This window comes from Proteus alimentorum (assembly GCF_002607735.1).
GTDB classification, from domain to species: Bacteria; Pseudomonadota; Gammaproteobacteria; order Enterobacterales; family Enterobacteriaceae; genus Proteus; species Proteus alimentorum.
In genome coordinates, this window is the sequence record NZ_NBVR01000020.1 from 115,343 (window position 1) to 173,013 (window position 57,671).

54 protein-coding genes, 1 tRNA gene and 1 riboswitch (2 of these 56 running past the window's edge) are annotated in these 57,671 nt (G+C 38.5%); of the genes, 25 read left to right on the forward strand and 30 right to left on the reverse strand.

The window, feature by feature from the left end; all coding sequences use genetic code 11:
- Positions 1-300, reverse strand: partial view of a 4,5-DOPA-extradiol-dioxygenase gene (gene ygiD, locus B6258_RS05740; protein ID WP_099074464.1) — the 5' end (the start) only. The gene continues 486 nt to the left of window position 1, outside the view; the window shows 300 of its 786 coding nt (coding positions 1-300); the start codon lies at positions 298-300; the stop codon falls past the left edge of the window.
- A gap of 177 nt (positions 301-477) precedes the next feature.
- On the reverse strand, positions 478-1,131 hold the full coding sequence (gene ribB, locus B6258_RS05745) for a 3,4-dihydroxy-2-butanone-4-phosphate synthase (RefSeq protein WP_072070063.1): 654 nt from the start codon (positions 1,129-1,131) through the stop codon (positions 478-480).
- A 124-nt stretch (positions 1,132-1,255) separates the two neighbouring features.
- Positions 1,256-1,415: riboswitch (FMN riboswitch) on the reverse strand.
- A 202-nt stretch (positions 1,416-1,617) separates the two neighbouring features.
- On the opposite strand from ribB, the gene ubiK reads away from it, so the two are divergent.
- Positions 1,618-1,938, forward strand: coding sequence for a ubiquinone biosynthesis accessory factor UbiK (gene ubiK, locus B6258_RS05750; RefSeq protein ID WP_099074465.1), 321 nt, complete (start codon positions 1,618-1,620; stop codon positions 1,936-1,938).
- 103 nt (positions 1,939-2,041) lie between these two features.
- Here ubiK and B6258_RS05755 read toward each other — a convergent pair whose 3' ends face one another.
- Together B6258_RS05755 and B6258_RS05760 are read right to left on the reverse strand one after the other, a co-directional pair.
- Positions 2,042-3,364, reverse strand: a complete 1,323-nt coding sequence (locus tag B6258_RS05755; protein ID WP_099074466.1) for a 6-phospho-alpha-glucosidase — start codon at positions 3,362-3,364, stop codon at positions 2,042-2,044.
- On the reverse strand, positions 3,364-4,992 hold the full coding sequence (locus B6258_RS05760; RefSeq protein WP_099074467.1) for an alpha-glucoside-specific PTS transporter subunit IIBC: 1,629 nt from the start codon (positions 4,990-4,992) through the stop codon (positions 3,364-3,366). The genes B6258_RS05755 and B6258_RS05760 overlap by 1 nt, the downstream gene beginning before the upstream one ends.
- 301 nt (positions 4,993-5,293) lie before the next feature.
- Between B6258_RS05760 and B6258_RS05765 the strand changes: the two genes are divergently transcribed.
- Positions 5,294-5,998: a GntR family transcriptional regulator gene (locus tag B6258_RS05765; RefSeq protein ID WP_099074468.1), complete on the forward strand. Its 705-nt coding sequence runs from the start codon at positions 5,294-5,296 to the stop codon at positions 5,996-5,998.
- Positions 5,999-6,096: 98 nt separating this feature from the next.
- Here the strand turns inward: B6258_RS05765 and hldE are convergent, their stop codons facing one another.
- From hldE to B6258_RS05780, 3 genes are all read right to left on the reverse strand, one after another.
- Positions 6,097-7,521: a bifunctional D-glycero-beta-D-manno-heptose-7-phosphate kinase/D-glycero-beta-D-manno-heptose 1-phosphate adenylyltransferase HldE gene (hldE, locus tag B6258_RS05770; protein WP_099074469.1), complete on the reverse strand. Its 1,425-nt coding sequence runs from the start codon at positions 7,519-7,521 to the stop codon at positions 6,097-6,099.
- 95 nt (positions 7,522-7,616) lie between these two features.
- Positions 7,617-10,457: a bifunctional [glutamate--ammonia ligase]-adenylyl-L-tyrosine phosphorylase/[glutamate--ammonia-ligase] adenylyltransferase gene (glnE, locus tag B6258_RS05775; RefSeq protein WP_099074470.1), complete on the reverse strand. Its 2,841-nt coding sequence runs from the start codon at positions 10,455-10,457 to the stop codon at positions 7,617-7,619.
- Positions 10,458-10,483: 26 nt separating this feature from the next.
- Entirely contained in the window at positions 10,484-11,407 is a 924-nt protein-coding gene (locus tag B6258_RS05780; protein ID WP_099074471.1) for a CYTH domain-containing protein, read from the reverse strand.
- Between the two features lie 219 nt (positions 11,408-11,626).
- Between B6258_RS05780 and B6258_RS05785 the strand changes: the two genes are divergently transcribed.
- Both B6258_RS05785 and B6258_RS05790 read left to right on the forward strand, forming a co-directional pair.
- A complete protein-coding gene (locus B6258_RS05785; RefSeq protein WP_099074472.1) occupies positions 11,627-12,247 on the forward strand; it encodes a TIGR04211 family SH3 domain-containing protein in 621 nt (206 codons plus the stop codon).
- Between the two features lie 26 nt (positions 12,248-12,273).
- Positions 12,274-13,512, forward strand: a complete 1,239-nt coding sequence (locus B6258_RS05790) for a multifunctional CCA addition/repair protein (protein ID WP_099074473.1) — start codon at positions 12,274-12,276, stop codon at positions 13,510-13,512.
- Here the strand turns inward: B6258_RS05790 and folB are convergent, their stop codons facing one another.
- Positions 13,513-13,863, reverse strand: a complete 351-nt coding sequence (gene folB, locus B6258_RS05795) for a bifunctional dihydroneopterin aldolase/7,8-dihydroneopterin epimerase (RefSeq protein WP_099074474.1) — start codon at positions 13,861-13,863, stop codon at positions 13,513-13,515.
- 103 nt (positions 13,864-13,966) lie between these two features.
- Between folB and plsY the strand changes: the two genes are divergently transcribed.
- Positions 13,967-14,623 (forward strand): glycerol-3-phosphate 1-O-acyltransferase PlsY, encoded by a 657-nt coding sequence (plsY, locus tag B6258_RS05800; protein WP_023582777.1) that lies wholly within the window; start codon positions 13,967-13,969, stop codon positions 14,621-14,623.
- Between the two features lie 69 nt (positions 14,624-14,692).
- Here the strand turns inward: plsY and tsaD are convergent, their stop codons facing one another.
- Positions 14,693-15,715, reverse strand: a complete 1,023-nt coding sequence (tsaD, locus tag B6258_RS05805) for a tRNA (adenosine(37)-N6)-threonylcarbamoyltransferase complex transferase subunit TsaD (protein ID WP_099074475.1) — start codon at positions 15,713-15,715, stop codon at positions 14,693-14,695.
- Between the two features lie 342 nt (positions 15,716-16,057).
- Between tsaD and rpsU the strand changes: the two genes are divergently transcribed.
- The 5 genes from rpsU to B6258_RS05830 all read left to right on the forward strand — a co-directional run bounded on the left by rpsU (position 16,058) and on the right by B6258_RS05830 (position 21,759).
- The gene (rpsU, locus tag B6258_RS05810; RefSeq protein ID WP_001144069.1) at positions 16,058-16,273 is read left to right on the forward strand and encodes a 30S ribosomal protein S21; all 216 of its coding nucleotides are present in this window, start codon (positions 16,058-16,060) and stop codon (positions 16,271-16,273) included.
- A 112-nt stretch (positions 16,274-16,385) separates the two neighbouring features.
- Complete coding sequence (dnaG, locus tag B6258_RS05815; RefSeq protein WP_099074476.1) at positions 16,386-18,134, forward strand: DNA primase; 1,749 nt, start codon at positions 16,386-16,388, stop codon at positions 18,132-18,134.
- Between the two features lie 186 nt (positions 18,135-18,320).
- A complete protein-coding gene (rpoD, locus tag B6258_RS05820) occupies positions 18,321-20,177 on the forward strand; it encodes an RNA polymerase sigma factor RpoD (protein ID WP_099074477.1) in 1,857 nt (618 codons plus the stop codon).
- A gap of 317 nt (positions 20,178-20,494) precedes the next feature.
- Positions 20,495-20,571 (forward strand) — tRNA-Ile (locus tag B6258_RS05825).
- 270 nt (positions 20,572-20,841) lie between these two features.
- Complete coding sequence (locus tag B6258_RS05830; RefSeq protein WP_099074478.1) at positions 20,842-21,759, forward strand: bestrophin family protein; 918 nt, start codon at positions 20,842-20,844, stop codon at positions 21,757-21,759.
- An 84-nt stretch (positions 21,760-21,843) separates the two neighbouring features.
- On the opposite strand, the gene B6258_RS05835 is transcribed toward B6258_RS05830, so the two are convergent.
- Genes B6258_RS05835 through B6258_RS05845 form a run of 3 tightly spaced genes read right to left on the reverse strand, consistent with a single transcriptional unit; the run spans position 21,844 to position 24,360 of the window.
- Complete coding sequence (locus B6258_RS05835; RefSeq protein WP_099074604.1) at positions 21,844-22,023, reverse strand: DUF2474 domain-containing protein; 180 nt, start codon at positions 22,021-22,023, stop codon at positions 21,844-21,846.
- The gene (gene cydB, locus B6258_RS05840; RefSeq protein WP_099074479.1) at positions 22,001-23,008 is read right to left on the reverse strand and encodes a cytochrome d ubiquinol oxidase subunit II; all 1,008 of its coding nucleotides are present in this window, start codon (positions 23,006-23,008) and stop codon (positions 22,001-22,003) included. The genes B6258_RS05835 and cydB overlap by 23 nt, the downstream gene beginning before the upstream one ends.
- Complete coding sequence (locus tag B6258_RS05845) at positions 23,008-24,360, reverse strand: cytochrome ubiquinol oxidase subunit I (protein WP_099074480.1); 1,353 nt, start codon at positions 24,358-24,360, stop codon at positions 23,008-23,010. The genes cydB and B6258_RS05845 overlap by 1 nt, the downstream gene beginning before the upstream one ends.
- A gap of 666 nt (positions 24,361-25,026) precedes the next feature.
- Here B6258_RS05845 and B6258_RS05850 point away from each other — a divergent pair.
- Positions 25,027-27,312 carry an FdhF/YdeP family oxidoreductase gene (locus tag B6258_RS05850; protein WP_099074481.1) on the forward strand — a complete coding sequence of 762 codons (2,286 nt, stop codon included), beginning with the start codon at positions 25,027-25,029 and terminating at the stop codon, positions 27,310-27,312.
- Positions 27,313-27,366: 54 nt separating this feature from the next.
- Here B6258_RS05850 and B6258_RS05855 read toward each other — a convergent pair whose 3' ends face one another.
- Together B6258_RS05855 and B6258_RS05860 are read right to left on the reverse strand one after the other, a co-directional pair.
- Entirely contained in the window at positions 27,367-28,260 is an 894-nt protein-coding gene (locus tag B6258_RS05855) for a LysR family transcriptional regulator (RefSeq protein WP_240531531.1), read from the reverse strand.
- Between the two features lie 230 nt (positions 28,261-28,490).
- Positions 28,491-30,020 carry a methyl-accepting chemotaxis protein gene (locus B6258_RS05860; protein ID WP_099074483.1) on the reverse strand — a complete coding sequence of 510 codons (1,530 nt, stop codon included), beginning with the start codon at positions 30,018-30,020 and terminating at the stop codon, positions 28,491-28,493.
- Between the two features lie 790 nt (positions 30,021-30,810).
- Between B6258_RS05860 and B6258_RS05865 the strand changes: the two genes are divergently transcribed.
- Positions 30,811-31,491, forward strand: a complete 681-nt coding sequence (locus tag B6258_RS05865) for an HAD family hydrolase (protein WP_099074484.1) — start codon at positions 30,811-30,813, stop codon at positions 31,489-31,491.
- A gap of 65 nt (positions 31,492-31,556) precedes the next feature.
- On the opposite strand, the gene B6258_RS05870 is transcribed toward B6258_RS05865, so the two are convergent.
- From B6258_RS05870 to B6258_RS05895, 6 genes are all read right to left on the reverse strand, one after another.
- Complete coding sequence (locus B6258_RS05870) at positions 31,557-32,132, reverse strand: TerD family protein (protein ID WP_099074485.1); 576 nt, start codon at positions 32,130-32,132, stop codon at positions 31,557-31,559.
- Positions 32,133-32,211: 79 nt separating this feature from the next.
- Positions 32,212-32,790: a TerD family protein gene (locus B6258_RS05875; protein WP_088494626.1), complete on the reverse strand. Its 579-nt coding sequence runs from the start codon at positions 32,788-32,790 to the stop codon at positions 32,212-32,214.
- A gap of 53 nt (positions 32,791-32,843) precedes the next feature.
- A complete protein-coding gene (locus B6258_RS05880) occupies positions 32,844-33,884 on the reverse strand; it encodes a TerC/Alx family metal homeostasis membrane protein (RefSeq protein WP_099074486.1) in 1,041 nt (346 codons plus the stop codon).
- A 34-nt stretch (positions 33,885-33,918) separates the two neighbouring features.
- A complete protein-coding gene (locus B6258_RS05885; RefSeq protein WP_099074487.1) occupies positions 33,919-34,374 on the reverse strand; it encodes a tellurite resistance TerB family protein in 456 nt (151 codons plus the stop codon).
- Between the two features lie 25 nt (positions 34,375-34,399).
- Complete coding sequence (locus B6258_RS05890; RefSeq protein WP_099074488.1) at positions 34,400-35,572, reverse strand: TerD family protein; 1,173 nt, start codon at positions 35,570-35,572, stop codon at positions 34,400-34,402.
- The gene (locus B6258_RS05895) at positions 35,573-36,157 is read right to left on the reverse strand and encodes a TerD family protein (protein ID WP_099074489.1); all 585 of its coding nucleotides are present in this window, start codon (positions 36,155-36,157) and stop codon (positions 35,573-35,575) included.
- A 323-nt stretch (positions 36,158-36,480) separates the two neighbouring features.
- Between B6258_RS05895 and B6258_RS05900 the strand changes: the two genes are divergently transcribed.
- From B6258_RS05900 to aes, 7 genes are all read left to right on the forward strand, one after another.
- Positions 36,481-37,548, forward strand: a complete 1,068-nt coding sequence (locus B6258_RS05900; RefSeq protein ID WP_099074490.1) for an ATP-grasp domain-containing protein — start codon at positions 36,481-36,483, stop codon at positions 37,546-37,548.
- Positions 37,549-37,550: 2 nt separating this feature from the next.
- Entirely contained in the window at positions 37,551-38,699 is a 1,149-nt protein-coding gene (locus B6258_RS05905; protein ID WP_099074491.1) for a phosphoribosyltransferase domain-containing protein, read from the forward strand.
- Positions 38,692-39,462, forward strand: coding sequence for an HAD family hydrolase (locus B6258_RS05910; RefSeq protein WP_099074492.1), 771 nt, complete (start codon positions 38,692-38,694; stop codon positions 39,460-39,462). Before B6258_RS05905 ends, B6258_RS05910 begins: the two co-directional genes overlap by 8 nt.
- 2 nt (positions 39,463-39,464) lie before the next feature.
- Positions 39,465-40,541, forward strand: coding sequence for a cysteine protease StiP family protein (locus B6258_RS05915; RefSeq protein ID WP_099074493.1), 1,077 nt, complete (start codon positions 39,465-39,467; stop codon positions 40,539-40,541).
- Complete coding sequence (locus B6258_RS05920) at positions 40,541-41,485, forward strand: HpcH/HpaI aldolase/citrate lyase family protein (RefSeq protein WP_099074494.1); 945 nt, start codon at positions 40,541-40,543, stop codon at positions 41,483-41,485. The genes B6258_RS05915 and B6258_RS05920 overlap by 1 nt, the downstream gene beginning before the upstream one ends.
- A 285-nt stretch (positions 41,486-41,770) precedes the next feature.
- Entirely contained in the window at positions 41,771-42,262 is a 492-nt protein-coding gene (locus B6258_RS05925) for a tellurium resistance protein TerW (protein WP_075672873.1), read from the forward strand.
- 622 nt (positions 42,263-42,884) lie between these two features.
- Complete coding sequence (aes, locus tag B6258_RS05930) at positions 42,885-43,853, forward strand: acetyl esterase (RefSeq protein WP_099074495.1); 969 nt, start codon at positions 42,885-42,887, stop codon at positions 43,851-43,853.
- Here the strand turns inward: aes and B6258_RS05935 are convergent.
- Entirely contained in the window at positions 43,850-44,563 is a 714-nt protein-coding gene (locus B6258_RS05935; RefSeq protein WP_099074605.1) for an NUDIX hydrolase, read from the reverse strand. The two genes, aes and B6258_RS05935, sit on opposite strands and share 4 nt — an antisense overlap.
- A gap of 153 nt (positions 44,564-44,716) precedes the next feature.
- Between B6258_RS05935 and B6258_RS05940 the strand changes: the two genes are divergently transcribed.
- Positions 44,717-45,736, forward strand: a complete 1,020-nt coding sequence (locus tag B6258_RS05940) for an SPFH domain-containing protein (RefSeq protein WP_099074496.1) — start codon at positions 44,717-44,719, stop codon at positions 45,734-45,736.
- Complete coding sequence (locus B6258_RS05945) at positions 45,736-46,680, forward strand: diacylglycerol kinase catalytic domain-containing protein (RefSeq protein ID WP_099074497.1); 945 nt, start codon at positions 45,736-45,738, stop codon at positions 46,678-46,680. Before B6258_RS05940 ends, B6258_RS05945 begins: the two co-directional genes overlap by 1 nt.
- A 72-nt stretch (positions 46,681-46,752) precedes the next feature.
- Here the strand turns inward: B6258_RS05945 and B6258_RS05950 are convergent, their stop codons facing one another.
- The 3 genes from B6258_RS05950 to B6258_RS05960 all read right to left on the reverse strand — a co-directional run bounded on the left by B6258_RS05950 (position 46,753) and on the right by B6258_RS05960 (position 47,733).
- The gene (locus B6258_RS05950) at positions 46,753-47,025 is read right to left on the reverse strand and encodes a class I SAM-dependent methyltransferase (protein ID WP_206073606.1); all 273 of its coding nucleotides are present in this window, start codon (positions 47,023-47,025) and stop codon (positions 46,753-46,755) included.
- A gap of 37 nt (positions 47,026-47,062) precedes the next feature.
- Entirely contained in the window at positions 47,063-47,356 is a 294-nt protein-coding gene (locus tag B6258_RS18035) for a hypothetical protein (protein WP_099074498.1), read from the reverse strand.
- 74 nt (positions 47,357-47,430) lie between these two features.
- Positions 47,431-47,733: a phage holin family protein gene (locus tag B6258_RS05960; protein ID WP_099074499.1), complete on the reverse strand. Its 303-nt coding sequence runs from the start codon at positions 47,731-47,733 to the stop codon at positions 47,431-47,433.
- 578 nt (positions 47,734-48,311) lie between these two features.
- Between B6258_RS05960 and B6258_RS05965 the strand changes: the two genes are divergently transcribed.
- From B6258_RS05965 to dhaM, 4 genes are all read left to right on the forward strand, one after another.
- Positions 48,312-48,572, forward strand: a complete 261-nt coding sequence (locus tag B6258_RS05965) for an Ogr/Delta-like zinc finger protein (protein ID WP_023582814.1) — start codon at positions 48,312-48,314, stop codon at positions 48,570-48,572.
- A 273-nt stretch (positions 48,573-48,845) separates the two neighbouring features.
- Positions 48,846-49,910, forward strand: coding sequence for a dihydroxyacetone kinase subunit DhaK (gene dhaK / locus B6258_RS05970; protein WP_099074500.1), 1,065 nt, complete (start codon positions 48,846-48,848; stop codon positions 49,908-49,910).
- A 29-nt stretch (positions 49,911-49,939) separates the two neighbouring features.
- Positions 49,940-50,572: a dihydroxyacetone kinase subunit DhaL gene (gene dhaL / locus B6258_RS05975; RefSeq protein WP_099074501.1), complete on the forward strand. Its 633-nt coding sequence runs from the start codon at positions 49,940-49,942 to the stop codon at positions 50,570-50,572.
- A 28-nt stretch (positions 50,573-50,600) separates the two neighbouring features.
- Complete coding sequence (dhaM, locus tag B6258_RS05980; RefSeq protein ID WP_099074502.1) at positions 50,601-52,049, forward strand: dihydroxyacetone kinase phosphoryl donor subunit DhaM; 1,449 nt, start codon at positions 50,601-50,603, stop codon at positions 52,047-52,049.
- A gap of 103 nt (positions 52,050-52,152) precedes the next feature.
- On the opposite strand, the gene B6258_RS05985 is transcribed toward dhaM, so the two are convergent.
- The 6 genes in view from B6258_RS05985 to B6258_RS06010 are tightly spaced (at most 26 nt apart) and all read right to left on the reverse strand, a layout consistent with a single transcriptional unit that may run on beyond the window.
- Positions 52,153-53,004, reverse strand: a complete 852-nt coding sequence (locus B6258_RS05985; RefSeq protein WP_099074503.1) for an MrpH family fimbial adhesin — start codon at positions 53,002-53,004, stop codon at positions 52,153-52,155.
- A gap of 6 nt (positions 53,005-53,010) precedes the next feature.
- Positions 53,011-53,547, reverse strand: a complete 537-nt coding sequence (locus B6258_RS05990) for a fimbrial protein (protein ID WP_099074504.1) — start codon at positions 53,545-53,547, stop codon at positions 53,011-53,013.
- Positions 53,547-54,038 (reverse strand): fimbrial protein, encoded by a 492-nt coding sequence (locus tag B6258_RS05995; protein WP_099074505.1) that lies wholly within the window; start codon positions 54,036-54,038, stop codon positions 53,547-53,549. Before B6258_RS05995 ends, B6258_RS05990 begins: the two co-directional genes overlap by 1 nt.
- Before the next feature lie 16 nt (positions 54,039-54,054).
- Positions 54,055-54,540, reverse strand: a complete 486-nt coding sequence (locus B6258_RS06000) for a fimbrial protein (RefSeq protein WP_099074506.1) — start codon at positions 54,538-54,540, stop codon at positions 54,055-54,057.
- A gap of 4 nt (positions 54,541-54,544) precedes the next feature.
- Positions 54,545-55,291 (reverse strand): fimbria/pilus periplasmic chaperone, encoded by a 747-nt coding sequence (locus B6258_RS06005; RefSeq protein WP_099074507.1) that lies wholly within the window; start codon positions 55,289-55,291, stop codon positions 54,545-54,547.
- A 26-nt stretch (positions 55,292-55,317) separates the two neighbouring features.
- Positions 55,318-57,671 carry the 3' portion of a fimbria/pilus outer membrane usher protein gene (locus tag B6258_RS06010; protein WP_099074508.1) on the reverse strand. The gene runs 142 nt beyond the window's last position, so the window shows 2,354 of its 2,496 coding nt (coding positions 143-2,496); the start codon falls outside the window, past its right edge; its stop codon occupies positions 55,318-55,320.

Sequence of the window (57,671 nt, forward strand, 5' to 3'; positions counted from 1 at the left end):
TTTAATCGGATCAATAAGATCTTCAATTAGCGCTGCTAAACCTATCGAGCCTCGTGCTGGGTATTCTATTGCATACAATTCTGGTGGAAAGCCATAAAAATCATGAATTGTCTTTGGTTGCGACATTGCCGTTACATAAGTTCCATCGGTATACCAATGGGCTGAAATCACTAAAATCGCTTTAGGCTGAGGAAGCGTTTCCCCTAATTTTGACCAGAGGCGAGTATATGTATTATCTTCTAATACATTCATTGGACTACCATGCCCAATAAACAGCGCTGGCATCATTTTTGTTTCCATAACCACCTCTTATGGCGAGTGTTCTTATCACATAAGCATACTGCCTTCTTACTTGAAATATAGTCAAAGAAGTATGAAATAGTTATTCAAAAAATATGAAAAAAGCCACCTAAGTTTCCTTAAGTGGCTTGATATAAGTGTGTGTGTGTTTTCAGTGTCGTTTATAACATGTTAATTTCAGCCAGCTTTTTTCTCCTCACGAAGACGATAAGCCACTAAATCTTCAATAGTTAACACTGGCATATTGTGCTTTTTAGCAAAAGTGATCACTTCTGGCGCTCTTGCCATTGTGCCGTCATCATTTGTTAATTCGCATAACACTGCAACAGGTTTAAAACCGGCTAAAGTTGCTAAATCAATCGATGCTTCTGTATGTCCACCACGCGTTAACACACCACCCGGTTGACCTCGTAATGGGAATACGTGACCCGGGCGATTTAAATCACTTGGTTTTGCATTGTCAGCCGCCGCTGCACGTACTGTGGTTAAACGATCAGAGGCTGAAACACCTGTTGTTACACCTTGTGCTGCTTCAATTGTTACTGTAAATGCCGTATGGAAATGACTGGTGTTATTTTCCACCATCATAGGCAAATCTAGTTGTTGACGGCGTTCTTCTGTAATGCATAAACAAACAATGCCACTACCATGACGAATAGACATCGCCATTTGTTCTGTAGTCATTGTTTCTGCGGCGAAAACCATATCACCTTCATTTTCACGGTTCTCGTCGTCGAGCACCATCACACCTTTACCAGCACGAAGGGCTTCTAGAGCAAGTTCAACACGCTCAAATGGATTACCGAATTCGGAAAGTAGCGTCTGATTCATGGTAAAAAAACCTCAATAATTAATGAAAGTTACCAGAATCAGGGCAGTCTTAGGAGTGGATCTCTGCTTAATAAGTACACAAGCAGAAACAACAGGAATGGATACAATGATCCTACTGATGCTATTTTATTCTCTCCCATCCAGACTTTAACTGTCGGCTCCAGGATCACACTGGATCTGCTGACCTTTGCATTACAATGGCAACACAAAGCGCTCGCGGGCTTTACCTAAGTATTTAGGTATCTACCGCCGGTGGGGACTTTCACCCCGCCCTGAGATTAACGGTGAAACTATACGCTTTAAAATTATAAGAGGCAATCATCAATCAACGACAATCTTTGTTTCATCACATAATCATTTTATGACATACGGTTATTTAACGATTTATAATAAAAAAGTAACAATAATCTTGATATCTGGTTTAATTCCCTCTGTCCTCATATTACACTTAGCCTCAGCTTTCTATTTTATTTGTGAGGACTTCCCATGTTGGACCCGAAAAAACTTGAACAAGTCGCGCGCCAAATCCAAAACGTTCTGCCACAGGGCATTAAAGATTTTGGTGATGATATTGATAAAAAAATCCGCACTGTTCTGCAATCTCAATTAAACAAATTGGATTTAGTCAATCGCGAAGAGTTTGATGTACAAACTCAAGTCTTATTACGTACTCGTGAAAAACTTAATCGTTTAGAACAACGTTTAAATGAGCTAGAAGCGGGTTTGCTGGCAAAACCTCAAACTGAAGTTGCTCAAATTGAAGAAGTTGAAATTGTGGTAGAGGCGCAAGCTGATAATAAAGATTAATCTATTCACTTTATTGCTGATTTCAGTTTAGTCATAAAACAAAAAACCCTGTATCTAACAAAGACACAGGGTTATTTTTTAGATATAAAAAGTTAATTAATCACTATTTTAACTCTGGCCAATAGTCTTTATTAACTTCAATTAAATCATCTAGAATTGCTTTTGCGACAGTCGCGCTTGGCACCGTTTTGGACATTGTAATAGCCTGCCAAAGTTTCAAATATGACTTTTCAATCCACGCTTCTACCACTAATTTTTCAACTGCAACTTGCTGGCCCATCATCCCTTTTTGGAATAATGGAATTTTACCCATGACTAAAGGCTCTGGCCCATGACTTCCGACAATACAAGGGATCTCAACCATTGCCTCAGGATCAAAATTAATAATTGATCCATTATTAGGAACGATCAGTAACATTCTTTCTTGCGTATTAAACGCAATAGCCGTTGCGAGATCGACAATATAAGAAGCATGTTCATCTATCTCAAGATGACCAGCAGATGATTTACCCGCAGCTGTAATTGCACGACACGCGCTAAAAACATTCTTTTCTCTGTGCTCCATCACTTCATTCGCTCGTGTATGGTTAGGATCAGAATGATCAACAACATAATCAGGGAATAGATAATACTTTAAGTAAGTATTTGGCATCGTATCTGGATCTAATGCCCATACATCTTTTGCTTTACCAAAGGTATCATTCCAGCTTGCTTCAACAGGCTCCCCCGCCACTTTTGGAATATATCCATATTCTGCAACATGCTTTCTGATAATCGGTAATAGATCATTACCTTGTAAATCTTCAACTTGCGTCCACCAGCCAAAATGATTTAAGCCATAATAACGGACACGCATCTCTTTACGTGATTTTAATCCTGCAATTTGTGCCATGCGTGATTCAATACCAATTGGCATATCGCAGATATTTAAGATTTTGGCATTGGGTTTTAAACGACGGGTAGCTTCAGCGACAATAGCTGCTGGATTAGAATAATTTAACATCCATGCATTTGGTGAATATTTTTCCATATACTCAACCAATTCTAACACGCCACCAATAGAACGCATGCCATAAGCAATACCACCAGGTCCACACGTTTCTTGCCCTAACACACCATGACGTAAAGGAATTTTTTCATCTTTTTCACGCATAGGGTATTTACCGACACGGATATGTGCCATCACAAAATCAACATCAGTAAAAGCTGTTTTAGGATCAGTGGTATAACAAAACTCAATTTCAGGTGCTTTTTCAGTAAGAACTATTTCACAAGCTTTAGCAATAGTTTCTTGCCGCTCGGCATCATTGTCATAAAATTTGATGGCTCTTAATGGAAAACGTTTTAAATTTTCCAGTAGCATCAAAATAATACCGGGTGTAAATGTACTTCCGCCACCTGCAATTACGACTGAGAATTTCTTCATTATATAGCCTCCGACAAGGTGATTTTTTGTGTATCTTCTTTCATCAATTGTTCAATCTTGTCTCTCACTTGAGAAACGTGTAGCCCGATAATGATTTGTAATGCATGACCTTTACGCACTACACCATGTACACCGAGCCGTTTAAAATAGTCATCTGTTTCAACGAATTCGCTATCGATAACTTCAATACGTAAACGGGTTGCACAGTTATTTAAAGATTTGATATTTACACTTCCTCCCAAGCCTTCAAGAATGCCTTTAGGCAGTGCAAGTTTGCGGTCTTCTTTTGCTATTTTTGAGTTATCTAAAGACTGTGATTTCTTATTTTTATAATCTTGTTTGCTATATAGTTTGATCTCTTCGTCGTCCTCTTCACGACCCGGCGTTTTTAAATTAAGTTTGATAATTAATGTTCTAAACACCACAAACCAAATTATTGTAAAAATAAGACCTATAACTATTTGCGTAATAATCATTCCGTAATGGTTATGAAACATGGGGATCCAATTCATTGGTAGGAAGTTATCAATAATGCCCCCTCCCATATTTCCCACCACTCCAAAATGATAAAGTGTCGTCGCTAAGGTAGCTGCAAGTACGGCATGGATCGCAAATAATAATGGTGAGATAAATAGGAATGTGAATTCTAAGGGTTCTGTTATTCCGACAAAGACAGCTGTCAGTGCTGCAGGGATAAGTAACCCCGCGATTTTAGCTCTATTTTTAGGCGCAGCTGTAGAATAAAGCGCTAATGCTATACCAATAGAACCAAAGACTTTACTATTGCCGTGTAATGCAAACCCACCTTCAGGAAATAACTCTTTTAAAGATTGAGTACTTTGACTGAAATATTGCATATTCTGAGCCCAATCCACTTGGATCCCATGTTCAGTGACTGCAGGGCCAAAAATAAAAGGTCCATAAATAAAATGATGTAAACCAGTGGGAATTAAAATACGCTCAAGAAAGGTATATATCCAAACACCCAAAGAGCCTGATTCAACCATAAACACTTGTAAAGATTGAATACCAATTTGCACTTTAGGCCAGAAAAATAACGTTATCCACGCTAAAGGCAACATCACAAAAAAACCAATTAATACAACATAAGATGTTCCTTGAAATATACCTAGAAATACAGGAAGCTGTTTATCGAAATAACGATTATGTATACCTGTTACAATACCAGCAATAATAATTGCACCAATAATACTGGTATCTAATGTTTTAATACCGGCAATCATTGTCAGGCCACTATTTCCACCGACTTCATTTGTAAAGTCCACGCCAAAATAACTGCCCCAAACAATACCCATTGCATTAATAAAGTAATTCCAAGTAAGAAAACTCACCATAACTGCAAGGCAAGCTCTTGCTTGTGCCGTTTTGGCTAAACCTATTGGTAAACCAATTGCAAAAATAAGAGGCATATTGCGAAAAACAGTCCATCCTCCCTCTTCAATAATATGAACAATTTGAGCAAATATACTATCGGGTCTTAATAAATCTTCACTAATAAATAATGGATTCTGTAATAGAATTGCAATGCCTACAACAATACCTGCAAAAGGAAATAGCAGGACAGGAGTAAACATGGCTCCACCAAATCTTTGTATTTGACTGAGCATAAAAATATCCTCTTATTTACTGCTACTGGGACGACATGCTATTTAATTTATTTTTATTCTGTAAATTCAGATTAGATTCTTTTCTCTTTATTATCTCACTCGAAATGAGTTATTCGTGATCTGATTCATATTAATCATTCAAGCAAAGTGATCTACCTTTTGGTCAAAAAGCAGATCACTTTTTATTTCTTGATAACGTTCACATTTTCAATCTATAAATCATATTGCTATATATCAAAAGATTAGACTTAGATATTCTAAATATAGAAAGTTATTTTTTAGAATAAAAAGAGGTATAAAAATGATCTATAAAGACATTGCAAAAAGCCTAAGAATTCAAATAAATTCGACAGGGTATCAAATTGGTGACACATTACCGGCTGAAAAAACATTGGCAGAACAATACGCTGTTTCAAGGATGACTATCCGTAAAGCAATAGACTTACTGGTTATCGCAGGTTTATTAGAACGGAAGCAAGGCTCAGGAACTTATATTAAAGAGAAAGATGTTCATCATGAAAATGCAAGCTTAAAAGGTTTTGTTGAATTAATGGCAAATACAGGCCACAATGTAAGAAGTGAAGTTATCGAATTTAGTGTTATTTCCTGCCCTTTATCTATTGCCAGTAAATTACGAATTAATTCAAATGAACGAATTTTTTATTCAAGGCGAATACGTTATGTTGACAATAAACCACTTATTGTTGAAGACAGTTATATGCCTGTTAAATATTTTAGTAATTTAACATTAACTCATTTAGAAGGTTCTAAATTTGATTTTATTGAAAATATTTGCCAAATAAAAATAGCGGGAAGTTACGAGACATTTCATCCTATAATGCCAGACAACAATATTTGTCAATTATTAAAAATAGAAAATAACATTCCAATATTAAGACTCAGTACATTATCATACAGTATCCATGGTGATTATATTAACTATTCAATAATGTACAGGAATACACAAGATTATATTGTTGAGTATCATTTAAAACGAGAGAAATAATTATTGATAACAAATAATATTAGAGAATAATAATTAATTGCTATAGAAAAAAAGCACCCCGTAGAGTGCTTTCCTTTAGGCTGAATAAAAGCGCTTAATTATTTCTTTTTAATCGCATTAATAATATTCGTTGTAGAAATACCATCTTCAAAATTCAGCACTTTGACTTCACCACCTGCGGCCCAAACCTCTTTGCTACCCGCGATATCTTCTGGCTTATAGTCGCCACCTTTAACTAAGATATCCGGTAATACAGAGGCAATTAAGCGCTGTGGTGTATCTTCTTCAAACGCAACAACCCAATCAACTGCACCTAAAGCACCCAATACTGTCATACGCTGTTCTAATGGATTAACAGGACGACTTTCACCTTTTAAGCGCTTAGTAGACGCATCACTATTTACTGCCACAATAAGGCGATCACCTAATTTGCGTGCATTCACTAAATAGCTAACGTGACCTGCATGAAGAATATCAAAACAACCATTCGTCATCACAATACGCTCACCGCGCTGACGCGCTAATTCGACGGCTTGTTTTAACTGTTCTTCTTCCATCATGCCAAACCCGTTGTCAGAACGACCACGAATCGCATTTTCAAGCTCAATAGGTGACACCGTTGATGTCCCTAATTTACCCACAACAACGCCTGCGGCTGCGTTAGCAAGGAAGCAGGCTTCACCTAAAGGTTTGCCAGCAGCTAAAGAGGTTGCTAATACGCCAATTACCGTATCACCCGCACCAGTAACATCATAAACTTCTTGTGCTTGGGTTGGTAAATGCAATGGGGCTTCATTAGCGCGAAGTAAGCTCATTCCACGCTCTGAACGAGTGATCAGCAGTGCTTCAAGATCTAAATCTCGAACTAATTGAGCCCCTTTTTCCACCAGCTCATCATCCGTTTTACAAACACCGACCACTTGTTCAAATTCAGACATATTTGGTGTTAATAGCGTTGCACCGCGATAACGTTCGAAATCTGATCCCTTAGGATCGATTAATACAGGTACACCCGCTTTTTTTGCCAGTTGGATCATCTCTTGAACATGAGAAAGCGCCCCTTTGGCATAATCTGATAAAACCAGTGCACCAATAGAAGGTAATGCTTGCTGAATACGTTCATAAATAGGTTGAGGATCAACATTGCTAAATCCCTCTTCAAAATCAAGACGGATTAATTGCTGATTCCGAGAAAGAACACGTAATTTGGTGATCGTTGGGTGTGTCGCAACAGAGACAAAATCACAACGCACATTGACCTGATTTAATGTATTGCTCAATGCTTTTGCAGCTTCATCAATACCTGTTAAACCCACTAAACGCGAATTAGCACCAAGAGACGCAATATTCATTGCAACGTTTGCTGCACCACCTGGTCGCTCTTCTGTGGTATCGACTTTCACCACTGGCACTGGGGCTTCTGGTGAAATTCGACTTGTTGGGCCATACCAATAGCGGTCTAACATGACGTCACCGACAACCAACACATTGGCCTTATTAAAATCCGGCAGCGTTACTTTCATCCCATACTCCACATTTATTTTCAAAATAAGCCGAAATAATACCATAACTTGTTAGGCAAAAAGAGATACACATAAGACTTCATGCCAACAAACCATTACTCTTGTTCACCAAGCCACTTCAGTTTGCTTTTTAATACACACGCTCGCTCTGCGGTAAAACAATGATTATCCACAATGGCTGGTAATGCTTGTAGCGCCAGATGATGCAATTCATTACGCAATGTGACATAAGCATGTGTTAAAGCGAGAGATTCATCTTCATCCATCACTTGATGCTTTGCCATTAGCTCAAAAATACGCACATTATCAGACCAACGCGTTAAAGCTGGGTATTGGTGAGAAAAACGCAAGACTAAATATTGCGCGATAAATTCAATATCCGTAATACCACCAGACGAGGTTTTTAAATCAAACTTGTCTGCTTGTGTTGGTGCTAGATGTTGCACCATTTTTTTACGCATATCGCGCACTTCATTTTGTAACACATCAGCATCACGGGAAAGGCATAACGTTTCATGACGAATACGTGAAAACATCTGTTGTAACTCATCATCACCATAAATCATTCTAGCGCGAATTAAAGCTTGATGTTCCCAAGTCCAAGCTTCATTTTTCTGATATTCATCAAAAGCTTGAATAGTACTAACCAACATACCCGATTCCCCCGAAGGGCGTAAACGCGCATCGACTTCATACAACACGCCAGAAGATGTTCTAGTACTAAACAAATGGATAATACGCTGTGCTAAACGCAGATAAAATTGGCGGGCATCAATCTGTTTTGCTCCCGTTGTCACCGTGTTTATTGGACAATCTAATAAAAAGACCAAATCCAAATCAGAGCTATATCCTAACTCCCATCCTCCCAACTTACCGTATCCAATCACCGCAAAACCCAATCCATCACGATGAGCTAAATGTTCAGGCTCACCATAACGTTTCACCATATATGACCAAGCTTGATGAACAACAGCATGAATAATAGCTTCAGCTAAATAGGTTAAGTGGTCGCTAACCTTCATGACAGGCAATACACCTGTAATATCTTCAGCTGCGATGCGGAGTAATTGGGCTTGCTTAAATTGGCGTAATGCTTCTAATCGTTGCTCTTCATCTTCTTCGGGTACACGTAGTAAATATTGACGTAATTCATCACGATACGCATCTAAAGGCAGAGGTTGATAGAGAGAATTAGGATCAAGTAATTCATCTAACAATAGAGGGTGAAGCGCGAGTTGTTCAGCGATCATCGGAGATGCTGCACAGAGTCGTATGACATGCGTTAAAACTTCATCCGACTCTTGCATTAACTCTAAATACGTTGTGCGACTCACAATGCTTAATAGCAAAGGCGTCACACGTTGTAGTGTTACTAGGGTTTGAGGCTGCTGGCAAATTTTAGCCAATAGTTTTGGCATTAAGGCATCAAGAACATCGCGTCCTCTCGGCCCAATTGTTCGCTTGCCAATATCTTGGCGAAAATTCTGTAACGTCTGATTTATCGCTTCGAGCACTTCAATGGTTAATGTCTCATGAAATAATGGCGACGTTTCAGGCAAGCGACCAAGCAACCAAAGACGCTTAAATTCAGAGATATCGTCTTCATCATCGTTCTCGTCTTCTTCACCAATTAACTGTGTGAAAATCACGGAAACAGCCTGCATCTTATGGTTAATTTCTTGATAAAGTGTTTCCCAATCATCAAATCCCATTGCAAAAGTTAATCGAACTTTATCTTCTTCACTTTCAGGTAAGGTTTGGGTTTGTTGATCGCCAATAGATTGCAGTAAATTTTCTAATCGACGAAGGAAAAGATAGCTTTCTGTCAGTTGAGTGGTTTCTTGTGAGGTTAACAACCCAAGTTTGGTGATGGCATTAAGCACGGTTAACAATGAATTACTTTGTAACTCTGGCTCTCTTCCTCCACGAATTAGCTGGAAAACCTGAGTAATAAATTCGATTTCACGAATACCACCAGAGCCTAATTTTATATTATCAATCATGCCACGACGACGAACTTCACGACTTATCATGGATTTCATATTTCTAAGTGATTGAATAACACTAAAATCAATATAACGACGATAAACAAAAGGACGCAACATTTGCCGTAAAACTTGGCAATACTCTTTCTTTTCTGCACCTAAGACACGCGCTTTGATCATCGCGTAGCGTTCCCAATCACGCCCTTGCTCTTGATAATAATCTTCCAGTGCGGCAAAGCTCATGACTAAAGGTCCACTTTCACCAAAAGGGCGTAATCGCATATCAACACGATAGACAAAACCATCAATGGTATGCTGATCCAGCGCCTTAATCAGCTTTTGACCTAAACGAGTAAAAAACTGTGCATTATCTAATTCTCGGCGTCCACCTTGGGTAAACCCATTTTCAGGATAGGCAAAAATCAAGTCGATATCAGAAGAAAAGTTAAGCTCAAACCCACCTAACTTTCCCATTCCTAAAATCAGTAATGGCTGAGGTTTTCCCTCATTATCACAAGGCGTTCCCCATTGTTGGCAACATTGTTGATAAAGCGTATCTCTTGCGACACAAATTAATGTTTCAGCCAATACGCTCAAATGTTTTAGCGCACAAGGAATATCGACTAATTGAAAAAATTGTAGCCATGCAATGCGCACTAATTGTTGATGACGAAATTGGCGTAAAATCCGCATCACATCATCTTCATTTTTAATATTGGCTAATTTTGCTGTTAATTGAGACTCATAACTTTGCCATTCCACACTGGTGGGGGGATTTTGCCTGATATCAGTCAACCATTGAGGATTAACACGTAAATGCTCTGTTGCAAAAGGGCTAAACGCAAAAAACTGTTGTTCAGATCCACTAAAAGGCGCTAACGCATTTAATTGAGAAGAGAACCCACACTGTGCTTTATTCCACAATTGTTGAAATACACCGATAACAGACATAAATAGACTCTCAAGTTGTCAGAAAATTAAGCAATAGATAGTAACCACGCCATAGAAGATAACTTAAAGTTCAACCATAAAACATGATAATAATCGGTTGCTGTTGTAAATGTTAACGGCGAAATCGCGTTGAGTGATTGTTCCATAGACTCAGGTAAATCAGACTGTTTTTTGCACCAATCTGAAAATAACGCCAACATAGCTGGCATGGTAATAGTTGGTGGTGTTGGATTAGCAAAAATGGCTTCTTCTAATGCTTGTATTGCACTTAACCATTTTGTGAGTTGTTGAGCGGTTGTATCACTAGGAGAAAGATTGACCACACTTAGCGATAAAGCGGGTTTCTCTTTCGCCAAATAATAGCCACGAGCCGCTTTACTGCGAGAAGCAAGACGCAATCCACCTTTTTCACCTAAATAAGTCGCTAATGCGATAACATCTGATACATGACCTTTTTTGAGTTCTAACTCGAACTCTTCAATCGGCAACTCATATTGATGAGTGCGAATAGCCCCTTTATCTAACACCACTTCAATTTGGCTATCTTGAAAATCCACCAGCCAGATTTCGCGATAAAAATCGGTATTAAACAGCACATCAAGTTGCGTTTCTAATAGAGTAAGATCGGTATTTTCTGGCCAGATCTCTGCTGGAAAGCGGGCTAAATCTAATTTAGGGTATTCTAATTTCACGTTATATTCCGGACGTTGATGCAAACCTGCAACGACTTTACCAGCTGTTTTAATTGTCATTTCATAACTTTCATCAACACCACGAATACGCAGCCCCATATCCCAACGACGAATTTGATTATCTGTCGTCTCAAAGTAAAGATTAGTCAGCTTTTTGGGTGCAGAGTGCTGATGGGGTAGAGTCAGAATGCGCTGAATAATCTGAGGAATAGCGGCAGGTATGGCACTCATTTTGAGTTCGGTTTCTAATTGGCTCATTCTATTTCCCTTAAGTAAATCAATTGATTAGTAAAATATTTAACGCATTTTCATTTTGCAAGTGATAGCCTAATAACAATAATGAATAAAAGGCAGATTATCCTTATATTCTACCAGTTAAGAGTGTTCTCATTCTGGTTTACTATTTGCTTACGCAAACTTTACTCTTTAGTATCAGTAAAAATATTCTCTTGTATAGATAAAAAAGTTGAAAACATAATGCGAAAATTACCCTTACTTTTTCTTTCCTTACTTGGCTTAGGCATTTCTCTGAGCTCACACGCAGAAACTCGTTATGTTTCCGATGAATTATCCACTTACGTACACAGTGGACCAGGAAATCAGTATCGAATTGTTGGCTCTTTAAATTCGGGCTCAACCGTTACTGTACTTTCTCGTAACGCAGCAACGGGTTATGTACAGATTAAAGACGATAAAGATCGTACCGTTTGGTTACCAGAAAACCAACTCAGTGCCCAACCAAGTATGCGTACTCGCATTCCTGCTATGGAAAAAGAGATCCAAACACTACGTGATAAACTGGCGAATATTGACCAGAGCTGGAACCAACGTACCACTGATATGCAAAATAAAGTTTCAAACAGCGATGACATCATCAATGGCTTGAAAAAAGAAAACGAACAAATGAGAACAAAGCTCGCTGTCGCAGAGAAAAAACTCGATTTTGCTAATCAACAATTAGATGACAGACAACGCGATATCATCTTACAGTGGTTTATGTATGGCGGTGGTGTTGCTGGTGCAGGTCTTATTTTTGGTCTGATCCTTCCGCATATTATTCCGCGTCGTCGTAAACGTAATGATCGTTGGATGAACTAATATCCAATCAAAGGAACAGTGATCCCGTGAATATATACCTTGTTGGTGGCGCTGTGCGCGATCAATTATTACAGATGCCAGTCAAAGACAGAGATTGGGTTGTTGTCGGTGCAACACCTGAAATACTGTTACAACAAGGCTATCAACAAGTAGGCAAAGATTTTCCTGTTTTTCTTCATCCAGATACTCATGAAGAATATGCCCTTGCACGTACGGAACGAAAATCAGGCTCAGGTTACACGGGTTTCACTTGTTATGCAGCACCGGATGTCACGTTAGAAGACGATCTCGCTCGTCGTGATCTCACCATTAATGCCATTGCTTATTCTGCTGATGGTCAATATGTCGATCCTTACCATGGCATAGATGACATCAATGCGAGACAACTTCGCCATGTTTCTGAAGCGTTTTCAGAAGATCCTTTAAGAGTTTTGCGGGTTGCTCGTTTTGCTGCACGGTTTGCGCCTTTGGGATTTAATGTTGCGCCTGAAACACTGCAATTAATGAAGACGATGGCACAAAGTGGTGAGTTAAATGCACTAACGGCTGAGCGTGTTTGGAAAGAGACTGAAAAAGCCCTTGAAAGTCCCGCGCCCCAAGTCTATTTTGACGTTTTACGTCAATGTGGTGCTTTAAGCGTTCTTTTTCCTGAAATTGATGCGTTATTTGGTGTGCCTGCTCCTGAAAAATGGCACCCAGAAATCGATACGGGTATTCACACCATGATGGTGCTTAATATCGCCAGTCAATTAACTGACGATATTGCCGTGCGCTTCAGTGCCTTATGCCATGATTTGGGAAAAGGATTAACACCGCCTGAAAATTGGCCTCATCACCATGGTCATGGTCCTGCGGGTGTTCCTTTAGTTGAAGCCTTGTGCCAACGTTATCGTATTCCTAATCATATCCGTGATTTGGCTCGCTTAACGGCAAGATTTCATGACCATATCCATCGTATTGATAGAATGCGCCCTTCTAAAATAATCCGCTTATTTGATGCTATTGATGCATGGCGAAAACCCGAACGCGTTGAACAATTAGCGATGGTGAGTGAAGCCGACGCCAGAGGACGCAAAGGAGCAGAAAATCTTGTCTATCCACAACGCGTGTTTCTTTGCCAAGCTTTTGCTGTTGCAAATAATGTGGATATTAAGCCAATCATTGAAAGTGGATTAAAAGGAAGTGCAATACGAAATGCGCTAACCAAACAACGAGAAGTCGCGATTATAAAGTGGAAATCGCGACTTAATCAGGATCCGCGCTAATTAAGCTTTACGCTCAATAATCACACCAACATTTGTGGCTTGCGCAACAGCCCCAGGTTTCGCTAATTTAATTTTTACTCTAGGCACAGCAAATTGCGTTATTAATAGCTGTGCCACTTCTTCAGCAACTCGTTCAACTAATTCAAAACGTCGAGTCTCAACATAGTCAATAATTGCATTGCTTACACTAGCATAATCTAAACAATGAACCACATCATCGGTTTGGGATGCGCGTTTGTTATCCCATTCCATTTCGATATCGAACACTAGTTTTTGTTTTATGGTTTTTTCCCAATCATAAACACCGATTGTGGTTATTACTGATAATTGCTCAATAAATACGATATCCATCACGTCATCTCTTATTTTTCTGCTCATCGGATACCACTTCCGATGAAATATGCGTATTATCCATACATGCCTAACGAACTTACATCAACATTGGAGAATACAAATGAGTGCTAACGCACTTGGAATGATCATCTTCGCCTATTTGTGCGGCTCAATCTCCAGCGCGATATTGATTTGCCGACTGGCAAGACTCCCTGATCCAAGAAAATTTGGCTCTGGCAATCCCGGAGCGACCAACGTCCTACGTATTGGTGGAAAAGCAGCCGCAGCGGCAGTACTTATTTGTGACGTCCTAAAAGGGATGATCCCTGTTTGGCTCGCCTACTACTTAAATGTGCCTCCTTTTTACCTCGGCATTGTGGCAATTGCAGCTTGCCTTGGGCATATCTACCCTGTTTTCTTCCACTTTAAAGGCGGAAAAGGCGTCGCCACTGCATTTGGTGCTATTGCTGCCATTGGTTGGGACTTAAGTGGACTTATCGCAGGAACGTGGTTACTCACCGTTTTACTGAGTGGCTATTCATCGCTTGGTGCAATTATCAGCGCACTGCTTGCCCCTTTCTATGTTTGGTGGTTTAAACCCGAATTCACTTATCCCGTTGCTTTATTATCATGTCTGGTACTTTACCGTCATCACGACAATATTCAACGTTTATGGCGTGGTCAAGAGAGCCGTATCTGGCATAAGTTAAAGAAAAAGACTGAAAAAACAGAAAAAGAGATCATTCAAGAAGCGAAAGAGCAAGAAAAAGAAGATTAATCTCACTCAGCCTTAAAGCTAGAATGGACAAAAAAGCCACTTTTCAGTGGCTTTTCTTTTATTGACGCGTTATTGATTTTCAAGGGCTGGCAACTCAGCTAAAGGCCAACGAGGTCTTACGGTCACACTTAACGGACCTTCTGTACCACCTTTAAAGCGGATCATTCCCGCTAGTGCAATCATTGCGCCATTATCAGTACACAATTCAGGGCGCGCATAAAAAACTTCGCCGCCTAATTGCGTCATTACAGTTTCCATTTTTGCACGCAATGTACGATTAGCACTGACCCCCCCCGCCATCACTAAACGTTTAAAGCCTGTTTGTTCTAAAGCTCTACGACATTTTATCGCAAGCGTATCAACAACCGCATCTTCAAATGCCCGTGCAATATCAGCGCGAGTTTGGTCTGAATCATCATTTTGACGAATAGTATTAGCTGCAAAGGTTTTTAAACCCGAGAAACTAAAATCAAGTCCCGGTCTGTCTGTCATTGGACGAGGAAAGACAAAGCGACCTTCTGTGCCTTGTTGCGCCATTTTCGATAATACAGGGCCACCGGGGTAATCTAATCCCAACAGTTTTGCCGTTTTATCAAAAGCTTCACCAGCGGCATCATCAATAGATTCACCGAGTAAAGTGTATTCACCAATGCCTGTCACACTAATTAATTGTGTATGACCACCTGAAACCAGAAGTGCCACAAATGGAAACTCAGGTGTTTTCTCTTCAAGCATTGGTGCCAATAAATGGCCTTCCATATGATGAACCGGAATAGCGGGAACATCCCACGCAAACGCTAATGAGCGCCCAATGGTTGCTCCTACAAGTAACGCGCCAACAAGGCCGGGACCCGCAGTATAAGCAACCGCATCAATATCTTTTGCCGTAAGATTTGCTTCTTTCAGTGCCGCTTGAATAAGAGGGACTGTTTTACGGATATGATCCCGTGAAGCAAGCTCAGGAACGACCCCACCATAATCGGCGTGCAGTTTAATTTGGCTATAAAGTTGATTCGCTAATAGACCGGCTTTATCATCGTAAATTGCGATACCGGTTTCATCGCAAGATGTTTCAATACCTAAAACTCGCATGGCGCTTCCAAATTCTTCTTCGCTAACTCGCGTAATGCATCGATTGTATCATTATTTCGGTGATTTTATACGCCTTCACAACATCTTTTACATACCAGCATGTGACAAATTCCTTTTTCTGGTCTATAATTATTCACCTATTTTAAGTGATTTAAATGTGTGGTTAGCGACTGTCGCTTTTTGTGTACTCCCAAAAAAGACACAAAAGTGAGAGTTTGCGTTTCAATTTTGTGCATCTCTTTACAAAGTGCCCTGCTTTGAAGTAAAATTCCGCACCATTTTAAATGTCGGCTGGCTTAAATAATGCCAGCGCAAACCGATTTCTATTGAGGTGAGAGGCACATGCCGGTAATCAAAGTACGTGAAAACGAGCCATTTGACGTTGCTCTTCGTCGTTTCAAACGCTCTTGTGAAAAAGCAGGCGTATTAGCAGAAGTTCGTCGTCGTGAGTTTTATGAAAAACCAACGACTGAACGTAAACGCGCTAAAGCATCAGCAGTAAAACGTCACGCTAAAAAATTAGCTCGCGAAAACGCACGTCGTACTCGTCTGTACTAATATTTTGCGGCTTATACCGCAACGTATGCAGACACTGTAGTCGCAGTTAAAGGCCGTGCTTTCTTCTGAGAGCGCGGCTTATTCTCGTTCAACAACAGGCGTAAAAGGGCTTATGGCTGGACGAATTCCACGTTCATTTATCAATGATTTGCTAGCTCGAACCGATATCATCGATCTTATCGACGCTCGCGTGCCGTTAAAAAAACAAGGCAAAAATCATTCAGCGTGTTGTCCGTTTCATAATGAAAAAACGCCCTCTTTCACAGTAAATAGCGACAAACAGTTTTACCACTGTTTTGGTTGTGGTGCGCATGGCAATGCTATTGATTTTTTAATGAATTACGACAGGCTTGATTTTGTTGAAACCATTGAAGAGTTAGCAGCAATGCATGGGTTAGAAGTTCCTTATGAATCAGGAACCGGCAGTAGCCCCATTGAACGACATATAAGACAAAATCTCTATCAAGTGATGGAGAAGTTGAATCAGTATTATAGCAGCGCTCTCAATAAACCTGATGCACAGGATGCAAGAAACTACCTTGCGCATCGTGGGCTTAGTGAAGATATTATTACCCGTTTTTCTATTGGATTTGTACCAACAGGTTGGGATAACGCCCTAAAACGTTTTGGTCAAAGTGCCGATAATAAAGCCTTACTTCTTGAAGCGGGTATGGTAATAACTAACGATAATGGTCGCACTTATGATCGTTTTCGCCAACGAGTCATGTTTCCTATCCGAGATAGACGTGGCCGTGTTATTGCCTTTGGTGGGCGTGTTTTAGGTGATGATTTACCTAAATACTTAAACTCACCAGAAACAGAGATATTCCATAAGGGACGTCAGCTTTACGGACTTTATGAAGCGCAACAATCTAATAATAACGTCACAAAGCTATTAGTTGTTGAAGGTTATATGGATGTTGTGGCATTAGCGCAGTTTGGTATTGATTATGCCGTTGCCTCATTAGGAACCTCCACCACAGCAGAACATATCCAGTTGCTCTTTCGGACAACGGATAACATTATTTGCTGCTATGATGGAGATAGAGCTGGGCGTGATGCCGCATGGCGAGCATTAGAAACCGCCCTTCCTTTTTTAAATGATGGACGCTCTTTACGTTTTATGTTTTTACCCGAAGGTGATGATCCCGATTCATTGGTTCGTCGTGAAGGTAAAGAAGCTTTTGAAAAACGTATGGAACAAGCACATTCATTATCAGAATTTTTATTTGATTCACTCGTTCCTCAAGTGGATCTGAGTACTCAAGAAGGCAATGGTAAGCTATATAGTTTAGCCAGACCATTAATAGATAAGATCCCAAGTGAAACTTTACGTCTATATTTATTAAGAGAGCTTGGAAGCTTAACGGGAAATCCCGATATTGAGCAGATGGATCGTTTATTTGGTAGAACAGCGGTTAATCACGAATTATCGTATCAACCGATAAAATTACGCACAACACCAATGCGTATATTGATTGCCCTATTGATACAAAATCCGGAGTTCTCTAAATTAGTGCCCCCTCTCGAGGGATTAAGTACAGAAAAAATTGCAGGTCTATCACTTTTTATTGAATTAGTTTCTGTTTGCCAAGCACAACCAGGTCTGAATACAGGACAGATTATCGAACTCTATAGAGAGAATAAATTCGGTAAACAGCTTGAAAAATTGGCAATGTGGAACGATATAGATATAGATGAGATTGCAGAGAAAACCTTTACAGACACGTTAGATCATCTTTTTTTAACCGCAATGGACGAACGTTTAAACACGCTTATTGCGAAAGAGAGAACAGAAGGTCTAACGCAAGATGAACGCGAAGAAGTCCAATTGATAATACAGGCACGCGTTAAAAAGTAAACACAGAATTAAGATTAAAAACACGGCTTAATTGCCGCTATCGGTAGGTACTAAAAACCTACATTTGCTACGCTGAGGGGACCGTAGCAATCGACAATGAAAATGCCCCTCCGTAGTTATTGTTGGCTGAACAGTTATCGCCGACCGACACCAACCCAAATTACTTTGAAGTGTGGATACCGTCTTATGGAGCAAAACCCGCAGTCACAGCTGAAGCTACTTGTTACTAAAGGTAAGGAGCAAGGCTACCTGACCTATGCTGAGGTCAATGACCATCTGCCGGAAGATATCGTCGATTCAGATCAAATCGAAGACATCATCCAGATGATTAACGACATGGGCATTCAGGTTATGGAAGAAGCACCTGACGCCGATGATCTGATGCTGGCAGAAAATTCAAATGACACTGATGATGATGCTGCAGAAGCCGCAGCTCAGGTACTTTCTAGTGTAGAATCTGAGATTGGCCGTACAACCGACCCTGTGCGTATGTATATGCGCGAAATGGGTACTGTTGAACTGCTCACCCGGGAAGGTGAAATTGATATCGCAAAACGCATTGAAGATGGTATTAACCAAGTTCAATGTTCTGTTGCAGAATATCCTGAAGCAATTACTTATCTTCTTGAACAGTACGATCGCGTTGAAGCTGGCGAAGCGCGTCTTTCAGACTTAATTACTGCATTTATTGACCCAAATGCCGAAGAAATGGCAGAAAGCGAAGATGTCAATTTAGGCAAAGAAGACGATGAAGTTGCCAACGATGCAGATGACGAAGATGAAGATGAAGACGAAGATGGCGACAATGACAGCGATAGCGATGACGATAACAGCATCGATCCTGAATTAGCACGCCAGAAGTTTACTGAGCTTCGTGAGCAATACGAAAAAACTCGCCAAACTATCAAGGCGAAAGGTCGTAACCACAAAGATACAGAGCTTGAAATCTTATTGTTATCTGAAATTTTCAAACAGTTCCGTTTAGTACCGAAACAATTTGATTATTTGGTTAACAATATGCGTGACATGATGGACCGAGTGCGTGCTCAAGAGCGTCACATCATGCGTCTTTGTGTTGATCAAGTTAAGATGCCAAAGAAAAACTTCATTACGCTGTTTACAGGTAACGAAACCAATGACACATGGTTCACTGCTGCTCGTGCAATGAACAAACCTTGGTCTGAAAAACTGGCAGGTATTGAAGAAGAAGTACAACGCAGTCTACAAAAGCTGCAACAAATCGAAGTTGAAACTGGTCTGACAATCGAACAGGTTAAAGATATTAACCGTCGTATGTCTATCGGTGAAGCAAAAGCACGTCGTGCGAAAAAAGAGATGGTCGAAGCGAACTTACGTCTCGTTATCTCTATCGCGAAAAAATATACCAACCGTGGCTTACAGTTCCTTGACCTCATTCAGGAAGGGAATATCGGTCTGATGAAAGCGGTTGATAAATTTGAATACCGTCGTGGTTATAAGTTCTCAACTTATGCAACATGGTGGATCCGTCAGGCAATTACTCGTTCAATCGCGGATCAGGCGCGTACAATCCGTATCCCTGTTCACATGATCGAAACGATTAATAAACTGAACCGCATCTCTCGTCAAATGTTGCAAGAGATGGGACGTGAGCCTTCACCAGAAGAGCTGGCAGAACGCATGCTAATGCCTGAAGACAAGATCCGTAAGGTACTGAAAATCGCTAAAGAACCTATCTCCATGGAAACCCCAATCGGTGACGATGAAGATTCACATTTAGGTGATTTTATCGAGGATACGACTCTCGAATTACCGCTGGATTCTGCAACATCAGAAAGCTTACGTTCAGCAACTCATGAAGTGTTAGCAGGTTTAACATTACGTGAAGCGAAAGTCCTGCGTATGCGTTTTGGTATCGATATGAATACCGACCATACCTTGGAAGAAGTGGGTAAACAGTTTGATGTTACCCGTGAACGTATTCGTCAGATTGAAGCAAAGGCACTGCGTAAATTACGCCACCCAAGCCGCTCTGAAGTGTTACGTAGCTTCCTTGATGAGTAATCAACTTACTTTTCAATAAAAGTTATAATAAACGCCTGTGATATCACAGGCGTTTTTTTATGGGATTTCGACACCGTATCTACAATCTATCTAATCTACGATAGATTTCACCTACACATATTTATAAAAAATAGCCTTATTATTTATATTATTGTACCTGTGCGTAACCTTATCTATAAATCATTACATTATATTATTGATATTACAGCTATTTTCTGTTTTATTTTTTTATTGTTTAGATTGAACAGAATTTGCGCATACAGTCATTCAAAGGCTAGACCTCGTGCCAAATGGCACGTATAATCACACTCCATTAAGGCCCCTTAGCTCAGTTGGTTAGAGCAGGCGACTCATAATCGCTTGGTCACTGGTTCAAGTCCAGTAGGGGCCACCAAATTCTCGCTGTTAAATCAGCACATTAAGCCACTTCTTATCAAGTGGCTTTTTTGTTTCTATAAACCGTTGCCCCATTTTCCTTATTGGGATAGATACATTATCCTTTCTCATCTCGTGATCGTTAATCCCCTCTATTAAAAGAAAATTTATGACTCCACGCTCATTAACTTTTATCTTTAATTCTTTTAATAAAATTAATTAGATAATCTCTTATTTTATTGTAATAATATCCCCACAAATTAAAATCTTGTCTTATATAATTACAATTATGGTCATACGTCCTAATCAACACTGGTTTTTTCGGTTATTTGATTGGCATGGTTCTGTGCTTTCAAAAATAATCTTCCGTTTATGTCTTAATATTATCATGTCAATTATCGCTATTTTGATTTATCAATGGTATGAACAATTAGGCATACACTTAACAGTTGCTCCTTTTAGTTTACTAGGTATTGCTATCGCGATATTTCTTGGTTTCAGAAATAATGCAAGTTATAGCCGACTTGTCGAAGCAAGAACATTATGGGGAAATATGCTTATTACCCATCGTAATATATTAAGAAATATAAAGGCATTATTACCTGAAGATAAAGAATTTAATCGAGATTTATCCAACCTTCTCATTGCCTTTAGTTGGAGTCTAAAACACGAGTTAAGAAAAACTAATCCAATGGTTGATCTTTACCGCTTATTACCTCGTTCTTTATTTGATGAAATAATGAATAGCCCTTACCCGACCAATCGTATTCTGTTGCATATTGGTTTAAAAATAGGTGAACTGAGAGATAAAAAAATGATAAGTGATGTTATCTTTCAATCAATAAATAAAGATATTAATAACTTATCAGATGTATTAGGAGGGTGTGAACGTATATCCAATACTCCCGTACCTTTTGCATATACCCTTATTTTACAACGAACTGTCTATCTATTTTGTGCATTGCTACCTTTTGCTTTAGTTGCCGATCTGCATTATATGACACCTTTTGTATCCGTATTTATCTCTTATACTTTTTTATCTTGGGATTCACTAGCTGAAGAATTAGAAGATCCTTTTGGTGTATCTGCAAATGATTTACCGTTAAATGCCATTTGTAATACTATCGAAAGAAATCTCTTAGAAATGCAAGATATCTTCCCATTACCTATTACAGTAAAACCCGACAGACATTATAATTTATTGTAATTGATAAATTTAAAATAGAACACATTAAAAAAGACAGTGTCAATCTAATAACACTGTCTTTTTATTTATTAATAACTCAAATTATTAATGCGTTCTCATTCCCGCACTGTACATTAATAATTTAAATAAAGAGGCTATAATCGCAAGGCTTAATACACTTAAAGACCAAATGATAATCATCCACCCAATTTGTTGATACCAATGTGCTTTTTTTTGCATTGGCTTTATTGTTAAAAAATGATTAATGATAGCTTTCATTGGGATCCACCTTTCCGCGAAATACATAATAACTCCAACTGGTATATGCCAAAATCACAGGAATAATGATAACTGCACCAACCAACATAAATTTCTGACTTAACACTGGCGAAGCAGCATCCCAAATAGAAATTGTTGGTGGAATAATATGAGGGAAAATACTCACGCCCAACCCAGCAAAACCAATAAAGACTAATAAAAGTGATAATAAAAACGGCAAATAATGACCATAATTATAAGCACTACGCACTATTCCCCAAGTGCACGCTAATACGCATAAAGGCACGGGTAATAAAAAGAATAAATTCGGTAAACTAAACCAGCGCTGTGCAATATCTTCATGTGTTAATGGTGTCCATAAACTGACTATCGCAATCGCAACGAGTAATGCAATCGCTAAATAAACCGTGATTGAACACATTTTACGGTGCAGTTGATGTTCCGTTTTCATTATTAACCATGAACTGCCTAAAAGTGCGTAGGTCAATAATAAAGCAAAACCACAAAAAAGAGGAAATGGCGCTAACCAATCAAGCGCAGATCCACTAAAACTACGCCCTGTTACTTCAAAACCATTAATAAGCGCCCCCACCGCAATACCTTGACAAAATGTCGCGAGAAAAGAGCCCCCAATGAAAGCCAAATCCCAAAATTGGCGATGTTTAGGTAATGCATTAACACGAAACTCAAAAGCCACACCACGAAATATAAGACCGATTAACATTAATGTTAATGGGATTGTCAACGCATCAATAATCACAGCGTAAGCCAGAGGAAATGCACCATATAACGCAGCACCACCTAAAACCAGCCATGTTTCATTACCATCCCACACAGGTGCAACACTATTTACCATAGTATCTCGTTGTATTTTATCTTTCGTAAACGGCAAAATAATACCAATACCCAGATCAAATCCATCGGCGATAATATACATCAGTGTGGCAAAAATAATGATGGCAAACCAAATAATCGAAAAATCAATATTCATTATTTTTCACCTTGATTTAAGGAAATTGGATGAGTTTCAACAGGACCTTTTTTCATTAAGTGCATCATATAAAAATAACCGATACCAAATACTGAAAAATACACCAAAATAAAAGCCAATAAACTCAGACTCATTTGTAAATCACCATGAGCAGAGACGGCATCTTTAGTTCGTTGCAATCCATACACAACCCAAGGTTGACGGCCAATTTCTGTCGTAAACCAACCGGCAAGGATAGCAATCAGTCCCGTAGGTCCCATCAATAATGTAAATCGTAAAAAAAGCGGGGAAGTATAGAGTTTCTTTTTCTTGCGTAAAATGACACTTAATAGACCAAGACAGATCATCAACATACCAAGTCCTGCCATGATCCTAAATGACCAAAATATAATGGTGGAATTGGGTCTATCTTCAGGTGCAAAAGTATTTAACGCAGGTATTTGCTTTTCAAGGCTATGGGTAAGAATAAGGCTACCCAAATACGGAATTTCAATCGCATATTTTGTTTTTTCTTCTTCCATATCAGGAATACCAAACAAAATAAGGGGGGTTGCTTCTTTAGATGTATTATCCCAATGCCCTTCAATTGCAGCTATTTTCGCTGGCTGATGTTCAAGTGTATTTAATCCATGCGCATCACCAACAAAAGCTTGTATTGGTGCAATAATCAGCACTAACCATAACGCCATTGATAACATTTTACGTACTGCTGCTGTATCCTTCCCTTTTAATAAAAGCCATGCCGCACACGCAGCAATAAATAAAGCGCTAGCTAAAAATGCCCCAATTGACATATGTAATAGGCGATAAGGAAATGAGGGATTAAAAATAATCTGTAACCAATCGACAGGAACGACTACGCCATTTTCAATTTCATAGCCTTGTGGTGTTTGCATCCAGCTATTTGATGACAAAATCCAAAATGTTGAAATAATCGTGCCTAATGCCACCATACAGGTTGCAAAAAAATGGAGCTTACGTCCTACTTTATTCCAACCAAATAACATAATACCAAGAAATCCCGCCTCTAAGAAAAAAGCGGTAAGTACTTCATAGGTCAACAATGGACCAGTAATACTGCCGGCAAATTGAGAAAAACCACTCCAGTTTGTCCCAAATTGGTACGCCATGACGAGCCCCGATACCACTCCCATACCAAAATTGACGGCAAAAATTTTCACCCAAAATTGATATAAAGTGAGATAACTCGACTCTTTTGTTTTTAGCCAAAAACCTTCTAATAAAGCTAAAAAGCTTGCCAAGCCTATTGTAATGGCAGGGAAAATAATATGAAAAGAGACCGTGAAAGCAAATTGTATTCTTGCTAAGTGAAATGCATCTAATCCAAACATAATGCCCCGCCTAGTATAAATCTATTTGTCATAAATTTATTCATTTCCATTTTCCTATTTGTGTTTTTCTCAAATAAATTATTATTAACTCTTTATTATTAATACCAACTACCTTTATTCCATCTCTGAAAAATTAAAGATAAAAGTATTTAATTTATATTTACATATATTATTCATATGATCGCCTTTCTATTTTCTAATAAAAAACAGAAACAACAATAGACGTTGTATATTTAAATATACATCGATAATAAAATTACACCTCATTGATTAACAAGTATATTTTAAAAAATGCAGAGTTGAAGAGTGTATATTCACTAACGTGTTAATATTTTTAACCAGCCTATAACAGTTAGTCAAATAAATTGATTTTATTGAACGATAGATATGCTCTATCACGCCTTAAAATATAGCAGGAATGCACTATTTAGAATGTTACCTCCGTTGACAATTAAGACACATTGATTTAACTTTTTAAATAACAGAAAATTCGTATGTTTATATAACTTCCAGCTTACACACTTATTAACCATTAACGTTAATAAGTTTAAATATATTATTTAATGCAGATTTCATTATATATTTAATTATATAACCATTTTGATTTTTATATTCACCTGACAATATTTTCATAAATATTATTATTTACGTTTTAGGAATGTATATATGAGTAAAAATAAATCGCCTATTCCTGGAGTGAAACCGTATAACGGACCCGCTGGAGGATGGGGAGCATTAAAAGCAACAGCAATCGCGGTACGCACTCAAATGGATGCGTTTATTGCGCCTAAAACATTGCTTAATACCAATCAACCTGATGGCTTTGATTGCCCAGGTTGTGCATGGCCAGATAAAGAGCACCACTCGACTTTTCAATTTTGCGAAAATGGTGCCAAAGCTGTAACTTGGGAAGCAACCAAAAAAAGAGTCACACCTGAATTTCTAGCTCAAAATACAGTAACGGAATTACTGAAAAAATCAGACTTTGAACTCGAAGGATACGGCCGTTTAACCCACCCACTTTCTTATGATCCTATTACTGATACACTTATTCCTGTCTCTTGGGATCACGCATTTAGTCGTATTGGCGAGCTATTAAGAGATATCCCTTCACCAGATAGTGTGGAATTTTACACATCAGGCAGAGCTTCAAATGAAGCAGCCTATTTATTCCAGCTTTTTGCTAGAGAATATGGCACCAATAATTTTCCTGACTGTTCAAATATGTGTCACGAACCCACTAGCGTAGGATTACCGCAATCCATTGGTATCGGTAAAGGGACTGTTTCTTTAGATGACTTCGACAGTACACAATTAATTATTGCCATTGGTCATAATCCCGGCACCAACCACCCTAGAATGATGGGAACATTACATGAAGTTGCTCGTCGAGGTGTGCCAATTGTTGTTTTCAATCCATTAAAAGAACGTGCTTTAGAGCGTTTTACAGATCCTCAAAGCGTGATTGAAATGGCAACTTATAGCTCAACCAATATTGCATCATCTTATTATCAAGTTAAGGCGGGCGGTGATGCAGCTGCGTTAAAAGGCGTTATGAAAACCTTATTGGCATGGGATAATGAACGTGGCGATATTCTTGATCATGACTTTATTGCTGAACACACTCAAGGGTTTGAAGCGGTTGTTGAAGATCTTGATCACACGACTTGGCAAGATATTGAAAACGAAAGTGGACTATCACAAGCTGATCTTGAAAATGTTGCACGGCTCTATGCGAATTCACCAGCCACAATTATTACTTACGGCATGGGAATTACTCAACATAATAAAGGCACCGCAAATGTTCGCTTAATTGCCGATTTATTATTAATGAAAGGCAATATCGGTAAAAAAGGCGCAGGAATATGCCCATTACGCGGACACTCTAATGTACAAGGAAACCGCACTGTGGGGATCACTGAAAAACCCTCCACAGAATTTCTGCAAAAAATAGAGCAAACTTTTGGCTTTAGACCCCCTTATAAACATGGGCATGATGCTGTTAATGCCATGCAAGCCATGGTTGATGGTAAAGCAAAGGCATTAATTTGTTTGGGTGGTAATTTCGCCGTGGCATTACCCGATCCAGAACTTTCGTTTTCAGCAATGAGAAAATTGGATCTCAGCGTTCATATTGGTACTAAATTAAATCGCTCTCATTTATTGACCGCTAAAAATACCTTTATTTTGCCTTGTTTAGGTCGAACTGAATTAGACGTACAAGCATTAGGTCGTCAATCGATTACCGTTGAAGACTCGATGTCGATGGTACATGCATCTTCGGGCAAATTAACGCCGGCTTCGCCTTTGCTCAAATCAGAACCGGCTATTGTTGCTGAAATGGCGGCGGCTACGTTATCTAATAGCAAAACGCCTTGGATGAGATTTACTGAAAGTTATGACCTCATTCGTGACATGATTGAAAAAACAATCTCTGGTTTTGATAACTATAATCAACGCATTCGAGTACCTGGTGGATTTCGCATGCCACTTCCTGCGGTGGATAGAGTATGGGATACCCCAACAGGAAAAGCGATGTTTTCTGTTTTTGAGGGCGTTAAAGAGAATAAATCGGTCTCTGGTGATGATGTATTACGCCTAGTTACACTACGTAGTCACGATCAATACAACACCACAATTTACGCATTAGACGACCGTTATCGTGGCATCTTCGGCAGACGCGATGTACTCTTTATGAGTGAAATTGACTTGATATCAAGAGGCTTAAAAGAAGGTGATAAAGTCACTATTGAAACAGTCAGTGAAAATAGAAAATTGCAACTTGATAATATCACTGTTGTTTCATTCAGTATTGCTCCCGGCACGGTGGGTGCTTATTACCCAGAAGCCAATGTCCTTATTCCTCTGAATTATATTGATAAAGAAAGCGGTACCCCCTCTTATAAATCAACCCCTGTCAGGGTTTATGCAACAAAAGATCTCGTTGCGTAATATTCTGATTTAAAAGATATAAAAGGCGAGCTTATAAATAAGCTCACCTTTAATTTATAACCCCGAGTCTTTTAAATAAGCCCGCATCTCAGCAAAGCATTTTTCAATTAAAATAGAACGAGGCTCTTCACGTCGAATAATAATGCCAAGAGGAGCGTTAATCATCGCATCAGCAATAGGCACTACAGCCAGATTTTGGCTGAGTTTTTCCATTCCTTTTGAAATAGGCACAATGGATGCGCAAAATCCTGTATCGACAGATTGTATGAGATGAAGTGTCGAACTACTTTCAACTAACACTTTGGGGTGCAGATTATAACGCTGAAATGCCAAATCAACGGATTGCCTAAAATGATTGGCTTTATTAAGCAACGCTAAAGGAAGTTTGACAGCTTCCTCCCACGATATTTTTTTTGCCGATGGCATAAAGTAATTACGATGGAATAAAAGCCCTAATTCCGTTTGCTTTAAAGCATAAATTTCATGTTGCTGGGCATTCGCTTTTTCTAAATAACAGATACCAATATCAAGCCGATTGCTATTAAGACTGTCGATTATCTCCTCGCTATTTGTCGAAGAGACTTGAAAACGAATTTCAGGAAATATCGATGAGATTTTCTGCAACATTTGCATCGGATTTAAATTGGTCAAAGGAACAATACCGATACGTAATTGACCTAGTAGTTGTTGTCGAAAATTTGCTGCTTCTGCTTGTAACCCATCATAAGCAGATTCCATGGTTTTCGCCCATTTCAAGATTTTTTCGCCTTCTTGCGTAAATCCTTCAAAGCGAGAGCTTCGCTTGATAAGTACTACATCAAGCTCTTTTTCTAAATTACGTAATCGCATTGATAAAGTCGGTTGAGTCACATGGCACATCTCAGCAGCTTGACCAAAATGTTGAGTTTTATCTAAAGCGATTAAATAAAATAATTGTTTGATGTCGATATGCGATAACCTCGTGATAAGCAGGTGAATTGAAGAAAATGCAACTTTTCATATTATGCAGTCAACAATACGCAAAATTTTACTTATCTACCAACCATTTTCTCAATAAAATAATAATAGGAAGGAAATAAAAAGAGGATTAAATGACGTTTCAAAAATAAAGCTCACTTTCATATCGCTATCAAAGTGAGCCTGTTTTAAACACAATAGTCACTGACTAACTTAACAGATTAATATTGTTCTTTAATTTGAAAGACTGAAACTTTATCTGTTAAGTTTTGTGCTTTCTCATCTAAAATCATTGTCGACGTTGCACCTTGTTCAACTAAAGCCGCATTTTGCTGAACCACAGAATCCATTTGGTTAATAGCTACTGCGATCTGTTCAATACCCACTTTTTGCTCTTCTGATGCAATACTAATCCCCTGCATGATATCGCTAACTTTAGTAATAGAAGAAACGATGTCCTGCATATGCTCACCCGTTCTATTTACCAATTCTCTACCATGAGCCACATCAGCAACAGACTCTCTGATAATTTGGTTAATTTCACGCGCAGCATCCGCACTTCTTGCTGCTAAATTTCTCACTTCTGTTGCAACAACGGTAAATCCACGGCCTTGCTCACCTGCACGCGCGGCTTCAACGGCTGCGTTTAATGCCAGAATATTGGTTTGGCTTGCTATGTTATTAACCACATCATTGATTTCAGCAACTTTTAATGTTCCTACCTCGATTTTCTTCATCGAGTTAATGGCATCATTCATAATGTTAGAACCATCAATTGCTAAATCGCGGGTTTCTGCGGTAATAGAGTTTGCTAAAATCGCATTATCCGTATTATTCACTACGGCAATTTTTATCTCTTCCATACTTGCTGCTGTTTGTTGCAGAGCACTTGCTTGTTCCTCAGTACGAGAAGAGAGATCTTGGTTGCCAGAGGCAATTTCTGCCGAACCTTTTTTGATCTCTAGTGCTTCTTCTTTAACAAGTTGAATAGTCGATGTTAGCGCAGTTTGCATATCCCCCACATTAGAGAACAAGGTGCCAAACTCATCATTTCGTTTTTTAGGCAGAGTAAAACTTAAATCACCTTCTCCCACTTTTTGCAAAATGGCCGATAATGTATTCAAATTAAAGATAAACGTTTTATTTACCCAACGAATGACAATATAAAGAAGAACAAGAATGATCCCCAGAGCAATAATGGTCGTGTAAATTGACAACTGTACCATCCAAGCTTGCTGCGCTTTAATATCATCATTCACACCTTTAGTGATCATTAGATATTCATCAAAGAGATCCGATAAGCGATTAAAATCATTGGAGAGGTTTGATTCTGTGTAATCTAGTGTATCGATAGGTGCAATAAGTTCATCGAGAAGATAATAGAATAACACGGATAGTTGTTCTGAATTACGTTGAGCATCAGGACTTATCTTCTTCACGCCTACCCAGTGTGTAATCGTCGCTTTTGATTTTGTCGCCAACGCTTTCGCTTCAGTAACAAGTGATTGAATGGTTTCTTGCTTGTTCTCATCTGTCATTGTTTTCAACAACATTAGATAGTTGACGTGAGAACGAATGGTCGCTAATTCATATCTTGCTTCTTGAACACTATTCAATCTGGTATTCAAGGAATCCAATGATGCGAAGTTTTCTTGCATTCTATAAATAAAAAACGACGACAATACAGATGATAATAAGAAAATGGCTAACAGTATGATAGAACCTACTTTAGCTGATCTTTCAATACTCATGAAATAATCCCCCCCGGCAATAAAATAATACAAATGTACTCATTTATCGGCACGAAATAGATTTTATTTACTTATTAATCAGAATTATCGATACAAACACGTATTACAGTTCTCAATCAATGATGCTAATCAGTTTTTTACTCTGTTTTCAAACCATTAACGCAGATCATATACCGTGATGAAATAGTATTTTAGTGTTATTAATTAATGGGTAACTAAAATTTGACTTTGATTAAAACTAAAAATAAGTAAAAATTTTAAGCGTCGCACAAAATAATAAGCATTGAATACTCTATAAAAATAAAATTAACACAGAAAACTTCTTGAATTTTCAGCTGTTATTAATAATTTAAAGATTATTAATCATAAGTTTTACTTTACTATATTATAGTCTATACAATTTTAAATAATAAAAATAATGAATGGTGAGACTAAACTACCAACTTATCTACTCAAGTAGATAAACAAAATAGAATGTAATAAATAGATACCTAATAAATCATTAATTAATCAATTTAGCCTCAATAGATTATCCCCAAATAAAAGCGATAAGTTAATGTTTTTATTTTTAATAATACTAATCCATCAATAATTAATATCTACATTTAAAATAATCAGCTATTGGTTTTATAAAATATCTTTTTATTCATTATGTAAATAATTTGTACTTGTACACATAAAAAATAGTAATTTTGAATAACCAATAGACACACTGTCTCATTTTGAGAACAGTGATATAATAAGCTTAATGACCTTAAAAACTCTGATGATTTACGGAGCCTTATCCTGTATGCAACCCCAATTTGAAAACGCGAAAAACACCGTAAAAACGTTATCAGTGTTTGATTTTGATGGCACGCTAACCTATCACGACAGTTTTATCCCTTTTCTAAAATTCGCCTTTGGCAAGCGTAAATTCTCACGCCGTTTAATTAAAATGGTATTACCAACATTACGTTGCTTTAGACGTAAACTCACCCGTGATGAATTAAAAGAAGTGCTGATCAAAACCTTTTTAACCAATATTGATGAGCAATGGTTAAAAGAAAAAGCAGAACAATTTTGCCAGCTTTACTGGGCTAAATTAATGCGTCCTACTGGCTTATTCGCGGTTGCTGAAGAAATAAATAGCAATGCTGAAGTGACGATTTGCTCTGCATCACCAGCGATGGTGTTACAACCTTTTGCAAAACGCTTAGGGATCAAGTTAATAGGAACAACACTTGAAGTCGTTGATGGCAAGCTGACAGGAAAAATTATTGGCAATAACTGCCGCTGTGGTGAAAAAATAAAACGATTAGAAGCGGTATACGGCGATTTAACACAATACCATTTAAGAGCGTGGGGAGATTCTCGAGGCGATCATGAATTGCTTTTTGCAGCGCAAGATCCTCATTGGCGCCACTTTCATACTGGTCGTCGTAAAGCTAAAAATTCACCGATTAAAACAACAACTAAAAAAGAATCTTAATCACTTACTGTTTTCTTATCGATGCAAACAAATAGCCCCCGCAATAGCGAGGGCTAAATAGTGTCTTAGATATTCACGCCGTGTTGTGATGCTAACGCACCTAAACCACCCGCAAAACCTTGACCTACAGCTTTAAATTTCCACTCTGTACCATGGCGATATAACTCACCAAAGATCATTGCTGTTTCTGTTGATGCATCTTCAGAAAGATCAAAGCGAGCAATTTCAGTACCATTGTCGTTATTATAAACGCGCATAAAACTGTTACTGACCATACCAAAGTTTTGTTTACGGTTTTCTGCATCATAAATAGTGACTGCGAATACCAGTTTTTTCACTTCAGCAGGGACTTTTGATAGGGTGATTTTTACTTGCTCATCATCACCATCGCCTTCCCCAGTACGGTTATCTCCTTGGTGCTCAACGCTTCCGCATTGACTCACTTTGTTATTAAAGAAGATAAAACTTGCGTCTGAAAGTACTTTTCCATCTTCACCTACCATGAACACTGACGCATCTAAATCGAATTCTGCGCCATCAGTCACGCGGGCATCCCATCCTAGACCAACCATAGCAACCGACATTGTTGGTGCTTCTTTAGTCAGAGAAACATTACCACCTTTAACAAGGGAAACTGCCATATCAAAGCTCCTACTTTATTGAATCAACTGGCAATCACATCTTATGACTGCCAGTGGTTAGTATTTTACCAATCGGCTATCAAGAGGCATTAATACCGTATTGAGCACAAACTGAACCTAAACCACCCGCATAACCTTGACCCACAGCGCGGAATTTCCACTCCGTGTTATGGCGATATAGCTCACCAAATAACATTGCTGTTTCTGTTGATGCATCTTCAGTTAAGTCATAACGAGCAACTTCAATTTGGTTGTCATCATTAACTAAACGAATAAATGCACCTGACACTTGGCCAAAGCTTTGGCGACGAGCTTGCGCATCATGGATAGTCACAACGAAGATAACCTTATCGACATCATTTGGGATCATGTCTAATTTGATTTTCAGCGCTTCATCATCACCATCGCCTTCACCTGTACGATTATCCCCAGTGTGAACAACAGAGCCATCAGCAGATCTTAAGTTATTATAAAAAATGAAATCGGCATCGCTACGCACTTTTCCATTTGCAGCTAACAGAAATACAGACGCATCTAAGTCAAAATCTTGACCATCTGTAGAACGGGCATCCCAACCAAGTCCGACAAGGACGTTTTTCATCGTTGGGGCTGCTTTGCTCAGAGAGACATTACCACCTTTAGAAAGAGAAACGCTCATTTTATAACCTCTTTAGTTTTGTTTTTAATATTCTGATTTCTCAAGAATATTTATTAATTTGTCTTACCTTCATCATCTTTTTTTTCTGGGAATAAAAAGCTTGCAATAATACCCAGAGCAAGAACACCTAGCACAACAAATAAGCTCGTTGTCGCGGAGATGCTGTATCCATGTTGCCAGATATGATCTGTTGCATTTAAACCCAGTTTTGCAGCAATAAAGAACAACAACACAATAACCGCTTTTTCAAGGTAAACCAGATACTGTTTTAACGCTTCTAACACGAAGTAAAGCGTACGTAAGCCTAAGATTGCAAACATCATTGCACTATAAACAATGAGGGGTTCACGACTTACTGCGATAATAGCGGGAACCGAGTCGAAAGCAAACATCACATCGGAAAGCTCTACAACAGCTACACACAGCATAAGTGGTGTTGCATATAACGCTGCTTTTGTACCACGACCGATAGTAATTTCTTTGTTTTCTGGTTTTGCTAATTCAGCATCGACTTCTTTTTGCGTTAATACGAAAGCATGCCCAGTGATTTTTGGCCATATAGGGAAAAATCGTTTAACTAAGCGATAAGCAAGATGTTGTGAATAGTCTTCAATCTCTTCACTATCATCACCGCTTTTCAGCATCATAACCGCCGTCCAAGCAACGATTAAGGCAAATATTATCTCAACATATGGTCCTAAACTTAGCAGTCCTGTACCGATAGCAACAAAGATCCCACGGAAAACGATAGCACCGATGATCCCCCAATAAAGAACGCGGTGACGGAAGCGGTCAGGTACAGCAAACCAAGAGAAAATCGCCATCATGACAAACAAGTTATCAACGGAAAGCACTTTCTCTAATGCATAACCTGTTACGAATAAACTCGCAACTTCTGCGCCATGGTGAACATACAGGAATCCTGCGAATGCCATTGCAACGGCAACCCAGAATATAGACCAAAATATGGCATTCTTTAATGTTATCGGCTTATCTGCACGATGCATAAATAAGTCGATAAAAATAGCGCCAATCGCAAGTACAACAAAGACAATGACAGTTTCTGTCGGAAAACCAATATGTGTGGATACCATAATAATTCCTGAACGGTTCCCTATATTAAATTAATTACAAACCAAACTCTGCGGGCTGAAAGCCTAATGCAATGGCAATAGCACGCACAGCTTCTTTTTCATCATTGTCAAAATCACCATCACTTTTCGCAACAGCAATACCGACACGAATAGCTAATTGCGCAGCTTCTGGCTGATCTTTCATTGCCAGAATATACTTCATGGTTTCGCCTTTACCGACTTCAGTATCAAATTCGAAACTCAGGATTAGCTTATTAAAGAATTCGATAACTTCAGAAGTATCAAAAACTTTAAGTTCATCTGATGCTTTTAAAAAACCGAGCATCTTCTGTTTTTCTTCAGAACTCACGCCGTCACTCGCAATGGCGATACGCGCACAAACCGCAACAGTGCCTTGCATAAATTTTTTGTTTTTAAAGCGACCAACTTGCTTGGCTAACTCAGAACGGCCTGTATTAAAACCTTCTTTTAATTTGTTAAAAAAACTCATGTTATTTTTCCTTATATCAACTTGATCACTTAGAACCCGCTGTCCAGCGAAATCCCCACCCGTAGGCATTATCCATATCACGGTGGCCTTTAAAAAACTCATTGAGACGTTCAACTTTTATTGATCCGTTCTCATTCACTAGTCGGGCAATTGCACACATACCTCGACCATTATTACCATCAGTTAAGCGTGTTTCTATAGGGGGTTGATCAGGTACATGAATGGTGACCACGCCGTCAGTCTTGCTCCAATTCGGTACACCTTCATAAATAAACGCGAAAATCAGTACTTGCTTAATATTTTTCCATTCACGGCCATTCACAAATATCCATTCACCACCAGCAACATCTCCAGTACGATCATCGCCTTGTAATTCAACATAAGGAATACGATTAAAATCACCAAATCCGTTTCCTAATGCTTGAATAACGGACTTATGTCCTTGTTGAAGTTCAACAAAAGCGCCAATATCTAAATCGATACCTTTATTGCCACCAAACAACCCACCTAATAACCCAGAACCTCCACTTTTGCTTTCACGATGCCAATCAAGGTTGATCCGAATTTTACCGAAGTCATCTTTCTTCGTTAGGCTGATTGCGGGTTTCTCTTTGGTTAAAGAAACCTTACTTAAATTCACCGAACTTGGCGCTGGTTTCGGTGCTGGTGCTGGTGCTGGTGCTGGTGCTGGTGCTGGTGCAGAGTCTGCAATATCAACACCAAAATGTTCAGCTAATGGCTTTAAGCCACCGTTGAATCCTTGAGCGATAAAACGGAATTTCCAACTACCATTACGACGATACAATTCACCTAAAATTAATGCCGCTTCAGGACGCCCGTTAATATCAACATTACCGTTCGCCACAACTTCGTTATTAGCATCAACTTGAATTGATAATCGTTGTAAATTTGCGATAGTTTGTTGACCTTCACAAGTCGCTGTAAACGCAATTTTTTCAACATCTGGACGTAAACGCGTTAAGTCCACAGTGAAAGATGTGCTATTTCCTGCTGTCGCATAAATAACAGTGCGATCATCACTGGCTGTTTGCCCATAAAACACCATATCGGTGTCGCCATTCACTTTACCTGACGCATAAAGCCTAAAAGCAGACACATCAACAGGCGTACCCGATTGAATTCTAACGATTAATGTCTGATTAGGAACAGGTAAGTTACCACCTGGAGTCATATTCATTTATCGCACCACCGTAGCCACAATATCAGGCATCATGTCGTTAATAACACGGCCCTTACAAGGCGCACCAAATGCTGTGAAATCCCATTGACCATGATTACGTTGTAAAGAAGCAATCACGATACCTGTATGAGAGCCTTGCTCTGTTAAGGTATAACGCACCAACTCTTTGTTCGTTGTTTTATCAACAACACGGCAGAATGCGTTTTCAACTTCATTAAATGTTTGTCCACGGAAACTGTTTACTGTGAATACCAAGTATTCAACATTTGTTGGTAAACGGTTTAAGTCAACGAAGATTGTTTCATCATCACCATCACCGTCACCCGTTAAATTATCACCAGAGTGAATAACTGACTGACAACTTGATTTTAATTTTCTAAACCAAATGGTATCGATTTGATGACCACTTGCGTCAAGCAATACGCAACTTGCATCTAAATCAATAGAACCACCACCACCAAAAAGACCGCTTAATAATCCTTTTTTCTTAATCGGATCCCAGCCCAAACCAAACATTAAATGGCTCAGTGTAGGTGCTTGTTTACTGAGAGAAACTGTTTGATTCTTGCTTAATGAAACCATAATTAAATTCCTTCAGAGGTAGAGTGAAACAACAACGCCATTTGTGATTAATTCCATATCATGAAAACCATCATATCATGATGAAGTACATGAGCAAGACTATTTTTCTCAATTAAACTTAAAGTTTTGTCAACACATTGATATTAATGATGTTTTGTTGATTTAAAATGTTAAAAACGCAAGAAAATCATAATAATAACCCAATCAATTACCCAATTTTAAACTTAACTAAAATAAATCATATTATGATTGACACTATTCTTCGGAATCTTCATGATTATAGACATTGAACCCTACACTTTTATTTCACGGTATACAGAGTAATGAATAACACAATTTGGTTTATGGAAGGTTTATCATCACAACGCGATATCATTCAAAGTGTTAAAGACTTTGCAAAACAACAGCACCAAGGGATCTTTGTGCTCGCATCTCATCGTCATACTCGAAATGAGATTTTATCGCTTGCTGATGGGGCTTTTTATGAACCTCTTGAAGAGACATTACGCTTACAATTTATCGCTGATGTTGTAAAACAGCATCAAGTCAGTGCTATTCACACTGGTCGTAATAGCGCATGGTTTGAATTACATCGGCAAGAAATCGAGTCATTTGGGGTAAAATTAACTACTGGAGCCACACAACTCGAACAGCTTCAGTTAGCTGATAATAAAGTTGCATTTGCACAAGCGATGGAACAAGGTGGGCTTCCTGCAGTACCTTCTATTTACATTGAATCTATCGATGAACTAGAAGCGCATATAAAAGAGCCTCCTTTTGGTGAAATACCTTTATGTATCAAACCGGTAAAAGGGATTTATGGCATGGGCTTTTGGCGCTTTGATAATCAAGTTTCACCGATGGCACTGTTTAATCACCCAGAAAATCGCCAAGTCAATCCTCAACAATATCTTGATGCATTAAAGGCGGTAGAACGTTTTGAACCTTTAGTCTTAATGCCTTATTTACCCGGTCCTGAATACTCTATGGATATGGTAGTTGAACAAGGTGATGTTATTGCAGCTGTCGCTCGACGCAAAGAAGGCGCAATACAACATTTAGAAATTTCAGGTGAGGCTTATGAATTAGGTAAAGCGTGTGCAACAGCAATGAAAGCCGATGGGCTTGTGAATGTGCAGACTCGAAATAATCATCAAGGTCGCCCACTCTTACTTGAAATTAATATGCGCCCTTCTGGGGGGATTGGTTATACCCAACATTGTGGAATTAATCTTGCCGGTATTTTTGCTTTGCGCCAATTAGGATTAATGAGTATTGAAGAGGCTCAAGCCCAAAATAACCATTTTACACCAACAAAAATACGCTCAATGACCGATTCTATTGTTTTCAATTCAACGCTAACAAACTTAATCAGTACGGATAATAATTAATAATGAAAAATAGTATGAGTGACTCATCCGTTTATCGTCGCCCTCTTTCTTGTGGCACATTAAGTGTGACGCCAAATTGCTCTATTGAGTTACTTGATGAATTATTTGATATTGCAGAAAGACGCAATCCTAAGCGTGCATTTCTATTTGTCAGTAAAGTGTTAGGCCGTCATATCCCTGTTTCACCGAAAAAAATGCGTGAAACCTACCAAAAACTTGCCAGCCAATTTCCTGACTCACTTGAAGGCCCTGTTCTGTTTATTGGTATGGCAGAAACTGCGGTGGGTTTAGGTGCTGGCATTTTTGATGAAGTGAGAAATCGCTATCAACAAGCCATTTATTTAACATCAACGCGCCATCCTGTTGATAAAGGTGAGCTGCTATGTGAGTTCAAAGAAAATCACAGCCATGCAACTGATCACTTACTCTATTTGCCTACAACAACAGAGCAACGCCAGTGGGTACAACAAGCAAAAACCGTTGTATTAATTGATGATGAAGCGACTACAGGCAATACCTTTATTAACCTGCTTTCAGCACTACGTGAAGAAGGCGAATTAACCCATATTGAGCAAGTTATCGCGGTAACCTTAACTGATTGGAGTGGTGATTCTATTGCTGAGCGCGCCCCATTACCGATTAAGACTCTCTCTTTAGTTCAGGGGAAATGGCAATGGGATGCCGATCCAAATGCGCCTTTACCTGTTATGCCTAATGTTAATATCACGGCATCAGGGCAAGTTGCGATCACCGGTAAACAAAGCTGGGGTCGATTAGGGATGACAACGCCTGCGAGCGATTTGGGTTTATCTATCAATGCTTCTTTGGGTGAAAAGATCCTTGTTTTAGGATCGGGAGAATTTGTCTGGGAACCATTCTTATTAGCTGAACGTCTTGAAAAACAAGGTGCTATCGTAAAATATAGCTCGACAACGCGTTCACCTATTTCAACCAATTTTGCCATTCAATCAGCGATTACATTTACTGATAATTATGGTTTAGGTATTCCTAATTTCGTCTATAACGTGGCACATCAACAATTTGATCGTATTTTGCTTTGTTGTGAAACACCCGCCAAAAGTATTGATAACCAACTGATTGAAGCCCTCAATAAAGTTGCACCGATTGTTGAGGTCATTAGTTATGACTAAGCCCGTTATTTTAACTGATCTCGATGACACCCTATTTCAAACACGTCGTAAGATGGTGGATGAATTAGCACTAGAACCCTATAAAACTGGCGCGCTAGATAGAAGCTTAAAACCCCGTAGCTTTATGACTCAAGAGCAAGCCATGCTAGTAGATTGGATGTTAGAGAACGCGGATTTAATTCCTGTGACTGCTCGCGGAACGGAAGAGATCAGTCGAGTCACCATTCCTTTTCATTCTTGGGCGGTCACCACACACGGTGCGGTAATATTAACGCCTGAAGGCACAGCAGATACACAATGGCAAAACCATATTACGCAAAGCTTAGCGCCCTATACCCAGCGTTTGTTGACGCTACAACAATCCATTACGCAATTAATGGCGGAACGAAATATTGATGGTTGGGCACGTATTAATTATGAATACGGTAATTTGCCTATTTATTTAGTCATGAAGCATAACGATAGCTCTCGATTAGACGAGCTATACACCCTAGGTGATGAAATAGAAAAAACATTTTCAACCAACGGTTTTTATATTCATCGCAACAGCAACAATATTGCTTGGTTACCTGAGCCTATCGAAAAAGGCAAAGCCGTCACCTATTTGCTCAATAAATTAAACGCTGAGCGTGGTGTTTTCCCTGTGATTGGGCTTGGTGACAGCCTAAGTGATCATCGCTTTATGAAATTATGCAGTTGGTATGGACTTCCTCGCCAAAGCCAATTTGCGGACGCGATTAACACAAAAATTTTTGGAGAATAAACATGATGGATCATAAGCCGTTTTCTGGCTCTTATGTATCAGGAGATGTCGATTTCCTACTTCAACCAGTGAATATCGAAATGACACCCGTTGAGGTAAAAGAAGAACTGATACAATCGGGTAAACGCCACTATTCTGACATGCTAAGTCAAGAGCCTGAGCCAACAACATGGCATCTAGATCTCTTTGAAAAAGCGCTAGAAACAGGCTCTACACGCTTAGCCACTGAAGTCATCATGTTGGCTAAATCACTGATTGAACGCTTTGGTGATACCCCCATTATTTTGACAAGCCTTGTTCGTGCAGGTGTTCCTTTAGGTGTCATGTTGCAACAAACGTTGCGTAAAATGGGAAAAACCGCTTACCACTACGGCATTAGCATTATTCGAGATAGAGGCATTGATAGCGAAGCGCTTTCATGGATAGAACAACGCCACGGTACAGAAGGTATTGTGTTTGTCGATGGATGGACAGGAAAAGGCGCTATCACAGGTGAACTTATTCGTTCATTATCAGGACGAAAAGGCTATCCAGCCCAACCTCGTCTTGTCGTCCTCGCTGATCCTTGTGGCTGTGCATGGTTAAGTGCCAGCGATGAAGATTGGCTTATCCCATTTGGGATCATGGGAGCACCTGTTTCAGGATTAATTTCACGTTCAATTTGGACGGAAGAAGGCTTTCACGGTTTTGTGGATTGCCAACATTTAAAACAGTATGAATGCAGTCGTTACCTTGTTGATACTGTGGGTAACGTCGTTGATACATTAATCGATAACGATATTCCACTCGCGACATTTAAAGAACAACAATCAGACTTAAAAAAACTGAGCGAAAACGTCGTCAATTCACTTGCAAAAAAATATGATATTTCAAATATCAATCGTATAAAACCCGGTATTGCTGAAGCCACACGCGCTGTTTTACGCCGTGTACCTGACCATATTCTTGTGAGAGAAATAACCGATCCTGATGTCGCGTTACTGGTTTATCTTGCGCAAGAAAAAAATATTGCTGTTATTGAAGCAGGGCAAGCGCTTGGTCAATATCGTGCAGTGACTATCATTAAAAAGGTGAAATAATGATTGAACGATTATCCCCATGGAATCTAGGGGCAACGCTTTATATGCCCGCAACACGGACAGATATTGCGACGACAATTATCAACCAGAAAATTGAAGGATTACGCTCTTTAATTATCTGTTTAGAAGATGCCGTGAGTGATACAGATATTCCCGTTGCATTAGAAAACTTAGCGGCATTATTAAATACCTTAGCAGAGCATAAAAAAAACAGTGATTGTAGCCATTGGCCACTGTTGTTTATTCGCCCTCGCCACACTGAAATGGGTCAATGGATCACTGAAAACCTTGATGTCAGTGCCATCGATGGTCTTGTTTTGCCTAAGTTTACGCAAGCTTCTCTGCCTGTTTGGTGGAATATTATTGAAAATACGCATTTATGTATGATGCCAACACTTGAAACAGAAGAAGTGTTTGATGTTATCCAAATGACAGCGCTTGCCAACCACCTACTGACTCACCCTTGCCATAACAGAATTATTGCATTACGTATTGGTGGCAATGATTTAATGAATGTCATTTCCCTTAGACGTAATCGCCAATTAACACTTTATGATGGCCCAATGGGTTACGTGATAAAAATGTTAGTTGCTGTCTTTGGTGCTCGCCAATTTGCCCTCACCGCACCGGTTTGTGAGCATATTGATGATCACCACATTATGGATAAAGAGCTAGCGCTTGATATTGCTAATGGTCTTGTAGGCAAAACAGCGATCCATCCAAAGCAAATTCATAAAATTGAACAAGCTCTCATGGTGTCTCAGTCCGATCATTCAGATGCATTACGTATTTTAAATTCAACACAAGCTGTATTTAAATCACAAGGGGCAATGTGTGAACCCGCAACACATCGTCGCTGGGCATTGAGTATTTTAACCAGAGCTAAAATTTATGGTATTATTCCTAACCAACAAAATAATGCTCAACGTTTTAACGCAACATAAAATACTTTATAACAGACTGTAATCAACATGAGATAAAATAATTATCTTATATTGATTTCGATTTATAAGTTTCTAGTTAAAACATGTTATCTTTAACTAGAACTTATAAAAATAAGACTCCCTTTTTTATTAAAAAAGTGTATTTTTTTTATTTCAATTATTAATTTATACTACATTTAATAGGAAGCTTATTTTATATATCCTTGTCAACACAGAACAAGAATAATAGAAATTATTGCTGAATATTTTTTAACACACGAATGACAGAATAAGTGGTAACTAAGCATGCAATTAAGCACTCGTCAGGTCAGAGTCTTTACACTGGCAACCCTTTTAAGCTCAGGAAAAAAGGTTCCAACCATTAAGATTATTTCTGCTCTTGAATGCTCAGAGCCTACGTTAACTCGCGTATTAAAAGAGATAAGAGATTCTTATGGTGCAGAAATAAAATACAGCAAAGCTTCTCGCGCATATCAAATGACTGAACGAGGTCAACTTGACAGTAAGGCGTTACGCCGTATGCGCGAGGCATTATCCGCCAGTGAAGATCTTCGCCACAATGGAATGACAAGCCGAGTTTATCTTGATAAAGATAAGAAAAAATCGGTTTCACTTTCATTAAAAATGTCGGCATTACGCAAAATTGATAGATTATCTTATTTAAAGAATTCCACACGAAGTGAAGCTGTTGAATTATTAGTTGATCACTATATTGAAAATTTAATTCAATCAACACTCGCTGAAATAGCCGAGAAAGAAAAAGAAAAAAAGAATTAAAATTAAATAATAAAAAATAGCTTGATGCTTAGGTATCAAGTTATTTTTATAGAATAATAAAAAACAAAAATATATAAAAACTTATTTAATAAAATTAAATTATATATTTACTTAAACTCTTATTTTATTTTAAATGACTTTAAAAACAGAAAATACCAATACATTAATACCTTGAATTTATTGGATTTTATAATTATTTTTATTTCTAGTTACAAAGGGTATTTATACCTAATCATTATTAGCTATTCATTTAGAATCACTCTAATTAAGACGATTAAATAAAATATATTTTCTTTAATAAAATTAAATCACCCCACTACTCAACTTAAGGGGAGTAAACAGATAAAATTCTCTTTTACTTTACTTTTTCTTTTCTGAAATAAGATTAAATATAAAGATACAATAACATATCTCATTATCATTTCTATTCTCAATTAAAGATTTAGTTAAGAAAAACTGTGCAATAAATCATATTTCAGCCGCTCTATTTAAATCAAAGTTAGATCACATATTCACGCCTCCCCCTTACTATTTAACGCTAACGTTCAATATTGGATATCAAGATCCCAGTTTATTAAGCCCTAGTATTTACAATACCGCACAGTGATAATTGGAGGGGCTAATGAAAACTAAAAATAAAATCAATGTACTAGAACTTATTTCGCCAGAAATGCAGCAAGTTATGCAATTTTATGCAGATAATCCGCAGCCTGCACCGGAAAGTAATGACTACCCTTCTATGCGCCTTGCTTATAATCAAGACCGACGTTATTGGAATGCAGATGCACCAGAGATGTTTAGTATTCGAGATATTTCCGTTAACACTTCTTATGGAGAGGTATTCACACGTCTTTATCAGCCCACTGAAAAAACACCTGCAACACTCTATTATCTTCATGGTGGCGGCTTTATTTTAGGGAATTTAGATACCCACGATCGTATTATGCGGTTACTCGCGTCTTATACAGGTTGTGCGGTGATTGGTATTGATTACTCACTCTCACCAGAAGCACATTATCCACAAGCGATTGATGAATCAGCACAAGTCTGCCAATTTTATTATCAACATGCTGACCATTACGGCATTAACACTCAATACATTGGTTTTGCGGGCGATTCTGCGGGTGCCATGTTATCGCTTGCTACTGTGCTGTGGTTACGCGACAAACAAATCCACTGTGGCAAGGTAAGTGCGGCTTTATTATGGTATGGATTATACGGTTTACGTGATTCCACCAGCCGTCGGCTTTATGGTGGCGAATGGGATGGGTTGCGCCAGCAAGATCTCGAAGAATATGATAATGCCTATTTAACCGCATTAGGCAATCGTGATGCGCCTTATTATTGCTTATTTAATAACGATTTAACGCAAGATATTCCCCCTTGCTTTATCGCCAGCGCACAATACGATCCACTTATTGATGATAGCGTGACGCTATTTAAAACCTTAGAAGCTCATCAATTAGCTTGTGAATATAAAATGTATCCCGGCACATTACATGCCTTTTTACACTACTCACGTATGATGAAAGTAGCTGATGACGCCATTCGAGATGGCGCTCATTATTTTGTTAAGCAACTCAATAATTAAAATTCCAGATTACGAATAAAACGATAATCTGCCGACGCCTCTTTAAGTCGATACAGACTTGCGGGGCGTCCTCTCTCTGCCCGTTTTTCTCCCGTATCAATCAATAAATCTGCTTGTTCGATCCGTCGTCTAAATGATTTTTTCTGGATCTCTTTACCAATCAGAATTTCATGAACATGTTGTAACTCTGGCAAGGTAAACACTTCAGGCAATGCAAATCCAGGAACAATTGAATAGAGTGACTTTTGCTTTAATCGCTCTCTGGCTTGTGCAATTAATTCATGGTGATCAAAAGCTAAGCTTTGTTGTGCAATCTCATCAATAGGACACCAGATTACTGAATCCACGGTATCAATGTGTGCTTCACAGACTTGATGTGCAATCAACGCGGTATAACACACCGTCACAGACCAACCTCTTGCATCACGCTGGTTATTTCCCACTGAACAAAGTTGCTCAATATAAGGAGGGATCACCCCTGTTTTCTCTTTTAATTTTCTTAGCACGGTATCTTCAAGGCAGTTGTCCTGTACTTCATCGACAAATCCACCGGGTAAACCCCATTTCCCTTTTTCAGGATGCTCCGCTCTTTTCACTAACAATACTTTTAACTGCGCTTCATGATAAGTAAACAGTACAGAATCAACAGTAATCAGTGGGGATAGGAAATCACGGCGGTTATAGTTGGCTAAAAAATCTTGTTCATTCATGGCGTCAGCTTTATTAGAAAACGAGAAGGCTATTTTAAGGTTAAACAGCAAAAAATCAAATTTTGTCATAAAGACACTAAATCAGTTGACAAGAATAGTGTCGATAAGACACAATCAACTTATTGTCAAAAGGACACTAATTAGAGGAAGACTATGTTTAACTTAAATTACTTTAAAGCAGATTCATCAACATTCATTATCAAATCGGTAAACGGAAAAATTCGCCAGCAAGGTAAAGGCTTGAGTTTTTGGTATAACTCCGCCACTACCTCTATTGCAGCATTACCTTTAAATGCGCAAGAAGCACCGTTTATTTTTAACTTCCAAACGGCAGACTTTCAGGGGTTACGCATTCAAGGACAAATTTCATTCCAAGTAAAATCCCCTGAAAAAGCGGCAGAAGTGCTTAACTTTAACTTGAGCAAAAACGGCAAATCTTATGCCTCTGAAGATCCACTCAAACTCAGTGATCGTGTTGTGCGTATTGCACAAACCTTAATTCAAGCAAAGATCCAAAGTACACCTCTTAGAGAAGCGTTATTACTTAGCCAATCATTAGTCACTTTGGTGATGGAACAATTAATTGAACACCCATCATTAGAAGCATTAGGTATTGCAATTTTAGATGTCTCTATTGCGGCAATCACTCCATCACCAGAAACCTTAAAAGCACTCGAAGCCGAAGCGAGAGAATCCTTACTGAAAGAAGCCGATGATGCAATTTATGCGCGTCGTAAATTCTCAGTAGAACAAGAACGCACCATTAAAGAGGCTGAACTAGAAACCGATTTATCTGTTCAACGTAAACGCCAAGAGATTGAAGAAGCCCGTTTAGAAAACGAACGTACATTATTACGCGAACAAGCAGAAATTGAAAAAGAGCGCCTTGAAGCCAAGGTTAACGCAGAAGCAAAACGTAAAGAACTGGTCGCGTTAAGTGCGGAAAATCAGCGAACACAATCAGAAGCTGATGCTTATGCAATTGAAGCGACCATGCGTGCTTATCGTGAATTACCCGTTGAAAACCTAAAAGCCATGGCACTAGCAAAAATGGACTCTCAACAATTAATGGCAATGGCATTTGAAACCTTAGCGCTGAATTCAGGGAAAATCGGCGAACTGAATATCACACCTGATTTATTTAGCCAATTTATGAAAAAAGGGAATAAATAATGCAACGTAACGAAGATTTTCGCTTTGTGCTGGTGATGAGAAAAAGCCGCTTACAGGAATTAATTGAGCGCTTTAATACTTGGTCACAAGCCAAATTCTATTTAGAACACAACAATGTTGAGGTAAAGGATTACCTCAATGAACACAATTTATATCAAAAACAACTCACACAAGCTGAGCTGATTTTAAAATCATTAGGACGTTTTCAACTTTTAGAAAGAGGTTTATTACCTAGCTATCAATTCTCACCCCACGATATTGTGGTGGTGATTGGTCAAGATGGGCTGGTAGCTAATACGCTGAAATACCTTAATGGACAGCCTATTATTGCCATAAACCCTGATCCATCAAGATGGGATGGCCAATTACTCCCTTTCGAAATTGGGCAATTAAAAGAGACAGTCATTAATACCATTAATAAGAAAATGCCATTTAAAACGGTCACTTTTGCACAAGCGACAACCAATGATGGTCAATCACTATTAGCAGTTAATGACTTATTTATTGGCCCTAAAAGCCACACCTCTGCACGGTATATTTTGCAATGGAGTGGCACTCAAGAAGCGCAATCGTCATCAGGTATTATTGTATCAACAGGGTTGGGATCGACCGGTTGGTTTCAATCTATTCTTGCCGGCGCGATGGCAATTACTGGAGAAGCTTCGCACCCTCTGTTACAAGGTTTTAGCTGGAGTGAGCGAAAACTACAATTCAGTGTCAGAGAGCCATTTCCAAGTAAAACGACAGGCGTTGCACTGACTTTTGGCACTATTGAGCCTGACTCGCCATTACAACTAGAGTCTTTGATGCCAGAAAATGGGGTGATTTTCTCTGATGGCATCGAAGATGACTATTTACAGTTTAATGCAGGCTGTATAGCGCATATTGGTATTGCTGATATACAAGGGCAACTAATTAGCCAAAAAGGACGTCAGCGTATTTAATAGCCTGATAAACGATCTTATCAGGCTTAATTTGAATTTAATCAATTAACTAGCTGAATACACTATATTTATTTACGGTTTAGTTGCAGCAATCATAAACATTGGGGTTGAGCGATAAAGGAATTTACGTTTTTCATCATACACTCGCTCGTTAATATTGGTTAAACAAGTCAGTTCTGAATAACCTCGGGCAACGAGTGTATCAAGATCCCATTGCGGTCTAGTTTTTTGGCACATTGGCATGCTTTTACGGTAATTGAGCATCGCATCAGTACAATCTATTGCGGTGACTTTATGCCCAGCTTTCGCCATAATGATAGAGAAAAAATCGAGCCCCGTTCCCACATCGAGTAGCTTTAATTCACCTTGTTAACCGCAATATTCATGAATAATATTCAGCCATGCTTTTCACTGAAAACCGTTTAATTCTATCTTGATTGTACTGATGTTGTAATAAAGGAAAAAATGATTTTATTTCTGATACATGATCCAGACAAATATCTGAAGGAAAAAGTTGAAGATCAAGGCAAGCATCCATGTTTGCTTGATCTTCGATTGCCGTTATTAACATCCGTTGTTCTAACGCTAAATTATCTCGATGCCATCCTTGAGCAATCCAACCCAAACTAAACGCCAGTAGTGCAATCCATGCATATAACGCTTGTGTGTTGAACATGACCTAACTCCTTAGTCATTCGAGATAAAACTGACTTTATCGACTTTTATTATGATGAAAACGTGTTGCACTTTTTACTTGGTATCCTCTTTTTCTTTCCCTGAAAAAAATTGATTACCTCGTTTACGTAACCAGATTTCGACTAACTGATAACCCACAATACCGAGCGCTGAGCCTATTCCCATTACTGCGACAGAATCAATTCCAGGCCATAAAATAAGCAGTGCGCCAGCAACAACAGAAACCGCAGAGCCTAAAATAATTTTGCCAATAAACAATCTTAATGTAATTGTTTCATTCGCAACGAGCATCTTCCCTAATGCAATAAAAGCGCCCACTATCACTAACGATATCAATGTGCTGTCATATTCATCCATGAATACACCTCATCTCTGATTACATTTTCTTTAACCGTAAAAAGAACCCTCACCTCCCAACATTCATCAGATAATCTGTAAAGAATTAGCAGTAAACCACGACCCTGTGTAACTGAGTAAATTCCCGATTGAGATAACGTAAGTTCCTTTTATTTCAACTATGCGCAACATCCATTTGCGGTAAACAACAAGCGATTCAGTTATATTACTGCTAACTTCCTTGTTAACTTGTAATAGACATCCTTGTCTATTGCTTTCTACTCACACTGAAAATCAACAAAAAATAATAAACAATAAATTCAATATGTTGTTTATCTCCGTATGATTTAACGTGAAGCTATTATCTACAAAGTTTGTATTTCAGGCTAGCAAGTTTGTTCGGTTATTGTCGGTTATCCAGTCTTAACCGACAATAACCGAACTATTCACATCAAATAAAACAAATAAACTTGTTTAAAATGCCTTTAAATAACCTTAAAACAAAGATTTATATAAAAAACAATAAATAGGCTGGTTATAATACAAATTTAAGCTAATATAGATGGTATCTGATAGCCTTTGGTAAAGAGAAAAATGATATGCGAGTCTTAACTATTTTTTGTCCTGAATGTGGTGAAAAAGCGCTTATAAAGAAAAGTAATCGCAAACACAAAGAGTTATCCGATCTCTATTGTGCTTGTCGTGATCCTGAATGCGGACATACCTTCGTTTTAAACCTCACGTTTAGCCACACCCTTATGCCAAGCGCAAAAAACAAAGATACGTTATTATTAGATGTGATTAAAAATCTTTCTCCAGAACAACGAGAGAAAGCGCTGACTCTTTTACAAGGTATGTAACTCTCTCCAAGAGACACTCTCTTTTTCATTTATTTTTATGATCTTGCTCCCATTCTGACAGGTTATTTGACTAACCTATTCTTATAGAAAGATAAATGATGTAGATTCATTTTTAAGCTAAACAAAAATAATTCTTATGTTTTAAATAAAACAAACACCGCCTATCGATACCGTGTTTGCCAATCCTTTAATAAATAATTTGTCAGCCCCCCAAACCAGAAATCTTATTTCTGGTTTGAAGACTAAACACAAATTTCAAATGGAGCATTTAAGATGAAAAAGCTGATTAATCGAGTTGATGATGTGTTATCTGAACAACTACAAGGCTTTGCAAAAGCCCATCCTGAAATCAAACTTCATCCTTCCTCTTTTTATGTCACGCGAAAAGATGCTCCAGTAAAAGGTAAAGTGGCTCTATTATCCGGCGGTGGTAGCGGACATGAACCCATGCATGCGGGTTTTGTAGGTAAAGGAATGCTTGATGGTGCATGTCCGGGTGAAATATTTACGTCACCAACACCCGATAAAATGTATGACTGCGCCAAAGAGATTGATAGCGGTGAAGGTGTTTTAATGATCGTGAAAAACTACACTGGTGATGTGCTTAACTTTGAAACGGCGACAGAACTGCTTCATGACGATGGTGTAAAAATTGCAACAGTATTAGTTGATGATGATGTGGCTGTGAAAGATAGCTTATATACCGCAGGACGCCGTGGTGTTGCCAATACCGTTTTAATAGAAAAACTACTGGGTGCGGCGGCTGAAAGAGGCGACTCTCTTGATGAACTCGTTAAATTAGGTCATCACATTAATAACAATGGTTTTTCTATCGGTATTGCCTTAGAAGCCTGTACAGTTCCTGCCGCAGGAAAACCTTCTTTTACTTTACCAGAAAATAAAATGGAGTTTGGTGTCGGTATTCATGGTGAACCGGGTATTGATCGCCGTAAATTTACGTCCCTCAATGATACTGTTGATGCCATGTTTAATACCTTAATTGAGAATGGTCACTATCAACGAGTGATCCGCAATTGGGATCGTGAAAACGGCACTTGGATCGAGGATGAACAGGAAAAACAGCCGTTAAGATCTGGCGATCGCGTCATTGTTTTAGTTAATAACCTTGGGGCCACACCACAATCTGAACTTTATGGTGTTTATAACCGTTTAACGCAATGCTGTGAAAAATTTGGCTTAACCATCGAACGTTCTTTAATTGGTTCTTATTGTACTTCGCTTGATATGTCAGGGATCTCAATAACGTTATTAAAGGTTGATAACGAATTACTTACCTTATGGGATGCCCCTGTGAATACACCAGCGATGGTGAAATAAGTCTTTAATAACAAGAGAAGGAACAAAAAATGGCTTTAACTCACGCTCAAATTATTCTTTGGTTACAACAATGTGCACTACTGTTTGAACAAAATAGTGATTATTTAACGGATTTAGATCGTGAAATTGGTGATGCTGACCACGGTTTAAATATGAACCGTGGCTTTAGAAAAGTGCAGGAAAAACTACCTGAATTTGAAGCTCAAGATATTGGTACTATCCTAAAAACCACGGGGATGACATTGCTCTCAAATATTGGCGGAGCAAGTGGCCCTTTATTTGGTACCTTCTTTATTCATGCAGCCAAACCAACTGCTTCATTGCAAACTCTAGAACTTAATCAGCTTGTTGAAATGATAACTGAAGGTGTAGAAGGCATTGTAAGCCGAGGAAAAGCAGAGCCAAATGACAAAACCATGTGTGATGTTTGGTGGCCTGTGGTTGAGTCATTAAAACACGCTAATGAACAAAATCTCTCTATCAAAGAAGCCCTCACTCAAGCACAAATTGTCGCTGAAAAAGCCGCTGAAAACACCATTCCGATGCAAGCCCGAAAAGGACGAGCAAGCTACTTAGGTGAGCGCAGTATCGGACATAAAGATCCTGGCAGTGCCTCTGTCGTACTGATGATACAAGCCCTTGCAAATAGCATTAATGCATAACTGACTAAGCAACCAATAAAGGTCTACCATGATAAATATTGTTATTGTTTCTCATAGTAAACATCTCGCTGATGGTGTGGCAGAACTTGCCAGTCAGATGCTTAATCCGACTTATTGCCAGCTTGCGGTTGCCGCAGGTATCGACGATGAAGAACATGCGATTGGTACTGATGCCGTTAAAATTATGACGGCGATAGAATCGCTTTCACAAGCACAATCTATTGTTGTGATGATGGATTTAGGTAGTGCAATATTAAGTGCAGAAACTGCGATTGAGTTACTTGATCCAGAGCTAGCTGAGAAAGTCACCCTCTGCTCAGCCCCTTTAGTTGAAGGTACACTTGCTGCAGTTGTAGCAGCATCTTCAGGGGCATCTCTAGAAAAAGTGCTTGAAGAAGCTTCAACTTCTTTATATCCAAAAAAAATCCAACTTGGTGAAAATTTCGTTCAACCTAAAAATGATATTAATGCCCCCGTCAAAATTCACGGTAAAGAGGCAAGTTGGGTCATTCGTAATCCTCATGGTTTACACGTAAGACCAGCCGCAACTTTAGTTGAGGTACTTTCTACTTTTCAGGCTGATTATCAACTTGTAAAAGGCGATAGACGAATAAATCCCCTTAGCTTAAACCAACTTTCACTCATACAAATTCGTCAAGGTGATGAAATAACGCTAATTGCCTCTGGTGAACAAGAAGATGAGGCTATTGCGGCGTTTCTTGAACTTGCCCGAAATGGCTTTGGTGAAGAGCTACCTTCTGATTCTAATACCATAACATTAAAAGGAACTTTAGCCCCTGTATCACAAATTAAAGCACCGGCTTTTGTGTGGCATGAAATCGAACTCTCACCTGTCAAAAACTTATCTGAACCGATTGATATTAATGCTGAAATTGGCAAACTTAATTTTGCAATAAAAAGTACGCTAAAAGCACTAAAACAGAATGCCAATAAAGCTAGCCAAAAATTAGGTGAGCATATTGGTGCTATTTTTAACGGCCATATCATGATGTTAGATGATGATGAGTTAATAACTAGCGTGATTGATCGTATTAAAGAAGAGAAGATCAGTGCCCAGCAAAGTTGGTCGGATGAAATGCAAGAAAGAACACAGTTGTATTGTGCACTCACCGATCCCTATTTACGCGCGCGTGAACTCGATATTCGTGATCTACGTAATCAAGTGCTTTATCATTTACAAGATAAAACTCGTTCAAGCGTTCCCCCTTCACAACCCGCTATTCTGGTCGCAAAAGAACTTTTTCCTTCTACATTAATTCAATTAGTTGATAGTCAATTGGTCGGTATTGCTTTAGCAAAAGGTGATAGTCGCTCTCACTGCGCCATTATCGCAGCTGAAATGCGCTTACCTATGTTAGTCAATTTAGGATCCGCACTATTAAAAGTCACGGGATCCCAAAAGTTAAAATTAGATACCAATAAGAGCGAATTAGTTATTGAACCAATAACACTATAAACCTCTTTTCAAATTCACCGCATAAAAAAACCCGCACAATGATGTGCGGGTAAGTCAACGAAAAACACTATCGATAATAGGTCATTATTGACTCTTATAATTATTAAGGTATTGATAATACCAATGTTGTTGCACCACTAAAATTACCTAATGAGGGGGTGCCATTAGCTTGAAGTTTTGACTTAACTCTCACATAGGTGTATTCATCCTTGATTGCGTCAACCTGTGTGCCAATTGATGCTGGTGAACCATTTAACATTAAAAAAGAACGGATGCTACCATCTGGTTTTAAGTTTAAAAAATGATCTTCCATTGAACTGGTGATTTTTACTGGCATCGTTTCATTACAAGTGAGCGCAAATTGTTCTTCCGCCTCATTACCATTAACTTGTGTCACATCAAGTACACCATGTGAAATAGTAAGATTATTAGAAATAAATGCACATTTACCTTCAGGCGGTGGAGCAATACCACATACGCCACCAGGTACCATTCTTCCTCCGCCTCCCGTTGGACTATTCGTCATAAAAAAAGCAATACATTCATCAACCTTAGGTTTTCCAAGGTGATCACTAAAACCAACAAAAGGAAGTGATAAATCACATTGATTCATTGCAACATCACGTATCTCGGCCATACTACTCAAGTTTTGTAAATCAACGCTACAACGCCATGGCACTCGACGTTCTGTTCCTGTTCCCCCTTTATCTGGTAGGCTGTGGAAGTGATTTATTTGAATATAACATCGCCCATTAAAACCTAAAGTTTTACAAGGATTTGAGGTAAATCCCATCTCTGTCCAATATTCCATAACAAAGTTATAACGTATATCAGTATCCTTGTCGGGAGAAACACCTGATTTGGTAATATAAGTAAAGTACGTTGCGTGAGCGCTAAATAAGGAAAATCCACAGATAACAATCAATAATTTTAAAATTTTCTGTATTTTTTTCATTGTCTTTTACTCATATTTCAGAGAAAACACGGCGGTAGCAGAAAAATGCCCCGGTTTAATTGATTTGTTTGCAATGGCTTTTGCTGTTGCCTGCAAAGAGGCAATAAAGCTCAGCTCAAAATGCCCATTATTAGGAATATTATATAAGCTGGTGTAATTCCCTAAGCTCACAGGGATACCTTCTTTAGTGATAATTTTTATTCCTAAATCAGAGTTATTAGCGCTATCGTCTAATGCTAATAATCCGGTAAGTTCATTATGAGTTGCCCCTTCAAACTTGATTTTCACTTGCTTGGCAATAGAGATATCACACTCTGATAAAACAATTTTGAAATCCTTTTTCTCGAATTCAAAATAACTTTTATAAATATCATCCAAGCGAATTTCATCAAAAACAATATCGATTTGAGAATGCTCAGGCAAAACTTTACAAGGCGCTATAATTAATGAACCGAAAATATGCATGTTTTCAGCAGAAAAAACAGAAGAAGACAATAATAAACAACTGCCAATAATAGCTCGATATAAGGTCAATTTATTCATTATTGATACTCCACAAATAATGTACCACCAGCGGTAAAATTACCCGGAACCAGTTCACTATTTTCTTTTTTCACCAATACGGCCCAAATTTTTTCTGGGTTATTTAAATTAACCGAATACTTTTTATTTAAATCAATAATAGAATCACCCATCATAAATTTTACGGTTAATTCATTAATATTAGTTCTCAACCCATTAGGATCGAAGCTACTTTTATTACCATCAATCGATAAATACATATTCCAGTTATTTAAATTTTCTTCACAAGTAATTTGGTAATTAATTTCTCTTTTTTGGTCATAGCCCTTTATCGTTTTTATGGCTACGGGACCAAAGTTCACCTCAATCATATTGCCATCATTCACTTTACAAGGAGGGGGAGTTAATAAATTACCTTTAATCAGTACTTGTGTTTCATTATCTTTTGCCAAACTGGGTGAAGAAAATACAGAAAATAAAAATAACATAATGAGGAATGGATAATAACGCATGTTGTTTATTCCTCTGTTAGTTGTAATAAACCTGCATAGTTGCAGTTGCCGTAAAGGAGCCCGTTGGTAGCGTGGCGCCACTTTTTTTCACGAGTACAGCATAAAGTTCAGGCTTAGTGTTATAGTTAAACTTAAATGGTGTTGTCATATAAATATTGGTATCAGTCGTTTTAAATAACACCCCTAAATCTGTCACACTTGTTTTTAAATAGCGTGTATCAAATCCGGCGCCATCACCCGTAAATTTCAGCGACATACTTGGATCACCTGTTGTTTTACAATCCAAGGTGTAATCCATTTTTTGTTTATAATTTTCGTTTTCTATTCTTGTGGTCATCACATCATTAAAGTTGACTTCGATAGGTTTACCATCGTTAATCTTACAAGGACGAGACTCCACACTCCCGCTCACCGTCACTCTTAAAAAGCCAGAAACAGCCCATACAGAAGGAGCAAGAAAACTCATACAAAGAAAAAGTATTACACCTCGGAATATAAGCATAATATTACGCCTTCTTATCTTTGATATTTGCTGAACAAATATCTCCACGGCATTGGAATGTTAATTCAACTAATCCACCGAAATCATTGAGATATTCAATAGCAGGAGCTACACCTAAATCCCCCACTTTTGTCCCTAATGGCCGTTGGCCAAAAGGCTCAATCATCACGGCCTCAAAACCATTAACCTCTGTATTATTTTTTCTAACTTTAGTGATAGTCAGATAATAAGGTGAAGGATTTTTCACATTGTAATCGCCACCCTGTTTTTCAATCACAATGTCTTTTTCCATTGGATTAGCCTCTAAACGGCTAGGTGCAACAATGCTTTTTGGTCGATAAAACACTTTAATTTTTGTCTGTAATGCAATTTGCAAAACATTAGGAGAATCACTGCGCGGAGGAATTTCACGAACATTAAGGTAATAAATACTTTCTCTGTCTGTGGGCAACATATTTGTTGCTGGTAATGCCTGTATTTTAATTTGGCTTTTGTTACCGGCTTCGATACGTTGAACTGGCGGTGTTACCACAAAAGGAGAATTAATTTTTTCATCTTTACTATTCTCAAGCCAAGACTGTGCTAAATAAGGTTTAGACTCATTTTCATTTTCTAAAATCATACTGACTGAGCGCTCACCTTCATTATATAAAACGCGAGTTCTATCTAATGCGATAGCGGAATAAGCGGATTGAGAAAAAAGGCAAAGTGTAACGATAGCGCCCAATGTTCTTATGTTGATATATTTCATTTCATTCACCGTTGACTTAAATTTAATTACTTACAAGGAAGCAACAACATGTTGCTTAAATTATTTTCTAGTACTTGGGGTAATTGGAATTGGCAAGTTTCGCCATTCCAAGCAAGATCTAAAGTTTCACCTGCTTTTACACCCGATAAATAAACAAAACCTTCGTCTGAAATAATGCCAACTTCTAATTTATCTTTGTTATAAACACTGGCGCCAAAAGGAGGATATTTCTTATCAGCCATCGTGATCACTGCTAAGACTTTCTCACCTTCAATCACATTAAATTTACGATAACCAATCGCCCCTTCGGTTAAGGTGGCATATTGTGACGATTGGATGGCATCTGCTTTTTCAGGAAGATTATTAATATCGATAGTGATATTGCTACGAGAGTAGTTTTGCACACCCATTAAAACCGCTTTACCATACTGGTTGGTTTCAATTGGCGTTAAACCTGTTTTAATCGGAATATCTTCAACATTATTGGTATCAACCAATATGCGTGAATTTCCCATTGAAGTGACTCGGTGGAGTGCTCCCCCTTCTGGCGTTAGCGTTATTCCGCCCATTAATTGCATCGATAATGCACTTTGATTATTTTGGGTATAAGTTCCACTGGTAGTCAGTTTTGCTAAATTACCGTCATAGTTATAAAAACCAGAAAGATTAACTTTATCGCTATCCCAAGTACCCGCAGATAAGTTATACGTACTACGCTCATTAATGCGTTCATAATAGTTAACAGAATTACTCGTATTATGACGATTAAATGATCCCGAATAACTAATATTGGCTTCATTACGCTCTAGTGGTACGCCTAATGACACATAAACACCTTCGTCATTGTTATAGCTCGATTCCACTTTATAAGCAGATAAGTTAACGGATAAATTTTTAAAATTAGCCCAATCAAAATAACTGGAAATCGTAAAGCTATAATTATCTGTTGAAGGTCTATTCCAATACGTTTGGCGAGAATAGTTTAAATACGTATTGATATTATATTCAGGGAAAGCCGTACCAAAGATTGCGGTATAGAGTTCTTTACCACTGTCAATATGGAGCCCTCGATAACGACCATCTAAAAACTGAGTCATACTTAAATAATCACGTTGAGAGAAGCGATAGCCCGCAAACGTAATCTGACTGTTTATTTCATCAAATTGCTTTGAGTAGGTAACATTATAAGAAGTACCAGATAAGGTTTTATCGTCAAAGTTACTGCCCATCTCAGCCCTTGAGGCTGAAATATTAAAAGAGAGCACCCCAAATGGGGCTAAATCTTGCCCTAAACCTAAAGCAACATTTTGATATTCTGTTGAGGCTAATAATCCGCCATAAATTGTGGTGTTATTCGCAGCCCCCCATGAAAAAGAGCCTAATGAAAATGCGGGGCCTTCAGTATCATGTTCATTCTTAGTTGGCTTCCCCATCACCAACTTATATAAAAACTGTCCGGGTCTTGTCAGCGTGCCTAAACGAGAGGTTTCCACTTTAAATGTTTGAACAGAACCGTCTTGTTCTTCAATAGAAACATCTAAAGTACCGCCGCCAAATGTATTGACGTCTTGAATTCGAAACGGCCCTGGACTGACTTCATTTTGATAAACAATACGACCATCTTGACGCACAATAACCGTGGCGTTAGTTCTTGCGACTCCCGCAATTTCAGGTGCATAGCCTTGTAAACGCGGTGGGATCATCGCATTGTCACTTTCTAATGAAGCACCAAGATAACGGAAACTATCAAAAAGCTCAGATGAAAGATATTGTTCACCTAACGTTAATTTTGCACCTAAAGAGCGAATAGCACGAAAAAGATAAAGCTGGTTCCAGCGCCATGATTTATCTTCGCTATTTAAATTACCGCCAGAGGCTTGCCAATCAGAACGAAAACGCCAAGCCCCCATATTAATGCCCATTACACCACTAATATTGGTTCCCGTTTCAGTACCTTTGCCGTTGTTTTCATATCGAATAAGGCGATTACTCATATTGTAATCAAGAAAAAATCCGGCAATACCATCATCCCAACGTGACGGCGGATCCCAACTAGGATCTTGATATTCCATAAAAGCTTGAGGAACGCTGATATTTAAAATACCAGTATAGAGATCACCCACTGCATTCATATTAGGAACAGAACGAAAATCAAGGCACTGGGTATTATTGTTGGTTAACCAAGTGACTTTTTTTTCCCATTCAGACTTTAAACCTAAAATGGGATAAACCTCTGGGGTGATACAAGGAATAGATAATTCTGCGTTATAATCTGGGGCAAAAAATAAAGTAGGTTCTTCGTTTCTTACTCTTTGTTTATTAACGTCGGTCGCAAGTAAATGAGTGCCCGGCTGAATATAGTTTGCGTAAGAGAATTTAG

Excerpts from the sequence above, each read along its gene's own strand:
- B6258_RS05845 (WP_099074480.1), bottom strand. The coding sequence starts at position 24,360 with ATGTTTGGATTAGATGCATTTCACTTAGCAAGAATACAATTTGCTTTC.
- B6258_RS05755 (WP_099074466.1), bottom strand. The coding sequence starts at position 3,364 with ATGAAGAAATTCTCAGTCGTAATTGCAGGTGGCGGAAGTACATTTACA.
- B6258_RS05900 (WP_099074490.1), top strand. The coding sequence starts at position 36,481 with ATGAATAACACAATTTGGTTTATGGAAGGTTTATCATCACAACGCGAT.
- B6258_RS18035 (WP_099074498.1), bottom strand. The coding sequence starts at position 47,356 with ATGTTCAACACACAAGCGTTATATGCATGGATTGCACTACTGGCGTTT.
- tsaD (WP_099074475.1), bottom strand. The coding sequence starts at position 15,715 with ATGCGAGTTTTAGGTATTGAAACATCTTGCGATGAAACCGGTATCGCA.
- B6258_RS05965 (WP_023582814.1), top strand. The coding sequence starts at position 48,312 with ATGCGAGTCTTAACTATTTTTTGTCCTGAATGTGGTGAAAAAGCGCTT.
- B6258_RS05910 (WP_099074492.1), top strand. The coding sequence starts at position 38,692 with ATGACTAAGCCCGTTATTTTAACTGATCTCGATGACACCCTATTTCAA.
- B6258_RS05860 (WP_099074483.1), bottom strand. The coding sequence starts at position 30,020 with ATGAGTATTGAAAGATCAGCTAAAGTAGGTTCTATCATACTGTTAGCC.
- B6258_RS06005 (WP_099074507.1), bottom strand. The coding sequence starts at position 55,291 with ATGAAATATATCAACATAAGAACATTGGGCGCTATCGTTACACTTTGC.
- B6258_RS05945 (WP_099074497.1), top strand. The coding sequence starts at position 45,736 with ATGCAACGTAACGAAGATTTTCGCTTTGTGCTGGTGATGAGAAAAAGC.
- B6258_RS06000 (WP_099074506.1), bottom strand. The coding sequence starts at position 54,540 with ATGCTTATATTCCGAGGTGTAATACTTTTTCTTTGTATGAGTTTTCTT.
- B6258_RS05920 (WP_099074494.1), top strand. The coding sequence starts at position 40,541 with ATGATTGAACGATTATCCCCATGGAATCTAGGGGCAACGCTTTATATG.
- B6258_RS05850 (WP_099074481.1), top strand. The coding sequence starts at position 25,027 with ATGAGTAAAAATAAATCGCCTATTCCTGGAGTGAAACCGTATAACGGA.
- B6258_RS05875 (WP_088494626.1), bottom strand. The coding sequence starts at position 32,790 with ATGAGCGTTTCTCTTTCTAAAGGTGGTAATGTCTCTCTGAGCAAAGCA.
- B6258_RS05990 (WP_099074504.1), bottom strand. The coding sequence starts at position 53,547 with ATGAATAAATTGACCTTATATCGAGCTATTATTGGCAGTTGTTTATTA.
- B6258_RS05915 (WP_099074493.1), top strand. The coding sequence starts at position 39,465 with ATGATGGATCATAAGCCGTTTTCTGGCTCTTATGTATCAGGAGATGTC.
- B6258_RS05830 (WP_099074478.1), top strand. The coding sequence starts at position 20,842 with ATGGTCATACGTCCTAATCAACACTGGTTTTTTCGGTTATTTGATTGG.
- ribB (WP_072070063.1), bottom strand. The coding sequence starts at position 1,131 with ATGAATCAGACGCTACTTTCCGAATTCGGTAATCCATTTGAGCGTGTT.
- B6258_RS05765 (WP_099074468.1), top strand. The coding sequence starts at position 5,294 with ATGATCTATAAAGACATTGCAAAAAGCCTAAGAATTCAAATAAATTCG.
- B6258_RS05865 (WP_099074484.1), top strand. The coding sequence starts at position 30,811 with ATGCAACCCCAATTTGAAAACGCGAAAAACACCGTAAAAACGTTATCA.
- rpoD (WP_099074477.1), top strand. The coding sequence starts at position 18,321 with ATGGAGCAAAACCCGCAGTCACAGCTGAAGCTACTTGTTACTAAAGGT.
- plsY (WP_023582777.1), top strand. The coding sequence starts at position 13,967 with ATGAGTGCTAACGCACTTGGAATGATCATCTTCGCCTATTTGTGCGGC.
- dhaL (WP_099074501.1), top strand. The coding sequence starts at position 49,940 with ATGGCTTTAACTCACGCTCAAATTATTCTTTGGTTACAACAATGTGCA.
- B6258_RS05780 (WP_099074471.1), bottom strand. The coding sequence starts at position 11,407 with ATGAGCCAATTAGAAACCGAACTCAAAATGAGTGCCATACCTGCCGCT.
- dhaK (WP_099074500.1), top strand. The coding sequence starts at position 48,846 with ATGAAAAAGCTGATTAATCGAGTTGATGATGTGTTATCTGAACAACTA.
- B6258_RS05985 (WP_099074503.1), bottom strand. The coding sequence starts at position 53,004 with ATGAAAAAAATACAGAAAATTTTAAAATTATTGATTGTTATCTGTGGA.
- B6258_RS05785 (WP_099074472.1), top strand. The coding sequence starts at position 11,627 with ATGCGAAAATTACCCTTACTTTTTCTTTCCTTACTTGGCTTAGGCATT.
- B6258_RS05960 (WP_099074499.1), bottom strand. The coding sequence starts at position 47,733 with ATGGATGAATATGACAGCACATTGATATCGTTAGTGATAGTGGGCGCT.
- B6258_RS05895 (WP_099074489.1), bottom strand. The coding sequence starts at position 36,157 with ATGGTTTCATTAAGCAAGAATCAAACAGTTTCTCTCAGTAAACAAGCA.
- hldE (WP_099074469.1), bottom strand. The coding sequence starts at position 7,521 with ATGAAAGTAACGCTGCCGGATTTTAATAAGGCCAATGTGTTGGTTGTC.
- B6258_RS05935 (WP_099074605.1), bottom strand. The coding sequence starts at position 44,563 with ATGAATGAACAAGATTTTTTAGCCAACTATAACCGCCGTGATTTCCTA.
- dnaG (WP_099074476.1), top strand. The coding sequence starts at position 16,386 with ATGGCTGGACGAATTCCACGTTCATTTATCAATGATTTGCTAGCTCGA.
- B6258_RS05925 (WP_075672873.1), top strand. The coding sequence starts at position 41,771 with ATGCAATTAAGCACTCGTCAGGTCAGAGTCTTTACACTGGCAACCCTT.
- B6258_RS05880 (WP_099074486.1), bottom strand. The coding sequence starts at position 33,884 with ATGGTATCCACACATATTGGTTTTCCGACAGAAACTGTCATTGTCTTT.
- ubiK (WP_099074465.1), top strand. The coding sequence starts at position 1,618 with ATGTTGGACCCGAAAAAACTTGAACAAGTCGCGCGCCAAATCCAAAAC.
- B6258_RS05870 (WP_099074485.1), bottom strand. The coding sequence starts at position 32,132 with ATGGCAGTTTCCCTTGTTAAAGGTGGTAATGTTTCTCTGACTAAAGAA.
- B6258_RS05905 (WP_099074491.1), top strand. The coding sequence starts at position 37,551 with ATGAAAAATAGTATGAGTGACTCATCCGTTTATCGTCGCCCTCTTTCT.
- dhaM (WP_099074502.1), top strand. The coding sequence starts at position 50,601 with ATGATAAATATTGTTATTGTTTCTCATAGTAAACATCTCGCTGATGGT.
- cydB (WP_099074479.1), bottom strand. The coding sequence starts at position 23,008 with ATGAATATTGATTTTTCGATTATTTGGTTTGCCATCATTATTTTTGCC.
- B6258_RS05760 (WP_099074467.1), bottom strand. The coding sequence starts at position 4,992 with ATGCTCAGTCAAATACAAAGATTTGGTGGAGCCATGTTTACTCCTGTC.
- B6258_RS05995 (WP_099074505.1), bottom strand. The coding sequence starts at position 54,038 with ATGCGTTATTATCCATTCCTCATTATGTTATTTTTATTTTCTGTATTT.
- B6258_RS05890 (WP_099074488.1), bottom strand. The coding sequence starts at position 35,572 with ATGAATATGACTCCAGGTGGTAACTTACCTGTTCCTAATCAGACATTA.
- B6258_RS05940 (WP_099074496.1), top strand. The coding sequence starts at position 44,717 with ATGTTTAACTTAAATTACTTTAAAGCAGATTCATCAACATTCATTATC.
- glnE (WP_099074470.1), bottom strand. The coding sequence starts at position 10,457 with ATGTCTGTTATCGGTGTATTTCAACAATTGTGGAATAAAGCACAGTGT.
- aes (WP_099074495.1), top strand. The coding sequence starts at position 42,885 with ATGAAAACTAAAAATAAAATCAATGTACTAGAACTTATTTCGCCAGAA.
- rpsU (WP_001144069.1), top strand. The coding sequence starts at position 16,058 with ATGCCGGTAATCAAAGTACGTGAAAACGAGCCATTTGACGTTGCTCTT.
- folB (WP_099074474.1), bottom strand. The coding sequence starts at position 13,863 with ATGGATATCGTATTTATTGAGCAATTATCAGTAATAACCACAATCGGT.
- B6258_RS05885 (WP_099074487.1), bottom strand. The coding sequence starts at position 34,374 with ATGAGTTTTTTTAACAAATTAAAAGAAGGTTTTAATACAGGCCGTTCT.